Raw genomic sequence first — 56,693 nt, 5'->3', positions numbered from 1 at the left:
GTGACGCTGGGAATTCGTCCCGAGCATTTCCAGCCTGCCGCGCAGACGCCGGACGCACTGCGCTTTCATGGCGAGCTGGCCTATGGCGAAATGCTGGGCCACACCAACTATCTCTACCTGGATATCGGGCGTGAAGAGATGCTGGTGGTGGAAGAGCGCGAAGCAACCACGCGCGATCTGGGAACTCAGGTTGAACTGGGCTTCTCTGCCGCGCACTGCCTGCTGTTTGATGAGCAGGGAATGCGCCTGCGCTAAGGGAAGCGCGGAAACAAAAACGGGCGCCGCGGCGCCCGTTTTTATTCGAGGGATAACTCAGGTGACCGGCTCTTCATCGGCCTGCGCCGCCAGCAGATCAAGCAGCCGGTTGACGGCAAAACCCGCCGCGCCCAGCGCCCACATGCGGTTCGATTCAGTCAGGAACTGCAGCGGCGTCATGTGCGGCGTCAGTTTAAGCCGATAGGCCTGAAAACTCTGGGTAATGTGATCGAGCAGAATGCGTGACGCCATGTGCGGCTCCATCGCCAGATAAACCACATCCGGATCGTAAGCCACCGACAGGTTCGCCAGTGAAATTCCCAGCTCGCGTCCTGCCTCTTCCAGCACCGCCAGTACCTCAGGCGTTGGCCGCTGATCCAGCGCCTGTAATGTGAGGCCTTCCACCGGCTCCTGGTCAGCAAGCCGTTGCAGAATGGCGCGCGATGAGGCGACATCTTCCAGCAGACGCAGTGATCCGTCGCCCACCAGCCCGTTGCCAATCTCTCCCGCCTTGCCGTGACGACCGCGATAGAGCTGACGATTCAGAATGATGCCCGCCCCGATCCCTTTGCCGTAGGTGGCGATCACCGCCGACTGCGCGTTGCCGAGCTGACCAAACACCAGCGCCGCCATTGCCATGGCGTTGGCGTCATTCTCGATAAACACCGGCAGCGAGAAACGCTCTTCCAGCAGGCGCGCAATCGGGACGTTGTCCCAGTCGAGCACTTTGGAGCGGATACAGTAGCCGTTTTCGGCATCGACCAGTCCCGACAGGGCCAGGCCAATGGCGCCCACCCGCTTCTCCTCAACACCGCGCAGGAATTTCGCCAGCGCATCGCCGAGCTGGCGCGGCGTCAGCGTGCCTTTCGGCATCTGCTGCTCGCCCAGCAGATTGCCGCTGAGATCGGTCATGACGATCAGGTTGCGTTCCGCATTGAGCTGAATGCCAATCACGCTGGCGCGATCGGGATTGAGTCCAAGCAGCGTTTTTGGCCGTCCCATCGACACGCGACGCAGCCCCAGCTCCTGCACGATCTCCTGCGCCAGCAGGCGATTAGTCGCCTGCGACACGGTCGACATGCTCAGTCCGCTACGAACTTTCAGGTCTGACTGGCTGATCGGCGCATTTTCAACAATCAACCGCAGAATGCGCGCGGTTACGTTGGGAGCGGTCATAAATTCCTCGGATTATCCGGCTGAGGATGCTCAGCCAGCTTCAGATCGGTAATCGGGCAGGCGTCAGCTGCTGCGCCAGTATCAGCGCTCCGCTCAGGGCATCGCCCTGCGGCGTCACCAGCCGGGCCTGAATATCGTCATCCAGCCAGCGCTGAATCGGCGTGGCCAGTCCCCCCATCAGCGCCACAGGTCCGCTACTCAGGGCAGTCAGACGGCGGACCATCAGGCCGATATCGGCTGCGGTCTGATGCAGCAGATCCTGTGCATGACTATCGCCCGCGTCGGCGGCCGCAAAAATCTGTGGCACCACGCGGGCCCAGTCTGCAGGCGTCGCTGAGCGCGTCCAGAGCAGCATGGTTTCCGGGCTGTGGTCGAACTGCGCCATCAGCTGCCGGGTAAGTGCGCTCTGGGTAATAATCGCTTCATGGGCCAGCAGTGCCAGCCGCAGCGCACGACGGCCCAGCTCAGCGCCCGATCCCTGATCAGACAAGGCAAAGCCCCAGCCGCCAAGCAGCGTAAACTGTTCGCCATCCCAGGCGGCTCCCTGACTGCCGGTGCCGATGATAAAGACGGCGCCAGGTGCGCCGCCATGGGCGCCCGCACAGGCGATCTCCACATCGCTGACCACCTGTAACGCCGCGCAGGCAGGCTGCCAGCTGGCGAGCCGCGCCTGTACCGAGGTGACATTCGCACCGGCTAATCCGGCGACCAGCGCGGTTTGCGTCAGCGCCTCCGGGGCTAATCCCGCCTGTGACACTACCCGGTCGATCAGCTGCCCGACGCAGGTCAGCGCCGCGTCATAGTCTGACCAGACGTTGGCAGGCCCGCCGGTGGCTTCCGCCAGCATGCGACCCTGCAGGTCGGTTAACCGCGCGCGACACTGTGTACCGCCGCCATCAATGCCCAGAAGATAGTGTGGTTGCACGCGCTTCCTTCCCTGATTAAGGGTTATAGCCATAATGAGCGAACGATAGGATAAAAAAACTTAAATCGCAATAACAAATAAATATAGCAAAATCATATCTGAATTTTCTTCTTAATTTACATAATGATAATAAAAAACCCCTCGCAAAACGCGCAGTGCGTTATTGACATTAGTTTTTCTGTCGTAATAAGTTGGTGGTCAGATTATCAACAGGCGCGCCCGATCACAGGCGGGCTATGCATCATGCGATTTCAGGAGCAGGGGTTTAACATGAAAGTAGGCATTATCGGTCTCGGCTTTCGTCTGTCCCACGTGATCAAAGAGTTCAGCAAAGCCGACGACGCCTTTTCGGTAGTGGGTTATTACGATCCGGCACCCGCCGGACTGCCTAATCTGCACAGCTTTGGTATCGCGCCCGGCCAGGCCTTTGCGTCAATCGATGCTCTGCTGGAACATGGCGGAATGGATGTCGTGCTGGTTGGCTCACCCAACTTCCTGCATCTGGAGCATGTGGGTCAGGCGCTGGCGGCGGGTTATACCGTGTTTACCGAAAAGCCGGTGGTGATCAATGAAGAGCAGACCATGGAGATGGCGAAGCTGGTGCGTCAGTATGGCGAGGCGCGCATTCTGGTCGGCCTGGTGCTGCGCTATTCCCCGCTCTATCACGATCTGCTGGCGGCACGCGATGCCGGTCAGTTGGGTGAGATCACCTCGATTGAGGCGACAGAACATATCAAGCCTTATCACGGCGCATTCTTTCAGCGCGACTGGCGACGTCTGGAGAAATATGCCGGTCCGTACATTCTGGAAAAATGCTGTCACGACATTGATCTCTATCAGGGCCTGTTGCAGGAGCGCCCGATCCGCGTCGCCAGCTTTGGTGGCCGGAAATCCTTTACTCCCGCTCATGCGCCGCAGGGAGCTATCACCGCTGGCTCAGAACTTTATCACGTGAAGCCCAGCGGCTGGTCGAGCACCGATGCGGTGTTCGACAGCGATGCCGATATTGTCGACTACCAGACAGCCCTGATTGAGTACGAAGGCGGCGCGACGCTGGCCTTCCACGCCAATCTGAATGTGCCGGATGAGTTCCGCCGTTTCTGTGTCATGGGCACCGACGGCATGGCGGAAGGCGACTTCGTACGAAACTACTTCCGCGTACACAACGCGCGCAGCGGCGAGAAAGAGGTCGATACCGCCTACAGCGGCAATGCGTATGATGGCCATTACGGCGCAGATGCGCTGATGGCTGAAGAGATCGTTAAACATATTAAACAGGGAACACCGCTGAAAGTTTCAGTAGTGGACGCGCTGGAAGCGGGCCTCACGGCAATAAAAATCGATGAGGCCCGTAAAACCCGCAGCGTAGTGGACATGCGTGAAAGCTGGCTAACATTTGACGCCAACCTGGGAAAAACCGGGGCCTGATGTCCCCAGCCTGCCGGTCGGCCTCCCCCTCTGACCCCAGGATTTTAATGGCAGTATGACTGGTAACTTCCTGTACTGGCCTTCGGGCCAGTGACAATATTGAGGTTGAGCTGGCTCGGGAAACCGTCGCCAGCGCCAACTCAACCGCATCCTCTCCAGCCCTCTCCTCTCCGAAGGCGTATCTGATTAAATGGCCCCCTGCTGAAGGCAGCTCTTAATGAAGGTTTTTTTCATTCCGGGCGCAGACCGAGGGGCGCTGGCAGTGAAGGTACTCATACAGCAGCAGCATTCCTACCGGGTTATCCTCCAGATTTTCGAAATCAACGTGCGTTTTTTCCAGAAGATACTTTCTCAGAGCGCTAACCGGGATGTTTTTATGGGAAGCCAGTGCCCGGCACAGCTGCGCCACGATCTCGCACTTTACTGAATACGGCACATCAGGATTATAAATTTCCGGAATGGAGTGAGTCTGATTCATGACGGTACCCTCTATAAGCGCTTAAGCTGACTGAGGAGGCCACAGGCCTGCCGATGAGAGATAAGTTATAGCAAGGAACGCGTTTTCGTGTAAATCAGGAAAGTTTTGAAAGGCGTCCCGGAGCTTTGCGTTCGTACGGTTTGCGTCTCAGTCAGAGGCAACTTAAACACTTAAAGCGATGGGAACATATGCCTGTAGCAAAGCATCGCGCCGCCCGGATAAAAACGCCGGGAGCGTTTTTGAACAACGCAAAGCGTTGGCCCGGCTACGGGCGCACCTCAGGGATGTGGTGCGTAATCGCCCGCGCTGAGCTGGCAGGGATGCCGTTTTTGCGTCTTTGCGCAAGGCTCATGCTCCCTGAAGCTGCACACAATTCTACAACCGCATCTGCCTTACCAGCATCGGTTGTTCAAACCGGATCCACCTCATTCTCCAGCTTCTGACGACGCCGCAGATGCGGAAACAACTTCATCCACAGCGCCACCACCACCAGCGTACCGATGCCGCCAATCGCCGCCGCCGGTGCCGCACCCATCCAGGCCGCCAGCAACCCCGACTCAAACTCGCCCAGCTGATTCGACGTATTAATGAAAATCGCGTTAACCGCATTCACCCGCCCGCGCATGGTATCCGGCGTATCCAGCTGCACCAGCGCACCCCGGATCACCATACTCACCATATCAAAGCCACCCAGCGCACAGAGCGCCACCAGCGACAGCCATAACTGCGTGGATAGTGCGAACACCAGCGTAGCCACGCCAAAGCCCGCTACCGAGCCAAACATAATCATCCCGACATGCTTCTCCAGCTTGTGACGGCTCAGCCAGATGCCCACCAGCAATGCTCCTACCGACGGCGCGCCGCGCAACATCCCCAACCCCCACGGCCCGGTATGCAGAATATCTTTGGCAAAAATCGGCAGCAGCGCCGTTGCACCGCCCAAAAGCACCGCAAACAGATCGAGCGAAATTACCCCAAGTACATCTTTGCGCTCACGGATAAAGTGAATCCCGGCAAACAGATTCTTCATATTCATCGGCAGACGAGCCTGCACCGGGCGTTCATAACGCAGCAGACTCACCAGCGTCAGCGAAACCAGATAAAATAGCCCGGAAACCCCATACACCACATGCGGCCCGGCGACATAAAGCAGCCCGCCAATCGTCGGCCCGACGATAACCGCTGCCTGACCGCCCACGGAGTTCATCGCCATCGCACGCGCCAGAATCGAAGGCGGCACCAGAGATGGCAGCATCGAAGACATCGCAGGCCACTCCAGCGCTTTCGCCACTGCAATCATAAACACCAGCCCCCACAACGCGGTCTTATCGGGGGTATGGAATAAGGTAAGCACCACTAATGCCAGCAGCGCGGCAAATTCCACCAGCTGACCCAACAGCACGATCCGTCGCCGGTCATATTGATCCGCCAGATGACCCGCTGGCAGCGCCAGCAACACCGACGGCAGAAACTGCATTAAGCCAATCATCCCTAACGCCATTGCGCTGTTGGTCAGCGCATAGATCTGCCAGCTGATTGCGACCGAGAACATCTGAAAACCAAATGATGAGCAGGTACGCGCCACCCAGAAGGCGACAAATGTCCGATGTCGCCACAGCGACTCTTCCGCCGCCGATGCCATAAATCCCATGTCTTATCCCAAATCAGGTGAGGAAACCCGCGTCGTTGCGCGGTGTTATTGGTGTGGTGATTGTCGACTTCACGATAGCAGACCGGATGCGAGCAGAACGCCTGCGGCTCCAGCTCTGCCTCCCTGTGCGATAAGCAGCGTCCCTGTCCGGCCGAGGCGTGTCAGACCCCTCATGATTATTACCAGCCTATTGGTCCCGACTATTGAATATATTCCAGCACATCATCAGACGCCAAAGGAATTATCGTTTCTTTGCTAACAGGTTTATTTACTTTCTCAGGCAACAAAAGGATGATTTGGATTAAGCATGTGATCTATATTTATTCACGCGTTTAGAAAAATGCGACTTTTTATATGCTTAATTAACAACAAATCCTTTCTATTGAATTTCATAGAGATAATGAAAAACAGTTTATATAACCCCTATGTTACTGAACCAATCCATCACGTTAAGCGTAATGTCACTGGCATTTGCTATAGCGTGCCTTATCTTCAGCAAAACCAGGATAGCGGCAATATACTTAATACAAACAATATTATTTCATTACACAATCAAATTGCTACTGAAGCAGCATTAATGGTTGTGCCGGTGGAAGATATTCGATTACGGGGAATGATCGCGGTTCCGGATGCCTATACGCATTTACAAAATGCGCGTGTCCGGATTGGAATTAATTATTCCAGTCTGGCAGCACACAGTACGTCACTGCTTGAATTAACAAAGAAATTTGATTTCTGGCTTTATGATTTTGCGCCGCCGGGTGCAGACTGGCGACTGCTGGAATCTTTTCCTTTTTCAGGAATTGTTTTAACCGAATCTTTCTTTAATGATAATTATGAGAAGTTTACCTTTCCCTTTTTTATGGCGACGTTTCGTGAAAAAGGGGCTGAGGTAATCGTACGAAGTCATACGCCGCCCTTAACCGCTGAGCAGTTTGCTGAGATAAATATCAGCGGCTGGCAACAGCAACGCTCGGACGGCGATCTTATTAGCTGCTGATTCACAAATCCTGCCTTCCGGCGTTAAGGGCACACGGCGGTGCGCTTAACGTCCTTTAATCCCCCATAAAATGTCGTTTTATTCCAGTTGTTAAGCGGTTTAAGCCAAAAAAATCAAACCTCGATCTGATTTTGCTATAACATTTAACACAAAGGGATCGTCTGTCTTAACGGAAGAGATACTTCAGAACACCCTAATCATTTGTACTTGATAACTGGAAACAGCCTATCTGGTTGTTTTCGTGTGTTTTATGGCAACGAAACGAGGTCGATATTATGGGGAAAAACTCCTCATCTTTTGGCGTAATTCGTTTCCTGACGGTGCTGTTCGCAGTGCTGACGGGCGCGTTTATGCTGATTGGCGGTGGCTGGTTAGCCGCCATTGGTGGTTCCTGGTATTACGTTTTTGGCGGTGTGGTGATGCTTATCACCGCTTATCTGCTTTCCCGTCGTAAAAGCACTGCGCTGGTTCTCTATGCGCTGCTGCTGATCGGCACCCTGATCTGGGGTGTATGGGAAGTGGGCACCGACTTCTGGGCACTGGCACCACGCACCGATGTGCTGGTGATCTTCGGTGTCTGGCTGATCCTGCCGTTTGTTTATCGCAGCTTCAACGCGGGCAGCAAAGCCGCGCTGGGTACCATGGCTGTGGCGCTGATTGCCAGTGCCATTGTGCTGGCCTATGCGGTATTCAACGATCCGCAGGTCATCAACGGGTCAGTACCAGAAACCGCTGACAACGCCCCGCAGGCTGCGCCGCTGAGCAACATCCCGGATGCTGACTGGCCCGCTTATGCGCGCGATCAGCAGGGAACCCGTTTCTCTCCGCTGAAGCAGATTAATCACCAGAACGTGAAAGAGTTGCAGGTTGCCTGGCAGTTTCAGACTGGCGACATGAAAACCCCTAACGATCCGGGTGAAATTACCGACGAAGTCACGCCGATTAAAATCCGCGACACGCTTTACCTCTGTTCGCCACACCAGATCCTGTTTGCACTGGATGCGGCCACCGGTAAGCAGAAGTGGAAATTTGATCCGGGCATGAAGGTCAACCCGACCTTCCAGCACGTGACCTGTCGAGGTGTTTCTTACCACGAAGTGCCGGCAGCCGCCGATGCAGCGAACACTCAGCCTGCGCTGTGTTCTCGTCGTATCTATCTGCCGGTCAACGATGGTCGTCTGTTTGCACTGGACGCAGAAACCGGCGAACGCTGCCCGGCATTTGGCGTCAACGGCGAGCTGGATCTGCAACACAAACAGCCTGTCACCACTGCGGGTCAGTATGAGCCGACCTCACCGCCGGTGATTACTAACACCACCATCGTGATGGCGGGTGCGGTTACCGATAACTACTCAACCCGCGAGCCGTCAGGCGTGATTCGTGGCTTTGATGTGAATACCGGCAAACTGCTGTGGGTATTTGATCCAGGCGCAAAAGATCCTAATGCCATTCCGGCTGATGAACACACCTTCACCATGAACTCTCCGAACTCATGGGCACCGGCAGTTTACGATCCGAAACTGGATACCGTTTACCTGCCAATGGGCGTGAGCACACCGGATATCTGGGGCGGTAACCGCACACCAGAGCAGGAGCGTTATGCAAGCAGCGTGCTGGCCCTGAACGCCACCACCGGTAAGCTGGTCTGGTCTTATCAGACTGTGCATCACGATCTGTGGGATATGGATCTGCCGTCGCAGCCTACGCTGGCTGACATCACCGACAAAGATGGCAACACCGTACCGGTTGTCTACGCGCCAGCGAAAACCGGCAACATCTTTGTACTGGATCGCCGTACCGGCAAGCCAGTCGTGCCTGCGCCAGAAACGCCAGTGCCACAGGGTGCTGCTAAAGGCGATCACGTTGCCGCCACTCAGCCCTACTCTGAGCTGACCTTCCGTCCGAAACAGAATCTCACGGACAAGGATATGTGGGGCGCAACGATGTTTGACCAGCTGGTGTGCCGCGTGATCTTCAAGCGCCTGCGCTATGAAGGTCCGTTCACCCCGCCATCTGAGCAGGGTACGCTGGTGTTCCCGGGTAACCTCGGTATGTTCGAATGGGGCGGCATCGCAGTCGATCCTCATCGTCAGATCGCGATTGCTAACCCAATGGCGCTGCCGTTTGTCTCTAAGCTGATTCCACGTGGCCCAGGCAACCCGATTGAGCCGCCGAAAGGCGCTGAAGGTGGTTCAGGTACTGAAACCGGTATTCAGCCTCAGTATGGCGTGCCGTATGGCGTCGAGCTGAACCCGTTCCTGTCACCGTTTGGTCTGCCATGCAAACAGCCTGCCTGGGGTTACATCTCCGCGGTGGATCTGAAGACCAACAACGTGGTGTGGAAACAGCGTATCGGTACCGTTCGCGATAGCGCACCGGTTCCGCTGCCGTTCAAAATGGGTATGCCGATGCTGGGTGGTCCTATCACCACCGCGGGTAAGGTGTTCTTCATTGGTGCGACCGCAGATAACTACCTGCGTGCTTTCAGCACGGATACCGGCGAACTGTTATGGCAGGCACGTCTGCCAGCAGGCGGCCAGGCGACACCGATGACCTATGAAGTAGATGGCAAGCAGTACGTTGTCATCGCGGCAGGGGGTCACGGCTCGTTTGGTACCAAGCTGGGCGATTATGTGATTGCCTACGCGCTGCCAGACCAGAAGTAATTCACGCAGCGGTGAATAAACTAAGGCGGACTCCGGTCCGCCTTTTTTGATCGCGCTACTTTTTCATCCCCCGCCAGTTGAGCCAGGCGCAAAACAGCATCACCACGCAGGTTGCCAGAAACACCGGCCGCATCCCGAATGCACCGCCCACCAGCCCACCGAACAGCGGGCCGCTGACCTGGCCGATATATTGTGCCGATGTCGAATATCCCAGCATCCGCCCAACCTGTGAACCCGGCACGTTATGACGAATGATCGCCGTGATGCACGGCATCAATCCGCCCAGCGCCATCCCCATCAGAAAACGCAGCAGCACCAGTTGCCAGGCCGCCGTGATAAATGCCTGGGGTATCAGCAGCAGCCCGCTAACGACTAAACCACCGGTCAGCACCCGCCAGTGCCCTACCCGATCGGCCAGCCGACCCAGTCGTGGTGCCGCCAGGACCGTACCCAGCGCCGCAGCGGACATCACCAGTCCGGCTATCAGGGTGATCTGATGGTCGCCCTGCACAAACTCGCCCACGTAAAGCGTAATAATCGGCTCAATCGACATGCTGGCGAAGATCAGCAACATGCCAGAGAGCCACATCAGCCGTATCAGGCTGTGATTAACCGGCCCGGCTTCAGGATGCGGTTGCTGGCTGGCGCGCGATGTCGCGGGAGCACGTGGCTGCTCTTTGAGTAAAAAGGTGGTGGCGAGGAAGGCGAGAAAAATCACGGCACCGGTCAGCCAGAAAGTCTGACGAATGCCGATAAGCGGCGGTAAGACGCCCCCCAGCAGCGGCCCGACTACATTGCCCGCCATAATGCCGGAGGACAATACGCCCAGTGCCCAGCCGGTCTGTGCTTTTGGCGTTTGCGCCGCCACCAGAATGGTCGATCCCGATGCGTAGCCGCCCAGCAGCCCCGCCAGCAGGCGCAGCGCCACCAGTTGCCACGGCGCGGTCGCCATGCCAATCAGCGACATCGCAATCGCCATCCCGAGACTGGCCCGAATCAGCATCAGCTTACGACCATAGCGGTCAGCCAGCCTGCCCCACAACGGCGCAGTCAGTGCGGCACTGAAAAAGGTCGCGCCGTAAGCAAGGCCGGACCAGCGGGCGATAGCGGCTGGCTGCTCAACGCCGAGTTGCTGCACATAGAGCGGCAGGAACGGCAGTAGCAGCGTCATCGCCACGATAGTGGTAAAAGAGCCGACGACGCAGACCCCTAAGTTACGTCGCCAGTGCTGAAACTCTGCAGTTTCGGGTGACTGTTGCATGATGATATCCGGTGAGTGATCAGGGATACAGGCTAACCGGCGTAGCGGAGTAACAACAGTTGCGTTGAGATAGTTACTCTGTGGCGCTGATTGTTGTCAGCAGGCAACAATCAGCCTGTATTCAGTGCCGCAACCAGGGCATCGCACAGCAGCGTCACGGGAGACGCCGGTTCAGTCGTGTCGTGCAGCAGCAGATAGCTTTGCAGACGATCCATCTGCCACTCCGGCAGCAGTTGCTGAATATCCCCGCGTGCCATCGCCTCCTGGGCCATGTAGGAGGGCAGATAGGCGATGCCGCTCCCTGCCAGTGCCGCATTGAGCAGCGCCATGCTGTTATTGGCGCGAAAACGGCTGCGTACATCCATTGCCAGCCGCTGTTTATCACGGCGGAACGGCAGTGCGGCGGTGTGCGCCGGACCATGAAACATCAGCAGGTCGTGGCGTGGCAGCATCTCAGGATGCGTGATAGCGGGTCGCTGCGCCAGGTAGGCGGGCGCGGCATAGAGCCCCCACTCGATTTCGCTCAGTACCCGAAAATTGCCCTGCTGTGGCGATCGGGATCGGATCACAATCGCCAGATCCGCCTGATCATCGAGCCGATCGTAACTGCGATCGGTCAGATCAAGATCGACATTGATATGCAGATGCCGACGCAGAAAGCGATTAAGAACAGGGACTACGCACTGGCAGCCGAACGTGACGGGTGCCTGCAGCATGACATGACCGGCGGGCTGCTGATGCACCTGCTGCACAAAGGCTTCGGCGCGCTGCACTTCGGCCAGCATCCGCACACAGTAGGGATAGTACGCCTGGCCCAGCTCGGTCAGCGCCAGCCGCCGGGTGGTGCGTTGCAGCAGCCGGATACCGAGCCGCAGCTCCAGACGGGCGATCTCCCGGCTGACATGGGATTTTGACAAGCCGAGTGCGCGTGCCGCCTCACTGAAACTCTGTAATTCCACAACCCGTGCAAATACCAACATGGCGGTTAAATTCGCGCCGTTTTCCATGTTTCCCGACTCCGACAGTAAAGGGATGCTGGCAACAAACTAACACGTCCGGACGGGGTCACTGTGGCTGATGGGCAAAAAAAAGCGAGGCGAAGAGCAGGTGGCGAGAGACGCAAAGCGCGGGCCGACCTTCCCGTCCGCAGGCTGTGACGGGAAGGTCTTATCAGGCATCAGCTGGCCATCGCCAGAGGGAATAGCAGCCGATCCGGCTCGACGCGACGCTGACGGCGCAACTGGCCAGGCGTCACCATAAAGTAGTTTTTAAACGTGCGGGTATAGGCCTGCTGGGTATCAAAGCCATAGTTCATCGCCACCTGCAGTATCGCTTCGTTGCTGCTCAGCAACGTGAGCGCAGACTCGGTTAAGCGGCGCTGACGAATATATTCTGCCAGTGAAAAGCCGGTATGCTGGCGAAACAGCCGTTGCAGATGCCAGCGCGAATAGCCCGAGCGGCGCGCCACCTCATCCAGATGCAGATCGTGTCCTAAGTTGTTCTCAATCCAGTCCAGCAAACTCCGAATAAACTCGCGCTGATTCATGGTTCCTCCTGTTGATGCTGATGTGCAGTGGAGCCACTCTACCCGCTAAAATTTATCCCTTAATTAGCAGAAAATTAGCGCAGAATTAGCAACGGCGGAAATGGAGGCGGAATCGCGCGGCCAGCGGGGCTTTGGGGGGAAATTCTATAGTGAGATTGCTGTTGAAAAGAAGTGAGATTTTTAAAAAATTTAGTCAGCCGGGAGCTTTTTTTGTGTGGGAAGTGATGTAGTGATTAGTTCCTGGCTGCATCGTTTACGTTATCAATAAATCTCTGCCCCACACACAAATCCTCCATTTCTGAACAAATCCTGTCAAAGCATCGCTGTTGTACCATTTATAGTTCCAGGTGACATGTATTAGCCCCCTGTCTTACCGATTTATTAAATAAACATAGGGGCCGGAGCCCCTGCAGATTTAATATCCACGCTTAACTTTTTTTACCGCTGCCAGATGTACTGAAAAACCGTAAACACAAAGAAATAGCAGCTTTAACAAACGTAGCCAATGTAGCGATTGTAACCACCATTTTTGATGCATTTTCTGGCATAGCATACCAGCCTACATAGGAGACGCCTGCGCCACTCAAAAACATCGCGCCTACTAATATGCTGATTAATATAGATAGATAGCAGACTATTTTTTGCATAAGATCCTCAGCTGTCATTAGTCATGGAGACTAACTTCACCAGGTACATTGACCACCAAAATTATTCCCAGCATTGCTGTTTCCAGAATTATTAAAACATGAACCAATACCACCACCAATGGCACTTGCCACAGCTGAGCCCGGACCGCCTGCTGAACCACCAATCATCCCGCCGAGAATACCATTGAGGCAGCCCGCAATTTCAGGATGAGCAGCCACGACCTGTACTACGCCATTACTCGGCCCAAATAGATTACTGGAACCACCCGACTTATTACCATGCTGGCTGGCATGAGAAGACGCTCCGGCATAAGCAGGGTCATATGCACCGCTTGCACCAGTAACTAAAATCAATTGATTATTTTCTAAGATCTTCATTTAACAAACTCCTTCTGTTCTTTATCTATTGATAGCAATCTCTATTGCCAGCACGTTTATATCAATTGAGTTTTCCATGAGCAAATAGTTATTATCCCTGTTGTGATTTAGAAAAAAACAATTCATATCAAATAGATTAACGGAAACAACAGGCTGTTATGCGCTATTTTCTGTCTGGTCACATTGAAAGAATCTTAATATTTACGTAATTTTGTGACATCAAACACAATTCATTCCTGGAGTTAATTTTCATTGCATAGTTTTAACATTCATCTACAAATGGTTGAATTAGCGAATCTGATACCTGTATCGAATAACAATTATTTTTAACGTGGATTATTAATATAAGGTTGAAATGGCATCCTTCACGTCTGTTCAGGATGGTGTTTACTTAATCATGAAAGCGTCAAAATTTTCACACTGAGGCCAGTAGTTTTACTCTCGTTTAATATGAAAAATGTGGATAGAGTTCTGATAGAGCACTATAGATACAGCCAACGCCGCCACAGTGCGAAGTATGACGGCAGAAGTCCGCCAAAATAATTCGTGCTGTGGCAAGGCGGCAAATGCGCGAGTCCCCAGGAGCTGACATCAGTCAGTGACTGGGGTGAGCAAAAGCAGCCAACGCCGCCATAGCGCGAAGTATGACGGCGGATAATTCTGGCCTAACAATTGGTGAGTAAACTCTCTCCCTATCTTTATGAAGGAGATCAGCCATGCGCGTGTTACTGGTTGAAGATGATGAAATGATCGGCGCGAACCTGCAGCAGGCACTGGAGGGCGCGGGCTGGTCGGTGGACTGGGTGCGTGATGGCATCTATGCCCAGAATGCCTGGAGCGAAGGCGGCTACAGCTGCGTGCTGCTCGATCTCGGCTTACCGCGCGATGATGGCCTGCAGGTACTGCGTCGGGCGCGCGGGCGCGGCGACGCCACGCCGGTGCTGATTCTTACCGCACGCGACACGGTGGCGCAGCGGATTCAGGGACTCGACAGCGGCGCTGACGACTACCTGCTTAAACCGTTCGATTTACAGGAAGTTATGGCCCGGATGCGCGCGATTACCCGGCGCAGCCACGGCGCAGCAGACTCGGTGCTGGGCAGCGGCGATGTGCAGCTGGATATGATGACCCGCGAAGTGCTCTACAAAGGACAGCGCGAGCAGCTTACGGCGCGCGAATATGCCCTGCTCTACGCCCTGCTGGAGCGGCCAGGCGCTATTCTGTCGCGCGAGCAGCTGGAAAATCGCATCTATGGCTGGGGCGATGAAGTCAGCAGCAACGCGGTGGATGTCCTGATCCACGGGATGCGCCGCAAGCTGGATAACGACGTGATCCGCAACGTGCGCGGGCTGGGCTGGCGGGTACCGGCAATATGAAACCCTTCACCTTTATGCGTTCATTACGCAACAAATTACTCTCTACGCTGCTGATTATTCATCTGCTGATGATCGGTGGCGTCACCTGGTATTTCTTCAGCTGCTATGGCGATATGGTTGGCACCATGAAGGACGATCAACTGGCAAAAATCGCTGATGCCTGGTCCACTAATAAACAGATGCCCGCCCTGATGCCGATGCTTATTGCGCCTGACAAGGCGAAGAGCGCCTTTGTGGTGCAACTGTGGGACGATCGGGGTCAGTTACGGGCCAGCTCATGGCCGGAGCTGCAGGCTCCGCTGCAAAATCAACGAGGCTATCGCGACGTGCATGTGGGTCAGTGCGACGACTGCGAATGGCGCATCTATACCCGGCCCGGCTTACCTGGCAGCGAGATCAAAACCATCCAGGTGATGCACAACCTCAGCTACATGAAGGCATTGATGGTCAAACGGGCGCTGTCAGCGATCATTCCATTGATCCTGATGATGCCGCTGTCACTGCTGGTGATCTGGCTGGTGGTGCGCAAGATCACCCGGGATCTGCAGGTCGCTTCGCGTCAGATTGCCGCGCAGGAGACGCATCATCCGCACAATGTCTCACCCGAAGGCTTGCCGGATGAGATCCTGCCGCTGGTGGCCGCCTACAACTCGCTGCTGAGTAAGCTGCGTGAGGCCTGGTCGTCGCAGCGTCAGTTCCTGGAAGATGCGGCGCATGAGCTGCGCACGCCGGTAACAGCGGTGACCTTGCAGCTGGAAAATCTGCGTCAGCATATCCAGCCGGGCGAAGCGAGCCGGCAGTTCAGCCAGCTGGAAGCGGGCGTCACACGCACCCGTCATCTGGTCACGCAGTTACTCAATGTCTCGCGTCAGGATGACCAGAGCGTGGTCGCCAGCGTCGAGCATATCGAACTGGACGATCTGCTGAAAGAGAGCATTGAGCAGCTGATGGTAGTGGCAGATAAACGCGGCATCGATATCGGCTTTAATGGCTCCACGCAGTATCGTCTGCAGGCCAGCCGTTCCGAGCTGCGCAGCCTGTTCGACAATCTGATTGGTAACGCCATGTTGCACACGCCGGAGGGCAGCCTGGTCGATGTGCTGCTGCATCGGGTCGCAGGTAAAACAGTGGTCGATATTGTCGATAACGGGCCAGGCATGCCGGAATCCTTTATCGAACGTGCCTTTGACCGTTTTACCCGTTCGCCTGACGTTAAAGCCCAGGGCAGCGGGCTGGGATTATCCATTGTGCGCAACGTCGCACAGAAGCATCAGATTCACGTCGCCCTTTCCAATTGCCTGACGCCACAGGGTGCTATTTGTGGTTTGCAGGTTCGCGTCACCCTTCCCTGATCCCGCCCGTTTGATCACGAACCAGACAACGTAAACGGTTGCCTGGTTCCGTTCGATCCTGGTCATTATTGTGAAGTGCATCACATTTTAGCTGAATTGTAATGCAACACTTTTTGACAAACGTGAGCAAAATCTATTTTCTATCGATCTGTTACAGGCACGCTACGCGGGCTGAAGAACTGGCTGTTATTTGCTGTGAAACCCTCATTCCCATCAAGGGACCGATTTCTCTCTGACTGCGTCTGCTGTGCGGCGGTCAAAAGCATGTGGCTGATAATAATGAAATTTAAAACGTTGATAGCAGGTGCCGTGCTGGCATGTTCATTGAGTGGCGCTGCGCAGGCCGCTGAAAGCGATCCGCAGTATGTCTCCGACTGGTGGCATCAGAGTGTTAACGTGGTAGGCAGCTACCACACCCGTTTCGGACCGCAGTTTAACAACGACGTTTATCTGGAATATGAAGCGTTTGCGAAGAAGGACTGGTTCGATTTTTATGGCTACCTCGACCTGACCAACTTCTTCGGCGCAGGCAACAGCAACGCCAACGGCATTTTTGATCACGGTTCACCGATGTTTATGGAGATTGAGCCGCGCTTCTCTATCGACAAACTGACCGGCACCAGCCTGGCCTTTGGTCCGTTCAAAGAGTGGTATTTCGCTAACAACTACATCTACGACATGGGCCGCAACAGCGATAGCCGCCAGAACACCTGGTATATGGGTCTGGGCACCGATATCGATACGCACAGCGATGTCGGCCTGTCGCTGAACGTCTACGCCAAATATCAGTGGGAAAACTACGGTGCGGCGAATGAAAACAGCTGGGATGGCTATCGCTTCAAGGTGAAATACTTCGTGCCAATCACCACGCTGTGGGGCGGTAATCTGGGCTATGTGGGCTTCACCAACTTCGACTGGGGTTCCGATCTCCGCGATAAAGGCGGTTCATCACGCACCAGCAACTCCATCGCCTCCAGCCACATTCTGTCACTGGGTTATGATCACTGGCACTTCTCTGCGGTGGCGCGTTATTTCCACAACGGCGGACAGTGGGCGGATGGTCAGGAACTGAATTTCGGCAATGGGCCGTTTGAAGTGAAATCGACTGGCTGGGGTTACTACCTGGTGGCGGGTTATAACTTCTGATTACATGCGGCGACCTGAATAGCGCCGCCGCGCATTAGTCCGGGCAGTTGCCATTAATTAATACGGCGCCGCAAATTGCGACGCCGGCTGGCCCGATTATTCCTGCGGCTTCTCGACATTGATGCGCCACGGAATGTTGAACTTATCGATGAACATCGCGAATCCGTTCGACCAGAACGTCTCCTGCCACTCAGTTGTCACCTTGCCGCCTGCCGACAGTTTCTCAAACCAGGCTTTACCCTTTTCAACATCGGTAGTTGAGAGACTGACCGCGTAACCGGCATGCTCAGACGCTGGCGGCTGATCGGTGTTGCCATCGCTCAGCATTAGCTCACCATCACCAATACGCAGCTGGGCATGCATGATTTTTTCTGGCGGCTGCGGCGCGGCAGACTGATCGCCGACCTGCTCACCCTGATCCGGCATATCACCGAATTTCATTTTAGAGAGCAACTCTCCCCCGGTCGCCTGCAGGTAAAAGTCGATAGCCTCTTCGCAACGGCCATAGAGAAACAGATAAGGACTGACTTGCATCGTAACCTCTATATTTGTCGGGTGGATTTTTTTCAGTACCTTAACAGTGTAGACGATCGACTTTACTTACTGATTTTACTGGCAATAACGGCGAAAGAGTTGTGCCATATAACTGCTCATTGGGGTCAGCGTCGTGTCTTTGCGCTGGATCAGATAGAAAATCGCTTTCGGCAGGGGTTCGTCGAGCGCCAGCGCCACCAGCGACCGACCCAGAATCGGGTCGTCAATGACGTCGACCGACAGAATACTGATGAAATCGCTTTGCGCCACCAGGCTGGTGCAGGCCATAAAGGTTTCACAGGTCACCACGATTTTCGGGGCCATGCCGCGCTCGCCAAACAGATCGTGCAACAAGCGGTAGTAACTGCCTTTGGGCGTTGGCATCGTCCAGTCCGCCTGCTGTAACTCCGCCAGAGAACGCGCCTTTTCCAGCGGATGGCCTTTGCGCACCACCACCTTGTACTCGCGCTCCATCATCCGCTCATACATCAGCTCCTGATCGAGATGGCTCTGATCGTAGGTATTAATGGTGAAATCGAGCGCCCCCTGGCGCAGTTCATGCACCATCGACACCAGCTGGCCTTCGACGATGCGCACCTTCACCAGCGGGTATTCGCGATGAAACTGGTTAATCACCTGCGGCATAATGGTGCGCGCCACGCTGCCACCGACGCCGATATTCACCTGACCACCACCCAGTCCCAGCCGCTGCTGAATATCCTCTTCGGCGACCCGCAGCTCTGCCAGCACCAGGCTGGCATGCCGAAAAAAGTTATCACCGATATCGGTTAACACTACGCCCTGCTGACGGCGGATAAACAGCTTTGCCCCCAGCTCGCGCTCCAGTTCCTGAATCGCTTTGGTTAACGCCGGTTGTGACAGCCCGGAAAGACGGCTTGCCGCCCGGATACTGCCCTGCCGCGCCACGTCAACGAAGGCGCGCAGCTGATGGAGCTTGAGATTGGCAGACATAATTTTGCGATAACCGTTGTTTATCAGTCACAAGATATTCGCATCTTATGCCGGTCAATACCATTGTGTAGATTCGGAACAGTGCATAAAAAACCAACAACGAGGAGAGAGCCGATGAACCCCCTTTCAGACCACGTCAGCGCCCGGCTGCCACAGCTGCAACAGTGGCGTCGCGACTTCCATCACTATGCCGAATCGGGCTGGCTGGAGTTCCGCACCGCCACCTTAGTCGCTGAAGAGCTGCATAAGCTCGGTTATCAACTGAAGCTGGGCCGTGAGGTCATCGACGCCGACGCGCGGATGGGCTTGCCCGACGAGGCGGTGCTGAAGCAGCAGGAAGCACGCGCGCTGCAACAGGGCGCGCTGCCGCAGTGGATCAGCCACTTCTCTGGGGGATTCTGCGGCATCGTGGCAACGCTCGAGACCGGCCGTCCAGGCCCGGTGATGGGCTTCCGCGTCGATATGGATGCCCTGGATCTCAACGAGAGCCAGGCTGACGATCATCTGCCGCAGCGTGAAGGGTTCGCCTCCTGCAACGCAGGCATGATGCACGCCTGCGGACATGACGGCCACACCACCATCGGGCTGGGTCTCGCCTCGGTGCTGATGGCGATGAAAGAACAGCTCAGCGGTACGATTAAACTGATCTTCCAGCCCGCCGAAGAGGGTGTGCGCGGCGCAAAAGCGATGGTGGCGGCGGGCGTAGTCGATGACGTTGAGCGCTTCACCGCGATTCATATCGGCACCGGCGTGCCGGCAGGCGAAGTGGTGTGCGGCAGCGACAGCTTCCTCGCCACTACCAAGCTGGATGTTCACTTTACCGGCGTCGGTGCCCATGCGGGCGGTCGCCCGGAAGAGGGGCGCAATGCTCTGCTGGCCGCCGCACAGGCAACGCTGGCGCTGCATGGTTTAACCCAGCACAGCGGCGGCGTGGCACGGGTCAACGTGGGCGTGCTGCAGGCGGGAACCGGCCGCAACGTGGTAGCCGACTGCGCCCTGCTGAAAGTCGAAACCCGTGGCGTGACCAATCAGGTTAATGACGATATTTATCAGCAGGCGCTGCGGGTGATTGCCGGTGCGGCGGCGATGTATGGCGTTGAGCAGCAGGTCTTGCTGATGGGGGCCGCGCGCAGTTGCACCCCGACGCAGCCATGGGTTGATTTCATCCATCAGCAGGCGGACGCGCTCGGTATCTTCGACTCCGTGGTCGATCGTAAAGCGCAGGCGGCAGGTTCGGAAGATGCGACCTACATGATGGAACGGGTAAAGCAGCGCGGCGGTCAGGCCTCTTACGTCATTTTTGGCTGTGAGCTGGCGGCGGGTCACCACAATGCGAAATTCGACTTTGATGAGCGGGTGATGCCGGACGCCATCACGCTGCTGGCGACGCTGGCGCTGAATCAGGCGCAGTATGGGGGCTCACAATGATGGAAGACTTTATTACCGACTATATCGATCGCCATCAGCTTCGTTTCAGCATGCTCAGCGATGCCATCTGGGACACGCCGGAGACCCGCTTTGCCGAAACCCGCTCGTCAGCCCTGCTTTCTGATGCGCTGGCAGAAGAGGGATTCAGAGTGGAACGCGGCGTGGGTGGCATCGATACGGCGTTTATCGCCAGTGCGGGCAGCGGCAAGCCGGTGATTGCCATCCTTGGCGAGTTCGATGCGCTGGCGGGTCTGAGTCAGCAGGCGGGCTGCGCCCGGCCGCAACCGCTGGAAGCCAACGGCAACGGACACGGCTGCGGCCACAACCTGCTCGGCACGGCGGGCGTTGCGGCGGCCTGCGCAGTGAAAGCCTGGATGGAACAGTATCACACGGGCGGCACGGTTCGCTTTTATGGCTGCCCTGGCGAAGAAGGCGGTTCGGGCAAGACTTTTATGGTACGCGAAGGGCTGTTTGACGACGTTGATGCCGCCGTGACCTGGCATCCGGAGGGGTTCAGCGGCATGTTCAATCTGCGCACCCTCGCCAATATTCAGGCGGCGTTCAGCTTCAAAGGGGTTGCGGCGCACGCGGCCAATTCTCCCCATCTGGGCCGAAGCGCCCTGGATGCCGTCACGCTGATGAATACCGGGGCCAACTTTCTGCGCGAGCATATCGTCCAGGAGGCGCGTCTGCACTACGCCATCACCAACAGCGGCGGTGTTTCGCCAAACGTGGTGCAGGCCGATGCAGAGGTGCTCTACCTGATTCGCGCCCCGGAGCTGCCACAGGCGCAGGCGATTTATGAACGGGTGATCAATATCGCCAGGGGTGCAGCGCTGATGACCGACACCACGCTGACCGTACGTTTTGACAAAGCCTGCTCAGATTACGTGCCGAATCGCGCGCTGGAAGCGGTCATGGAGCGTTATTTGCATCAGTTTGGTTTGCCCGACTACAGCGACGAAGAGCGCGCGTTTGCGGCTGAACTGCGCGCCACGCTCACTGATGACGATCTGCGCAATGCCCGGCTCAATGCCGCCCGAACCGGTGGTGAAGCCGGTCACGCCTGGGCTGAACAACTGGGCGACAAGCTGTTTATGGATGAGGTCGCGCCCTATGCGGTCACACGTGATCTGCTTTATGGCTCCACCGACGTCGGCGATGTCAGCTGGGTGACGCCGACTGCACAGTGTTTTGCGCCCTGCTTTACCTTCGGCACGCCGCTGCACACCTGGCAACTGGTGGCGCAGGGACGCACCAGTATCGGGCATAAGGGGATGTTTCTGGCGGGCAAAGTGATGGCGGCCACGGTGCTAACGCTGTTAACGGATCGGCAGGCGCTGGCTGGCTGCCGGGCCGAGTTTGATCGGGTACGCGCCGCGCAGCCCTATCACTGCCCGATCCCGGCGGGGATCACACCAACAAAACTGGCCGAATGAGCCAACGGCCGTGTCTCTGACACGGACCACTATAAAAAAATATTGCAAACACTTCCCTGACTCAGCGGTACCGGAACTGAACTCACCGCCTGTCGCACAACGCGACCGGCGTCAGGCCTTGCTACCGCCGATAAAAGGGACACAAGACGAGAACCAATACCATGGAAGCAACATCCGAGAACCGCAGTCCTGGCCGGCTCTTCAGCTGGATCGAGCGCGTGGGGAATAAAGTCCCCAACCCGTTTTTACTGTTTGTCTATCTGATCGTGGCGCTGATGGTGGCGACCGCCATTATCAGCGCGCTGGATCTGGCGGTGAAGAACCCGAGCAACGGCGAAATCGTGCGGGTGAATAACCTGCTGAGCGTCGCAGGCATTCAGTGGATCCTGCCAAATATCATCAAAAACTTCAGCAGCTTTACCCCGCTGGGATCGATTCTGGCGCTGGTGATTGGTGCCGGACTGGCGGAAAAGGTCGGCCTGCTCCAGTCGCTGATGGTGAAGATGGCGTCACGCGTCAGCCGCCGTTATGCCAGCTACATGGTGCTGTTTATCGCCTTTTTCAGCCATATCTCCTCGGATGCCGCGCTGGTAGTGATGCCGCCGCTGGGCGCACTGATCTTTCTGGCGGTGGGCCGTCATCCGGTGGCGGGCCTGCTGGCCGCCATTGCCGGTGTGGCCTCCGGCTTTACCGCCAACCTGCTTATTGTCACCACCGATGTGCTGCTCTCGGGCATCAGCACCGAAGCGGCTAAAGCGGTCAGCGACACGGTGCATGTCAGCGTCATCGATAACTGGTTCTTTATGGCCACGTCGGTGATTGTGCTGACGATTGTGGGCGCGCTGCTGACCGATAAATTTGTCGAGCCACGACTGCCAAAGTGGCAGGGCAACGGCGAGAAGCTGGCGGCGCTGACGCCGCTTGAGAACCGCGGTCTGCGGGCTGCCGGGATCGCCGCGCTGCTGTTTATCGCCCTGATGGCGCTGCTGGTGGTGCCGGAAAATGCACCGCTGCGCAATCCCGCCACCGGCGCCATTATTCCCTCGCCATTTATTCAGGGCATCGTGCCGATCATCATTCTGTTTTTCTTTGTGGTGGCGATTGCTTATGGCGTGGTCATCCGACAGATCCGCCGTCCGGATGATATCCCGCAACTGCTGGTCGATCCGATGAAGGGCATGGCGGGTTTTATCGTGATGGTGTTTCCGCTGTCGCAGTTCGTGGCGTTCTTCAACTGGAGCAACATGGGCAAATTCATGGCGATCGGGCTGACCGATGTGCTGGAGAGCGCAGGCGTCAGCGGCGCGCCCGCTTTTCTTGGCCTGATGTTCCTGTCGGCGTTTCTCTGCATGTTTATCGCCAGCGGCTCAGCCATCTGGTCGATTCTGGCGCCGGTCTTTGTGCCGATGTTTATGCTGCTCGGCTTCCACCCCGCCTTTGCCCAGATGATTTTCCGCATCGCCGACTCCGCCGTGCTGCCACTGGCACCGATGTCGCCGTTTCTGCCGCTGTTTCTCGCCTTTTTGCAGCGTTACCAGAAAGATGCGCAGCTCGGCACCTATTACGTGCTGATCTTCCCCTATCCGCTGGTGTTCTTTATCAGCTGGATAGCGCTGCTGCTGGTGTGGTATCTGCTGGGTCTGCCGATCGGGCCAGGCGTCTGGCCAAAACTGCCTTAAAGCACAGTGCCACCGATGAATGTTTCATCGGTGGCACGTTTTATTTTTTGTTAAACGGCGTGCAGGGAACAACGACTCATTGCGCCGCCAGCTCCTTAAAAAATTCCGGGTTTTTCTGGATAGTGACCAGTACTTTAGCTGCCAGCCCGGTCGGGTTACGCCGTCCGGCTTCCCAGCTCTTTATGGTATCCAGGCTGGTTCCCAATGCCGTCGCCATCTCGCTCTGTGAGACGTTAAGCTGTGCCCGGATAGCCTTCACGTCGGCAACCGCGTAACGGGTAACACGACCGGGCTCCCTGACACCGTTTTTGATCTCCACAGCCTCTTCCAGCGATGCTTTCAGCTCGTCAAAAAAACTCACGTTACACCTCATCTTTCAGTAATTGTGTCAGCTTCTTTAGCTCAGCTTTTTCCGCGTTCGTGAGACTCTCTTTAATACTCTTTGGGTAGGCCATCACCAGGTAGATCACCTCAGCGGTGGCCAGGAAGTAAATCACCCTTGCGCTGCCGCTTTTGCCCTGATTACCTGTCGCCATCCTGATTTTACGCAGCCCGCCGGTTTTCTGAATGAGATCGCCTTTTTCCGGTGACTCAATAAGCGCCTTCTGAAGTTCCCGGAGCTCTTCATCTGTGGCGATCTGCTTTATTTGCCGGGTAAACATAGGGGTCTCAATAAACTCAATCGCCTGACTCACTGGCTGTTCCTCCATTCCCTGGAGAGTACATAGTACACCCCAGGTATGGCTATGAGAAGAGTGAATCGGGGAGGTCAGTAGTCGAACATGCACTATTTCTGCAGCCAGCCTGGCCTGTTGCTGCGTGACCCGAAAGAGATAGCACCCGAAACCTGCATGATTTTTTGGCTCCCTGGCCGAAACTGCCGTAAAGCACAGTGCCACGGATGGCAAAACCTGCAACGTACGTTGCTAAATAGTCAGCAACGACCCTCTCGGCAACGGCGGATGAATTGACTATTCTGCTATTTCTTCGCTTGCTAACGGTTAACTATTTTAATAAGCCTCCGACCGGCTGCGAGTCGTCTCCACACTGCCTGAGGTTCACGCTGACATGACCACCTCCTCCACCAGCCTGCCGCCGATGCACGCTTCATCGGCGGCCCGTAACAGCTTAGCCGCTCGGGTTGATGCGCTGCCCTCCTCCGCCGGATTGTGGCGCTTTATTACGCTGCTGGCGCTGGGCGGCTTTTTTGAGCTTTATGACCTGTTTGAAACAGGCTACATCAGTACCGGCCTGCTGTCGGCGGGCGTATTTCACACGGGTGCGGCAGGCGTGCTGGGCTTCTCCGATCAAGCGGCCTTCGCCTCGGCCACTTTTCTCGGTCTGTTTTTCGGTGCCAGCCTGCTGGCGCCCTACGCTGACCGCTTTGGTCGCCGCCTCACCTTTATGTGTGCGCTGCTGTGGTACGGACTGTTTTCGCTGCTGATGGCGTTCCAGCAGAGCGCGGAGATGATTATTCTGTTCCGCTTTCTGGTAGGGATCGGGCTGGGCGTCGAGCTGGTGACCATCGACACCTATCTGTCGGAATGGGTGCCGACCCATCTGCGCAGCCGCGCCTTTGCCTTCTCCTTTTTCGTGCAGTTTTTATCGGTGCCGGCCGTGGCGCTGATGTCGTGGTGGCTGATTCCGCAAACGCTGTTCAGCCTTGAAGGCTGGCGCTGGGTGGTCATTGCGGGCGCGATCTGCTCGCTGGTGATCTGGCTGGTGCGCAGAAACCTGCCAGAGTCGGCGCGCTGGCTGGCGCAGCAGGGTCGTCATCAGGAGGCGCATCAGGTGCTGTCCACGATGGAGCAACGCTGTGGCATCCCGGCCGGACCCGCTTTTTCAGCCGATGACGCCGCGGCACAGCTGCCAAAACGGGGGCGTTTCAGCGAGATCTGGTCACCCGCTTACCGCAAGCGCACCCTGATGCTGGTGGTGATGAACTTTTTCCAGGCGATCGGCTTTTTCGGCTTTGGTAACTGGCTGCCTGCGCTGCTGTCAGGAAACGGTGCCACGGTGACGCACAGTTTGCTTTATGCCTTCTTCATCACGCTGGCCTATCCGCTGGGATCGCTGATCTGTAGCCGCTACGCCGATAAGCTGGAAAATAAGTGGCAGATCGTCCTGTCGTCGTTGATGACGGTGGTGTTCGGTACGCTGTTCGCCTTCCAGACGCAGCCGGTGTTGCTGATTCTCTGCGGCTTCCTGATCACCTGGTCCAACGCCTGGCTGACCTTCAGCTTCCACGCCTATCAGACCGAGATTTTCCCGACCCATATTCGGGCGCGGGCGGTCGGCTTCTGCTACTCATTCAGCCGCCTCTCTACGGTATTCAGCAGTATTTTGATTGGGGTGATCCTGCAGTACGCCGGTACGCCAGGCGTGATTACCTTTATCGTGCTGAGCATGGTAATGGTGATGGTGTCGGTAGGGATTTACGGACCGAAAACGCGCGGTATCGATCTGGAGAATATCTAAAAGAAAAGGCCGTCATCCTGATGATGACGGCCTTTTTTACTGCCGATTATTTGCCTTCCAGTACCCGGATATCTGCACTGCCCAGCCGATCTTTCTCATCTTTACGCAGCTCAGCGACCTGTTTCGCGCTGACCGGCTCCGACGCCTTGTTGCCCCAGCTGTTACGCACGAAATTCACCACGTCTGCCACCTGCTGATCGTCAAGACGCCAGCCAAATGCTGGCATGGTAATCGTCGACGGCGCGCCATTAACGCCAGGCAACTGTCCGCCCACCAGCACGATATGGATCAGTGAGGTCGGATCGTCCGCCAGCACCACCGGATTACCGCGCAGCGCCGGATAGAAACGTTTGTAGCCGCTGCCATCGGTTTTATGGCACGCCGCACAGCTGTCGACGTAGGTGGCTGCACCCGTCACACTGTCGTCACCTTTCCACAACGCTTTGGCGGTGGCGTCATCGACGCTGAAGGCTGCCTGATGAGGATCTTTCGCGCCCAGCGACTTCAGATAGCGCGCAATCGCCGTGATATCGGACTCGCTCAGGTGCTGCAGGCTGTGTTCCACCACGTCGGTCATGCCACCAAAAGCGGCGGTCTGATCGTTGCGGCCATAACGCAGGAACTGACGCAGGTCCTCTTCGCTCCAGCGACCCAGTCCATCGCGGTTGTCGCCACGCAGATTGCTGGCGGTCCAGCCATCAATCGGTGCGCTGCTGCCCGCCAGATAGTCGCTGCCCTCATTGTTGGTCAGCGCCTTCTCCTGCATCGTGATGCTGCGCGGCGTGTGACAGGCCCCGCAGTGACCCAGTCCTTCAACCAGATATCGACCACGTGCCAGCACCGGATCTTCCTGGGCTGCAGGCTGGAACGCTTTCACGTCGGGCGCAAAAATCCCGCGCCAGATCGCCAGCGGCCAGCGCATCGATAGCGGCCAGGGAATGTCGCTCTCCCGGTTTGGCTGCCCGACCGGCGCGACGCCATGCATGAAGTAGGCGTAAAGCGCCTTCATGTCTTCATCGCTGACCACGGCGTAAGAGGGATATGGCATCGCCGGATAGAGCGTGTCGCCATTTTTCGCCACGCCCTGGCGCACCGCTTTTTGGAAGTCGTCGTAGCTGTATTCGCCAATGCCAGTCGCGGGATCGGGCGTAATGTTGGTGGAGTAGATGGTGCCAATCGGTGTTGCCATCGGCAGACCACCGGCAAAAGCCGCGCCGCCTTTGCTGGTGTGGCAGGCCACACAGTCACCGGCTCGCGCCAGATACTCACCCCGTTTAACCAGATCGTCCTGGCTGCTCTCCGCCAGGGCGGCGAACGTCAGGGAGCCAAGAATCAGAGCCAGAATGCCATTTTTCATCGCCATGTCCTTATGCCTGCACCAGTGGGCCTGGGTTTTTCAGGTAGTGTTCGCGAATCGCTTTAGCTGACCAGTAGGTCAGCGCCGCCACCATGCCGGTCGGGTTGTAGCCCAGTCCCTGCGGGAAAGCTGATGCGCCCGGTACAAACACATTCGGCACGTCCCAGCTTTGCAGATAACGGTTAACCGCACTGGTTTTTGGATCGTCGCCCATGATCGCCCCGCCACTGATATGGGTAGTCTGATAAACCGTGGAGTCGAAATGGGTGCCCGGCTTTTTCGCGCCGCCGATGATCATCTTCGGATTCATCGCTTCAGCGATATTGCGCATCTTGCCGACCATGAACTGCGCCATTTTGATGTCGTTCTCCTGCCAGTCAAAGGTCATGCGCAGCAGCGGCTGTCCATAGGCATCTTTGTAGTTGGGATCGAGATCAAGATAGTTGGCGCGATAAGACTGATGGGCGCCGTGCGCATCCATCGACAGATGATGGGTGTAGGTATCCGCCACCGCCGCTTTCCATTTGCTGCCCCAGTTGGGCGTACCCGCCGGCACCGGCAGGCCGGAGATCGGTTTGGTGCCCGCCTGGTTAACCCAGAATGGCGAACCACCAACAAAGCCCAGCGGCCCATGGTCGAAGTTATCCGCGTTGAAATCATCAACCGCAACGCCTGCGCCACCCGCACCGATAAACGGATTAGTGGTGGTGTTCTTATCAAACAGCGCCTTCAGCGTAGAGAGGTTCTGATAGGCGAAGTTGCGGCCCACGGTCCCTTCGTTGGTAATCGGGTTGTAGGGTTTGCCGATGCCCGACAGCAGCATCAGGTGAACATTGTGGAACTGGAAGGCGGAGAGGATTACCAGGTCAGCGGGCTGAATCTGCTCGCGGCCCTGCCCATCCACATAGGTCACGCCGGTCGCACGCGTTTTGTCATCGCTGAGATTGACCCGCAGCACATAAGAGTTATTGCGCAGCTCAAACTTCGGCTCCTGACGCAGCGCAGGCAGGATATTGACGTTAGGCGACGCCTTGGAATACATGTAGCAGGCGTAGCCGCTGCAATAACCGCAGAAGTTGCACGGCCCCATCTGTGCGCCGTAGGTGTTGGTATACGGACCCGAGGTATTGGCGGATGGCAGATCGTAAGGGTGATAACCGACCGACTCTGCCGCCTGAGCAAACAGCTGCGCCGAGTAGGTGCGCTTCTGCGCGGGCAGCGGGAAGTTATCTGAGCGATCGGGCGCAAACGGGTTGCCGCCTGTATCTTTGCCGACCACTTTGCCTTTGATACTCCAGGCGCTGCCTGAGGTGCCAAAAACCTTTTCCGCTTTGTCGAAGAACGGCTCCAGCTCATCGTAGCTGACGCCAAAATCCTGAATCGTCATACCTTCCGGAATGAAGTTCTTGCCGTAGCGCTCTTCGTAATGGCTGCGCATCCGCAACTCAACCGGATCGACACGGAAATGGACGCCGGACCAGTGAAGACCCGCGCCACCGGTACCGGTGCCGGGCAGAAACGCCGCCAGCTGACGATAGGGCACTGCGGTCTGCGACGCATCATGACGAATGGTCACGGTGCTTTTGGAGAGATCCTGGAAAAGCTTTTTGCGGACGTTATAGGTCAGCTCATCAATGGACTGCGGATAGGAGCCATCAGGATAGGTATCGCGATGCGGTCCGCGCTCCAGCGCCAGCACGTTCAGGCCCGCTTCGGTCAGCTCTTTCGCCATAATGGCACCCGCCCAGCCGAAGCCGACAATCACCGCATCCACTTTTCTCATTTCGTTTGCCATGCTTAGCTTCTCTCCCCGCGAATCGACACTGACGGGAACGGATAACGTTCGCCGCGCTCTACCCAGTCCATAAAGTCGGCGCGTGCGCCAGGGAAGTTAATCAGCTTCCAGCCGACCATGCCCTGATTCCCGCCGTGTATAGGATCGCTGAAGAAGCCTTCACGGGTATTCTGCAACAGGAAGCTAAAGAAGACTTTTGCCGGCAGCTGGCTGAATTCAGCACTGCCACTTTCCATCGCCTGCAGTAAGGCATCCTGCTGCTCGCCACTGAGCTGGGCGAACACCTTGCCGTGCTGCTTTTTGCTGTAATTATCGGCATCGGCCAGACCGAGGCGGTAGATCTGCTGTGGCACCAGCGGCAGCTGATAGCCCAGCTCTTTCGGCAGGTCGGGGTTAAACGGCCCCTGCATATACCAGTTCGACCCCGTGGCATACGGCGTATTCATCTGACGATCGATAAACTCAGGCACGCCCGCTTCCAGCGCACCAGGCCCGCGTTCATCACTGGGGATAAGCCGTGCCACGGCGGCGGTAATAAAAGCAAACTCTTCGGCGGTGAACCAATTCGGCTGGTATTCGCGCGCCTGCTGTGGCGTGGCCGGGGTTTCAGCCGCCTGTGTGGCCAGCGGCAGGGAGAGTGCACCCATCGCTGTGGAACCTACCGCCATTGCAGGCGCCAGGGTGATTGTATTCAGCAAAAAATCCCTGCGTGAATGACCCTTTTTTTGTTCTGACATGACATTGCCTCATTCCCGCGCTGACCGGCGGTATGAAAAAAATAGGTGGTTGCGTTGTAATGGTTTTTATCAGCAGATACAGGCCAGGAGCCTGTTTGTTACCGGTAACAAACAACCTATTGTAACACTGCCATTCACAAAGATTTAGTTCCAGGAAACAAAACCGCACAATTTCATTAACATCTATCCCCCTCCTGTCATTAGCAGAAACAACAGACTACAGACAGCGACCCGTCAAAAACGTTATAACAGGCAACACACAACAGCGGAGTGCCTATGTTTAAGTCTTTTTTTCCGCGGCCAGCGCTGTTTTTCAGCTCTGCGGCTGTCTGGAGCTTAGTAGCGATTTTTGCCTGGTTCGGCTTTGCCGCGCATCTGCCCGGCATCTGGCCCACCTTTGAAACAGCAATGAAACAGCCCCTGCCGACGACGGCAGCGCGTTTTATCGCCGTGAGTCAGCTCTGGTTCTACCTCTATTACTGGATCATGGTAGCCATTTTTGCCGGGGCCTGGCGGTTGATTGATGCGCATCCATGGCAACGCTGGTCAGTCTGGGGCTCCGCGCTGATCATCTTTGTTACCTGGTTTGGCGTGCAGGTCGGAGTGGCCATTAACGCCTGGTATGGACCGTTTTATGATCTGATTCAGAAAGCGTTAACCAAAGCGGGATCGGTGCAGATTGCGGAGTTTTACCATGAGGTTTTCTCTTTTCTCGGCATCGCATTAATCGCAGTGGTGATTGGCGTACTTAACTCCTTCTTTATCAGCCACTGGGTTTTCCGCTGGCGTAGCGCCATGAATAACTACTACATGCACAACTGGCAGCGTCTGCGTCATGTCGAAGGTGCCGCACAGCGTGTGCAGGAAGACACCATGCGGTTTGCGACCACGCTGGAAAACTGGGGTGTCAGTTTTATTCAGGCGATTATGACGCTGGTGGCGTTTTTACCGGTGCTGGTCGCGCTCTCCCATCACGTGAAAGATATTCCCATCCTCGGTAATATTCCTTACGCACTGGTGATTGCCGCTGTGCTCTGGTCAGTGTTTGGTACCGGTTTGCTGGCGCTGGTAGGGATCAAGCTGCCGGGGCTGGAGTTCCGCAATCAGCGGGTTGAAGCCGCCTACCGTAAAGAACTGGTCTACGGCGAAGACAATGCCGATCGCGCCACACCGCAGACGGTTCAGGAGTTGTTCAGTCGGGTGCGGGTCAACTACTTCCGTCTCTACTTTCACTATCTCTACTTCAACATCACCCGCATTCTCTATCTGCAGGTTGATAACGTGTTTGGTCTGTTTCTGCTGTTTCCATCCATTGTGGCGGGCACCATCACGCTGGGCTTACTCAACCAGATCACCAACGTGTTTGATCAGGTGCGCGGCTCGTTCCAGTATCTGATCGCCTCCTGGTCGACGCTGATCGAACTGATGTCGATCTATAAGCGTCTGCGCAGCTTTGAGCAGATTCTGGATGATGTTCCGCACGATGAGATGATGCGCGAAGCGTCGGAAGAGGTGTAACGGGCTGGAAAGAGAGAAGCCACGATAATGTGACTTCTCTCTTTTAATCACAGATCAAAAGCTATTCTTTTGCCTGTCGGCAATTTGACATCGATACTTATCTCGCCTCCCAGAGCCGTAACGTAACGCTTCAGCGTAGAAAGGCGGGGATCATTATCAGCCTGTTCCATTCTGGCGATAGTTGGCTGTTTCACACCCATTGCATGCGCCATCTCTGTCTGTGACAGATTAAGTTCTTCGCGCAACATGTGTAGCGCGATAACCTGCCGCATTGCATCGACTTTTTTGGCAATGCGTTCGCGACTCTCCGGACTTTGATTTGCCATCAGCTCTTTTAAATTAGCCATTATCCCCTCCATTCAAATATTTGCGGAATTCAGCATCTGCCAATTTGATCATGTCTTTATAGAATTTCTTTTCCTTAACCCCGGTTTTATCGCCTGCACACAACACAATGCCGCGGCGAGAAGGATCAAAAGCAAAGAAGGCCCGTATCGGTTTGCCTTGATGCTGCACTCTTAATTCTTTCATATTCGGAAAATCAGAGCCGTCTACAGTATCAGCAAACGGCCTCGCTAAATGCGGCCCATACTCAGACAGGATAACTATCGCGGCGAGCATATCCTCCTTCAGTTCCTCAGTCTGAGCCTTAAACCATTCATCAAATCTTTTGGTTGTATCCACATCCCACATCGCAACATCCTTATAGCGAATAAGCTATAAATGATGCTATAGCCTGTTCGCTATAAAGGCAAGTGTCTCGCGGGCCGCCAGGGGAAAAGGATATCCCAGACCTCAAACCGGCTTTGAAAATAAAAAAGCCACTCGTCAGAGTGGCTTTCTCGTTTACAAAGACCGGATGTAAAACAGCTTCAACACAGCAGTGTCCGGGACGTCACGCCTTACAGTGCAATACGCATCACGCTGTCAGGATTTTTTGGCGGCGCCTTACGCGAGCCAGGCTGTTTCACGCTGACATAAAGCACCTTGCCGTCTGCCGAGAGCGCCAGACTGTTAGGCAGCGCCGGGGTTTTCACTGTGCGCTTCACCTTATAGCTGCTTGCATCGATGATGCTGACTTCACCCGCTTTACGATGCGTGACATAAAGCTCATCGCGCTCACCATTAAACAGCACCGCCAGTGATTCCGGCACATCAATCCGCTGAATCACCTGCTGATTACGCAGATCAACCACCAGCACCTGCGCCTGCTTTGAATCCGTCAGGAAGGCACGCTGACCGCGCGTATCCAGCGCGATGTTCAGGAAGAAGTGCTCTTTATCTCCGTCAATCTTCTGCTTTTTCTCAACGGCATTGGTGCGCGCATTGATGGTCACCAGTTCGCCATCACCGTTGGTGACGTAGACCTTCTGCGCGTCTGAATCTACCGCCAGGCCGGTGCCCATTTTACCGGTATTCGGAATGGTGCTGACAAGCTTCAGCGTGCTGCCATCCACCACCCAGACCACGCTTTGCGGTCCCAGCCCGGTGATATAAACCCGGTTAGTTTTAGCATCAACCGCCACCTGACGCGGCTGCAATGGACGCACTGTCTCACTGCGCTTACGGCTATCCAGCACCAGCGTGTTGAGTACTTTGCCGCTGCTGGCATCAATGGCCGTGACCGAGCCGTTAACCGTGTTACCGATATAGAGCACGTTGGTTTGCGGGTTGATCGCCGCGCCGAAAGATTTCAGCTCCGTGTTGATCGACTGCTGTACTGCCAGCGTAGCCGGGTCGAGACGGAAAACTGTGCCGCCGTCACCGCTGCTGTTCTGCGCTGTCGCCACGAACAGCGCGTTATCTTTCGGGCTGACTGCCAGTTCATAGACGCCTTTACCCACGGCCTGATTGAGGTCTTCAGCCTGCACCGCCAGCCATCCTGAGGCAGAGAACAGGGCCGTAGCCAGTAACAGCGGACGCAGGGTCCGGCACGTATTGGTAATCGCTTTCATAACTTCTCCATAGTTAATCCACTGCAAACGCAGTGAAAAGAAAGCCCGACATTGCAACCAGAAACAGCTGACCAGCAGTCAGATGCAGAATTGTTTTTGAGAATAATAATTATTTCGGGGGGAAAGGGACAGGATTATTAGCGGATAAACGCCGCCAGGACGCCCAAAGGCGTCCTGTCAGCACAAGAGGGTAAAACTTAACTTATTTCAGCAGCTCAGCGGTCATGTGAACGCCGTTGTTGGTGTAAGCTTCAGTGATTTTATATGAAGCACCAGCTTCCTGAGCCTGCGCAGCGATTTTCGCTTCAGCACCATCCAGCGTAGAGTCGATGGCGGTCACAGATTGGGCGAAGCTGGCGAATGGCAGAACAGAAAGCGCGATAACAGCTGCAAAAGTTTTGATAGATTTCATGGTCAATTCCTCGGTTAATTTTTATCAGGTAAGGCGTGCTGCCTTGTTGATAGATATATTAGTCCGAAAGTTGATCAGTAAAAAGCGGAGGGTTTTGCTTAACTCGTTCAGTAAAATTGATGATAAAAAGCACATTTCGCACAGTTATCACTCAAAAGGTTAATAATCTACCCCAATTAAAAAAGGCAGCATATATTGCTGCCCTTAGGAATTTAACCGTGATGTCGTACCCGGGTGAAGATGGTCAGCGCGGCCAGCAGCATCAGCACTCCGCTGGCAACAAACACACCGCCTGCGCCGCGCAGGTCAAACATCCAGCCGCCTGCCGCCGCGCCGACAGTAATCGCCAGCTGGATGGTGGCAACCAGTAACCCCCCGCCCGACTCCGCATCATCCGGCACCGCGCGCGAAATCCAGGTTGACCAGCCGGTTGGCATCGAACCAAACGCCATACCCCAGATCGCCACGCCTGCGCCTACCATCCAGCTGACATCGCCAAAGCTCACCAGCAGCAGCGCGGTGACACTCATCAACAGCGCCATGCCACTCAGGGTCAGTGATACGCTGCGGGTGACCAGGAAACCGGCCAGCGAGGTGCCAAAGAAGTTCGCCACACCAAAGGCCAGCAGCACCAGCGACAGCTGATTGAGGTTGAGCTGCGCAACACTTTCCAGAAATGGACGCAGATAGGTAAAGAAGGCGAAGTGACCGGTAAACATCATGATTACCGCCAGCATTCCCCAGCGCATCACACCAATTCGCAGCAGTGCCAGCACCCCGCCGTTGCGGGCTTTGTTCTCTGCTGGCATGGCGGGCAGGGTAAAGAACTGCCACAGCAGCGCCACCGCACCCAGTCCGGCGGTCAGCATAAAGATATTGCGCCAGCCCACCAGTCCGCCTAGATAGCTGCCCAGTGGCGTAGCGATAATCGTCGCCAGCGAGATACCGCTGAAGACGATAGAGAGCGCACGCGGCACCTGATCGGTGGGAACCAGACGCATGGTGATGGCGGTTGAGAGTGTCCAGAAGCCGCCAATGGCCATACCCAGCAGCACCCGCGCCAGCAGGATCACCGTCAGGTCAGCCGCAAACGCCACCATCAGTGCCGAAGCGATCAGCAACAGCGAAAAGACCAGCATGACGATGCGGCGGTCGATGCGCCGCGTGACGCTGCCGGTGACCAGGCTGGTAAACAGCGCCACCAGCGCGGTGATGGTGACGGTCTGTCCCGCCTGACCTTCTGATACGCCCAGGCTGTGGGCCATCGGCGTCAACAGACTCACGGGTAAAAATTCGGCGGTGATGAGGCTGAACACCCCAAATGCCATAGCAAATACCGCGCCCCACGCGGGACGGGTCGGCGAGGAAACCTCATCAGCCACTTCGGTTGTCAGACTCATGCTGCTTCTCCGGAAGATAAAAAAGTGAGTGTGAGCATAGAACGCCGTGTCAGGACGATCTATGATGCTTACACCTTCATTTTTGATAATTCGTCTGGAATCACATGAGCCACTATGGAGATCTGACCAGTGAGCTACTGATGGGGATGCGCCTCTATGGCGTGAACTATCAGCGTATCGCAGTGAGCGCGCCGTTCGGGCTGCGTTATGAGCACGCGCCGGGCCGGGCGCAGTTCCACTTTGTCGGTCGCGGCTCACTGATGGTGCGCAGCGCCTCCGGCGAGGTGTTTCAGCTCAACAGCGGCGATGCGCTGCTGGTGCCGCACGGTAAACCCCACAGCCTGATCTCCAGTGAGGAGGCGAGCTGCCAGTGTATTAAAAACATGGCGAGCAAGCCGCTCTGCGACAGCGTCTGCGCCATTGCAGCACCGGAAGATGCCTGTGATGACGAGCACAGTGTGCTGCTGTTCAGCGCCTGCATGGCGTTTGAGCTCGGCGGTATGCAGCCGCTGATCAATACCATGCCCGATGTGATGCTGGTGAGTACTCTGCTGTCGCAATACCCGGAGATTCAGCCGATTCTGGCGGCGATGGAGCGGGAGTCGCGTACCCGCCAGGCGGGATTCGCCGGAATTCTGTCGCGTCTGGCAGACGTGGTTGCCGCGCTGATTGTGCGCGGCTGGGTAGAGAACGGCTGCGGCGAGCGCAGTGGGCTGGTGCAGGCGATGCGCGATCCACGTCTGAGTCAGGCGATTGCCGCGATGCATCGGGAGCCAGGCGAAAACTGGACGGTGGCGCGGCTGGCCAGCGTGGCAGGTTGTTCGCGCTCAGTGTTTGCCGGACGGTTTCTCAATGCCACCGGCATGACGCCGCTGCGCTATCTGACGGAGTTGCGGATGCGGCTGGCGGTGCAGCGGATTGTGAACAACGGTGAAGCGGTGGAAGCCGTGGCTTATCATCTCGGCTACGGCTCGATTGCGGCATTCAGTCGCGCCTTTAAACGGATTGTCGGTCAGTCACCAGGCGCACTGCGTGCCGGACGCGACGGCACGCAGGCGCTGGCCTCTTAACCGGGCTGCTTAATCTCTTCTCTTAACGAAAGACGCTGATCGCTTCGACCAGACGGTTAGCCTGATGGGTCATGCGACCTGAAGCCTCGGCGCTTTCTGTCACGCGGGCGGCGTTCTGGTGGGTGATATCATCAAGATCTTCCACCGCTGAACTGACTTCGCTGAGCGCGGTCGCCTGTTCGGCCGTGGCGGCGCTGATCTGGGCGATCAGTGCGGTGACATTCTGCACCTGCGACACGATATCCTGCATCGTGCGGCCTGCCGCGCTGGCGTGCTCATTGCCCGAGTTGACCCGGCTGGCGCTGGTTTCAACCAGCATTTTGATTTCGCTCGCGGCTTTGGCGCTGCGCTGCGCCAGGCTGCGCACTTCTCCTGCTACTACCGCAAAGCCTTTGCCCTGCTCACCGGCCCGTGCCGCTTCTACCGCGGCGTTCAGTGCCAGGATATTGGTCTGGAAGGCAATCCCGTCAATGACGCTGGTAATATTGGCAATCCGCTTTGAACTGTCAGCAATTTCGCCCATCATGCCCATCATTTCGGTCATCACCTCGCCGCCTTTACTGGCAGCGTGGCTGGTGCCGGCTGAGAGGGTATTCGCCTCATGTGCAGTTTCAGTGTTGCTCTTCACCGTGGCGGTCATTTCGTTCATGGTGGCCGCAGTCTGCTGCACGTTGGCAGCAGCCTGTTCGGTACGGCGGCTGAGTTCGTTGTTGCTGCGGGCGATGGCGTCGCTGGCGCTCAGCACGTTGATCGCCTGGCCGCTGACATCATCCACCAGCCAGCGGAACATCAAGCCGAGCTGACCGATGGCGCGCAGCGTCACACCCACCTCATCAACGCGGTCCATCTGCTCCACTTTATGGCTGGCACCGGTTGCCACGCTCAGCGCCTGTTTGCACATCCGCTCAATAGGGCGTGAAATCTGCTGCTCCAGCCACAGGCTGCAGAGCAGAAGCAGCGCAGCCATTCCCGCGGCAAAACCTGCCAGTGCCGCTGGCGTCATGCCCAGCGCCCAGACGCCCGCTACCGAGAGGGGCAGTAACGTCAGCAGCGTTGTGCGGATCCGCCAGCGAAGAGGCAGCGTCTTCAGGATTGAGGCAGGACGACGCCAGCCGCTGCGAACCAGCAGGCCTTTGTGAAAACGTCGCCCTCTGGCGCGGCCTTCACGAAAATCCTGATAGAGCACCTCAGTCTGACGCACTTCCTCTGCCGTGGGTTTGGTGCGCACCGACATGTAGCCCTGCACTTTACCGTCGCGGACTACCGGAATGGCGTTGGCCCGCACCCAGTAGTGATCGCCATTTTTACGGCGATTCTTGACCAGTGCCGTCCAGGGCTCACCCTGTTTCAGCGTCGCCCACATGTCGGCAAACGCTTCTGATGGCATATCGGGATGACGCACCATGTTATGTGGCTGGCCGTTGATCTCGTCGGCGGTGAAGCCGCTCGCCTCGATAAACGCGTCGTTAGCGTAGGTGATGTGGCTGTTAAGATCGGTGGTCGACATCAGTGTCGCATTATCGTCGAACAGATATTCACGCTGAGAGACAGGCTGGTTGTTACGCATCAAAAGTCCTTGGAGACCCGACGTCCTGCACGCGACGGTCTGAGTGTCGGCATGAAAACTGTGGGCTGAGAGATAACGATTACCTTTTTTTATGTTTTCGGCATGCTTCTGCCGACTCTTTAGCGTTTAAGTTAAATTAATGGCAATAATAAAGCCGCTTTGTAGCGGCTTTCACATTTTTGGTTGATTATCCATCCGTTAGCCGGACTGGAGAATTCCGGCAGCGGGTCAGCTGAGGTCGACATTACGGGTGCCAAACCACCAGGTAAGCAGGAATCCGCCGATCCAGGCCACCATCAGCCCAGCCAGATAGACCGCCATGCCAGCGAAGATCCCCTGGCTGGAGGTCATCAGTGGCAGCGTGACCAGGCCGGAGGGTCCGAATACCGTGTTCATCCCCACCGGCAAACCCAGCCACGCCACCAGCCCGATAAAGAACCCGCCCAGCGCACCGCCGCCACAGGCGGTGATAAAGGGCTTAAGGCGCGGCAGTGTGACGCCGTAGATCAGTGGTTCACCGACGCCAAGCAGCCCCGGCACGATAGCGCCTTTGATCTGCGCCCGCAGCAGCGCCCCTTTTTCTGCTTTGCACCACAATGCCAGCGATGCGCCGACCTGGCCTGCTCCCGCCATCGCCAGAATCGGGAAGAGCGAGTTAAAACCCTGGGTTTCCATCAGCGCAAAGTAGACAGGAATAAAGCCCTGGTGGATGCCGAACATCACCGCGATCAGGAACAGCCCGGCCAGCAGCGCACAGCCAAAGGGATTGTTATTGAGATGGATAAACAGCCACGACATCCCTTTAAACAGTTCGCCGCCCAGCGGCATGATCAACAGATAGGTGATGGCGCCGGTGATCACCAGCGTAAACAGCGAGGTGAGGATCATATCAAGATTATCGGGAATGATTTTGCGCAGCTGTTTTTCAATCCACGCCCCGATAATCGCCGCCATCAGCACGCCAATAATATTGCCGCGCGGGTCGATCGCCAGGCCAAAGAAGTTTTCCATGCCGCTGTAGTAGCCGGTGGTGGCCGTGGGCACATAGCCAAGCACAAACAGCGAGGCGAGGATTGCGCCATTGACGCCGCTGCCGCCAAACGCTTTCTGCGCGTTGTAGCCAATCAGGATGCTGAGAAAGGTGAACAACCCTTTACCGAAGACTTTCATGTACGCCACGGTATGCAGCAGCCAGGGCGCGTGGTCACCGGGTGCATTGAGGTGGAGACTCTGTTCAATCAGCGTGGCAAATCCCAGCAGCAGCCCCGCGCCGATAAAGCCCGGAATCAGCGGAGTGAAGATGGTGGCGAAGCGCGACAGGAACTGATGCACGCCGCTGGTCTGTTTCGCCTTTAGCTGCTGCTTCTGCTGCGCCGCAAGCAGGCTTAGTTCCGCTGTTTGGCCCTGCGGTGCCAGCGCGGTATCACCCTGAGCCAGCAGGTTCTGCATCCCTTCGGCGGCGGTTTGCGCCTTGCCAGGTCCCAGCACAATCTGTAACTGTGCCTCGCTGTCGATAACGCCTAAGACACCCGGCAGGCTTTTTAACCTTGCCAGATCACTCACTCCAGGCTGATTGAGCGTCAGGCGGAGCCGCGTCATGCAGTGACCACAGGCCGCGATATTTTGCGCGCCACCGACCGCCCGCAGGATGTCGCGCAACAGTGCCTCGGTGATTCTGGCCATTAGCGTGCTCCCGCTGCCTGTAAAGCCTGACGGATAAAGCCCTGATGCTGACTGAGCAGCGCTTTCGCCTCATCGGCAGCCAGGTCAGCCAGTACCATCAGGATGGCGGTTTTGCAGTGTCCGCCACAGGCGGTGAGCGCGGCGCTGGCGGTCGCGTCATCACAGTCAGTGGCCTGCATGACGATGTTAACCTGACGCTGCACCAGTTTTTGATTGGTGGCTTCCACATCGACCATCAGGTTGCCGTACACTTTTCCGCTGCGGATCATCGACCCGGTAGTGAGCATGTTGAGTACCAGTTTTTGCGCCGTGCCCGCTTTCATACGGGAAGACCCGGTGACCACTTCGGGGCCGACCACTGGCGTGAGCGCAATCGCGGCAACCTGCGACATGGCGCTGCCTGGATTACAGGTGAGCGATACAGTGGTTGCGCCAAGTTCGTTCGCGTATGCCAGCGCGCCCAGTACGTAGGGTGTGCGACCGCTGGCGGCGATGCCAACCAGCACATCGTGGCGGCTGAAGTGGATATCTTTCAGATCCTGCGCGCCCTGCTCCCGGTTGTCTTCCGCGTTTTCTACCGCCTGGAGTATGGCGGTATGACCTCCTGCAATCAGGCCGATCACCTGCTCGCGGGGTGTGCCAAAGGTAGGTGGGCATTCGCTGGCATCCAGTATGCCCAGCCGACCGGAGGTGCCTGCGCCGCAATAGATCAGTCGTCCACCGGCCTGGAATGCGGCGCAGATGGCGTCAACGGCGGCGGCAATCTGCGGCACGATGGCCTCTACCGCCAGCGCCACCTTTTTATCTTCATCATTGATGACGTGCAGCATCGCTTCGGTGGAGAGTTCGTCAATATTCTGGCTGGCCGGGTTGCGGCCTTCGGTGATCATCTGGCTGAGGTCGAGTTTCATGGCGGGCTCCGCAAAGGAATAAATTATTCAAATTACTAACTATCATAACGAATGATTAATTCATTGGGTGAGATCTTTTTTCGATGGATGTGGGGTGAGTCATGTTGCGGGGGATCAGGTTGGGTGAGAGATGTTGGGCATTGGGAGCTTAATCGCTCCGCATTCCGGCCTGGGTGCGGTGCATGTGAGAGGAATCGCTGAGAGACCGGTGCAGGTCAGAATAGGTTCACCTGATCGTAAAGACGCATTCGTCATCCATGACGCTCGGCCCACGCGATGGGTTTACGACGACTTTACGCAGTCACTGCTGGTATCCAACTGAACGGAGCACTGTTTTCCCTGCAAAGACCTCGCCTCTCATCCTATGTCACTCATCCAAAAGACAATAAAAACCCACGAATCGCGGGTTAAAAGCGCATCCATTTAATCAATATAAAGTTGTGACGTTCTGCAGCCATATAAAGCAGCCAGCTTCTCAAGCGTTTGTTTTTGAGGTTTCTTTCTCGACTCTAACTTCGACACGCCAGCCTGCGTGATGCCCAGTTTATTCGCCACCTCTTCCTGTGACAGGTGACGATGCAAACGCCAGGCAACATGCAAAGGAACGGATTGCCGTCGGCTGATTTTCATTACATCGTGAGGAATCGTTTCATCATCGTCTGGACCCACTTCATAAGGGACAGACTCAAACACATCATCTAAATGACGTTCAGCCATGAGCTTATTAAACAGCTCTATAGGGATGACAGCACCAGTGCGGTTCCCGCGCTCGTCCGTCAGAAACTGTATAGCATTCATGGGTAATCACTCCTTAGTGGTACGGCAGGCAACACTGTCTGATCGTCTGCCTGTGCTGCGGAACGCTAAACCCGGCTGCACAGAACTTATTGATGACGCACATTGCTCCCACCACACTGCTAGCGCTTTTTGTACGTGGTCGATGTTCTTCTTACGACTTCAAGTATATCTATCACTACTGGCTGACCTTTCTCTATCTTCCAGAGTACGCGGTAGTGACCTACTACCAGCTTCATTCGCTTCTGTTTATCATCAGTCAGCTTTTCGACTTTCAGATGAGGAATATCCGGCCATTTAGCCAGCGCCTCTACAGCATCTTCAATAGCGTTGCCCTCTTTCTGAGGCAGCCCATAAAGCTGTTTTAATGCCTTCTTCGTCCAGTTAATTTCTGGCATCCGTCAACACTCCATGTTGTCAAAGAACACGGTCAACTCACCGCAACGAAATATAACCATAATCAATCATAATGACAATATCACTGTCGTATAACCGTGGATTTTAGTTATAAAATTATAACCTTTTAATTTTCAGTCAACCTGTATATCTGCCATTAAAAATCTCATAAAAAAAAGGCCCAACTTTCGTTGAGCCCATTTTTACGTTAATGCCGTGTTCAGCTTGCGGTCTGTGTCCGCAGCTCCAGCTCATACTCTTTCGCCTTTTCGACGTCGAACTGGTTTTCCCAGCGGGCAATCACCAGCACCGCCAGCGCATTACCAACCACGTTCAGCGCGGTACGCGCCATATCCATGATGCGGTCAACACCGGCGATAAACGCCAGACCTTCCAGAGGAATGCCGACGCTGCCCAGCGTGGCCAGCAGCACCACGAAGGATACGCCTGGCACGCCAGCGATACCTTTCGAGGTCACCATCAGCGTTATTACCAGCACAATCTCGTCGGTCAGCGACAGGTCAATGCCATACAGCTGCGCGATAAAGATTGCCGCGATACTCTGATAAAGCGTTGAACCATCCAGATTAAACGAATAACCGGTCGGCACCACGAAGCTGGTGATCGCTTTTGGCGCGCCGTAGGCTTCCATCTTCTCCATGATACGCGGCAGCACCGTTTCCGAACTGGAAGTGGAGTAAGAGAGAATCAGCTCATCCTTCAGGATACGCATCAGCGTGGTAATCCGCAGCTTACAGAAGCGCGCCACCCCGCCCAGCACCACAAAGGCGAAGAACAGAATTGCCGCGTAAACCAGCAGCACCAGCTTAGCCAGCGGCCAGAGCGAGGCAAAGCCGAAGTTAGCAATCGTCACCGCAATCAGCGCAAACACACCCACCGGGGCATAGCGCATGATCATGTGCGTCACTTTAAACATCGCTTCAGAAATGCCACGGAACAGGTTCACCAGCGGATCGCGCTGTTCTGACGGCAGTGACGACAGGCCTAAACCAAACAGCACCGAGAAAAAGATAATCGGCAGCATGTCGCCCTTCGCCATTGAGGCGAAAATATTCTGCGGGATCAGCGACAGAATGGTGGTGACCAGGCTGTGCGGACCGCCCTGTACCTCTGCCGTTGTCGCTTCATATTTAGAGATGTCCACCGTTGCCAGCGTTGACATATCAATGCCGGTGCCGGGTTGAAATACGTTGGCCAGCGTAATACCGACCACAATGGCAATGGTGGTGATCACTTCAAAGTAGAGAATCGTTTTGACGCCGATGCGTCCCAGCTTCTTTGCATCACCCACGCCAGCGATGCCGACAATCAGGGATGAAATCACAATCGGTACCACAATCATCTTGATAAGATGAATAAAGATATCGCCTGCCGGGCTGAGAATGTTGGTGACTAACCATTCACGATTGTCTGGCTGATTATGCAACACAGCACCCACAACGATGCCAAGCACCAGGGCTGTCAGAATCTGCCAGGCCAGGCTGATTTTAAAACCTTTCATAACGTGTAATTTCCTCAGTCAAAACCCGTTTCTCTCTACTGCGAAGGTGCAGAAGACAATACACACAGGGAGTGAGCAAAAAGCCCGGTAAATTAGAGGGTGTCTTGAAACAGCGCCTCGTATGAGAATCTGATGATTCCCATACCCATTTTCAGACGCGGTCTGAGTTGATACCTGCAGAACAGGGGCGAGATAAGTACCATTTTCACTGTGGTAAATGCAACCCCTGGCGGATCCGATTAAAAGTTCACCATCTAAGCAGCATAAAGTGCTGCCAGAGCTGAAAAACCCTAACCTGCTGTTATGAAAAGTATTACTTCGATGAATTTACGCATAGCTATGCAGAAACGATTAAAAACTGATCCGGCGCGTTTGCTCGCTTTTTATTCAGGATGAAAACGTAAAAGCGATGCCTGACTTCTCCAGCGCCGCCAGAGCTTTAACCTGATAGATCAGAATGGCTTAACGCTTCTCGGGGGATGTGTATCACGTGATCTGTGGCGCAAAAAAGAAACAAAGCTTTGGCGCGGGCTTTAATTAACCATTGATTGACATATCATTAACATCTTCAAGGAGATCCGCCATGAGCCAAATACACAAACATCCCGTTCCAGAGAATATTGCAGCAAACACCCTGATTACTGCAGAACAGTATCAGGCGATGTATCAGCAATCTGTCGACGATCCAGACAGTTTCTGGGGCGAACAGGGCAAAATCCTTGACTGGATCAAGCCTTACAGCAAAGTGAAAAACTGCTCGTTTGCACCAGGTAACATTAACATTCGCTGGTACGAAGATGGCACGCTCAACCTGGCGGCAAACTGCCTTGACCGTCATTTAGCCACGCGCGGCGATCACCCGGCGATTATCTGGGAAGGCGACGACGCCAGCGAAAGCAAAACCCTGACTTTCCGCCAGCTGCATGCCGAAGTCTGTCGCTTCGCCAACGTGCTGGAACTGCTGGAAGTGAAAAAAGGCGACGTGGTGGCGATCTATATGCCGATGGTGCCGGAAGCCGCAGTAGCGATGCTGGCCTGTGCGCGTATCGGTGCCGTTCACTCGGTGATCTTTGGCGGTTTCTCACCGGAGGCGGTCGCGGGCCGCATCGTCGATTCCAGCGCCTCGCTGGTGATCACAGCCGATGAAGGGATCCGCGCCGGTCGCAGCATTCCGCTGAAGAAAAATGTCGATGACGCGTTAAAAAATCCTAATGTCACCAGCGTGAAAAACGTGGTGGTGTTCCAGCGCACCGGTAAAGATGTGGGCTGGGTTGAGGGCCGCGATCAGTGGTGGCACGACCTGATGCTGAACGCGAGCACCAACCACGCTGCCGCAGAAGTCGGCGCGGAAGATCCGCTGTTTATCCTTTATACCTCCGGCTCAACCGGCAAACCCAAAGGCGTGTTGCACTCCACCGGTGGGTATCTGGTCTATGCCGCCACAACCTTTAAGTTCGTCTTTGATTACCATCAGGATGATATCTACTGGTGCACCGCCGATGTTGGCTGGGTGACGGGCCACAGCTATCTGGTTTATGGACCGCTGGCCTGTGGCGCCACCACACTGATGTTTGAAGGGGTGCCGAACTGGCCAACGCCGAGCCGTATGGCGGAAGTGGTCGATAAACATAAAGTCACGCTGCTCTACACCGCGCCCACTGCAATCCGTGCGCTGATGGCGGAAGGTGATAAGGCGATTGCCGGCACCGACCGCAGCAGCCTGCGCATTATGGGATCGGTCGGTGAGCCAATTAACCCGGAAGCCTGGGAGTGGTACTACAAGAAAATCGGCAACAGCCGCTGCCCGATTGTTGATACCTGGTGGCAGACCGAAACCGGTGGCTTCATGATCACGCCGCTGCCGGGTGCGACCGAACTGAAAGCGGGTTCCGCCACCCGACCTTTCTTTGGCGTGCAGCCCGCGCTGGTGGATAACGAAGGTCAGCCACAGGAAGGCGCCTGTGAAGGCAATCTGGTGATCACCGAGTCGTGGCCGGGTCAGGCGCGTACCCTCTATGGCGATCACGACCGTTTCGAGCAGACCTACTTCTCTACCTTTAAAAATGTCTACTTCAGTGGTGATGGTGCCCGTCGTGATGAGGATGGCTACTACTGGATCACCGGACGCGTCGATGACGTGCTCAATGTTTCCGGTCACCGACTCGGCACCGCCGAAATTGAATCGGCGCTGGTCTCGCACCCAAAAATTGCCGAAGCGGCGGTAGTGGGGATTCCGCACAGCATCAAAGGCCAGGCGATTTATGCCTATATCACGCTGAATCATGGCGAAGAGCCGTCGCCGGAGTTGTACACCGAAGTGCGCCAGTGGGTCCGTAAAGAGATTGGCCCGATAGCCACACCGGATGTGCTGCACTGGACCGACTCACTGCCGAAAACCCGCTCCGGCAAAATCATGCGGCGTATTCTGCGCAAAATTGCCACCGGGGATACCAGTAATCTTGGTGATACTTCTACGCTCGCCGATCCTGGCGTAGTAGAAAAACTGCTTGAGGAGAAGCAGTCGATCAAAATGCCTTAAGCGCACGCTGTCCGGCGGGAAGATCGCTTCCCGCCACACCCGCCCTACGCAGTCTGTTTCGGTAGTCACAAATATTATAACCAGCTGAATCCGCGCCCTGTCGCGAGGTTCTCGCCTGCAAGCCCTCTGGAGAAAATGTGATGAATGACGCCCTTTCGAATCAGGATGCCATCAATCAACAGATTGAGCGTAATCCCCTTTTTCATGAGTTAGTCCGTAAGCGCCAGGCGTTCGCGACGCTGCTGTCGCTGATCATGCTGGTGCTCTATGTCGGCTTTATCCTGCTGATCGCATTTGCACCCGGCTGGCTCGGCACGCCGCTGCATGCCGGCACCAACGTCACGCGCGGTATCCCGATTGGGGTCGGGCTGATTGTGATGTCGTTTGTGCTGACCGGCGTCTATGTCTGGCGCGCCAACGGCGAGTTTGACCGTTTAACGAAAGCGATCCTCCGCGAGGTGAAATCATGACCCGTCTCACCTTATGGCTGCTGGCCTTAATGCTGCCGTTTTCAGCGCTGGCTGCCGATGCGATAACCGGTGCCGTGCAGCGTCAGGCGACCAACTACCAGGCGATCATCATGTTTACGATTTTCGTCGGGGCCACGCTGGGAATTACTTACTGGGCCTCAAAGCGCACCCGATCACGTAATGACTACTACACTGCGGGCGGCAATATCACCGGCTTCCAGAATGGCCTGGCGATGGCGGGTGACTTCATGTCGGCCGCCTCGTTCCTGGGCATTTCGGCGCTGGTTTACACCTCCGGGTATGACGGGCTGATCTACTCGCTCGGCTTCCTGGTCGGCTGGCCGATGATTCTGTTTTTAATCGCCGAGCGACTGCGCAACCTGGGTCGCTACACGTTTGCCGATGTCGCCTCGTATCGTCTGAAGCAGATGCCGATCCGCACCCTGTCAGCCTGCGGCTCACTGGTGGTCGTGGCGCTCTACCTGATCGCGCAGATGGTCGGGGCCGGTAAACTGATCCAGCTGCTGTTTGGCCTTAACTACCATGTTGCGGTAGTCCTGGTCGGCATTCTGATGGTGATGTATGTGCTGTTTGGCGGCATGCTGGCCACCACCTGGGTGCAGATCATTAAAGCCGTGCTGCTGCTGTTTGGCGCCACCTTCATGGCAGTCATGGTAATGAAGGCGACCGGTTTCAGCTTTAATACGCTGTTCACCGAAGCGATGGCGGTCCATCCAAAAGGCATAGCGATTATGCAGCCTGGCGGACTGGTTAAAGATCCTATCTCGGCGCTGTCTCTGGGGCTGGGGCTGATGTTTGGTACGGCCGGATTGCCGCATATTCTGATGCGTTTCTTTACCGTAGCGGATGCTAAAGAGGCACGTAAAAGCGTCTTCTGGGCCACCGGTTTTATGGGCTACTTCTACTTCCTGACCTTTATTATCGGCTTCGGTGCCATCCTGCTGGTGGGCGCTAACCCGGCCTTTAAAGATGCCAGCGGCGCGCTGATTGGCGGTACCAATATGGCGGCGGTACATCTGGCGAACGCCGTAGGCGGCAGCACCTTCCTGGGCTTTATCTCTGCAGTTGCCTTCGCCACGATTCTGGCCGTTGTCGCAGGCTTAACCCTGGCGGGTGCGTCGGCGGTGTCTCACGACCTCTATGCCAGCGTGTATCGTAAAGGTCAGGCGAGCGAGATAGATGAGCTGCGGGTTTCAAAAATTACCGTGCTGGCGCTGGGCGTGGTGGCGATTGCGCTGGGTATTCTGTTTGAGAAACAGAACATCGCCTTTATGGTCGGGCTGGCCTTCTCGATTGCAGCCAGCTGTAACTTCCCGATCATCCTGCTGTCGATGTACTGGTCAAAACTCACGACGCGCGGCGCGATGGTAGGCGGCTGGCTCGGTCTGCTGACCGCCGTCATCCTGATGATCCTCGGCCCGACGGTGTGGGTACAGGTGCTGGGCAACGCGAAGGCGATTTTCCCCTATGAGTATCCGGCGCTGTTCTCCATGGCGGTGGCCTTCGTGGGCATCTGGATCTTCTCGATTACCGACCATTCGCAGCAGGGCGCAGAAGAACGTTTACGCTTCCGTGCACAGTTTATCCGCTCGCAGACCGGCACCGGCATCGAACAGGGCAAAGTGCACTGATCGTGGCTTTTCGTTCATAACGAGCAGGCAATAAAAAAGGGCGGCTACCGAAGTAGTCGCCCTCTTCTTTTGCGCAGCAGAATCAGAAGCGCAGCGATGCACCCACGTACGGGCCATCGACCAGCACGTTATCTTTGCGTCCATCTTTGTTGTTCAGTTCGATGTACTGATAACCCACACGCAGGTTAAGCAGTGAAACCGGCGTGAAGCTCAGGCCGCCACCGGCTTCCTGATAGCTGTCGAGCTGATCGGTGAAAGACTCCGGCGCGTAATAATATTCGCCATACAGGCCCCACATGCTGTTGAAGCTGTAGTGTGCTGCACCACCCAGCGCCACCGCAAATCCATCTTTTCCATCTTCAGGATGGGTGAAGATCGCTTTTGCGGTCGGCGCCAGACGCAGCGGCCCGAAATCAACGTTGTAACCCAGACCGGCGCCGTAGGTGCTGCCGTCATGGTCGCTACGCAGCCAGTTACCTTTCAGAAACAGACCGGGTGTTGTGGTGCCCAGACCCACATTCAGGTTGGTGTTGTGTTCGCTGACATCAACACTGCCTTCAATCGCCTGAGCGGCACCGCTCATTAAAACCAGCCCGAGGGCGCTCCCGGCAACAAGTTGCTTAAACATGATTCCACTCCGTGAAAGGACAATTAATTCGGCCGCAAGGTTAACAGCCTGAAATGGGGAGACAACAAAATCTGGAAAACTTTACGTAAAAATACGTGTCTCAGCGCAGACCAGCGTCTGTGCGACGGAGTGTAGCCTATATTGTCCACATCAGGTGCCCAATCAGTGGGGCCAGCACCACGGTCACCACGCCAGAGAGCATCATCACCAGGCTGGCGACCACGCCCTCTTGCTCGCCAATCTGATAGGCGCGTGCCGTGCCGGCGCCGTGGGACGCCGCACCGAATCCCGCGCCTTTCGCCACGCCCTGCTTAATGGCGAGCCGCAGAAACAGCACATCGCCGATTGCCATGCCAAACACGCCCGTGATCACCACGAACAGCGCCACCAGATCGGGCTGCCCGCCAATCGGACCCGCCGCAGCCAGCGCAAACGGCGTGGTGATAGAGCGCACGGCCAGGCTGCGCTGAATCGACTCCGGCAGGGTTAACAGCCGCGCCAGCCAGACGGAACTGCAGACGGCGACCAGCGTCGCGGTCACTACGCCCGCGCTCAGCGACAGCCAGTGGCGCTTTATAATTTCCACATTCTCATAGACCGGCACGGCAAACGCCAGCGTCGCCGGTCCCAGCAGCCAGAGCAGCCAGTGGTTTTCGGCGATGTAATCCTGCCAGCTGATATGCGTCAGCAGCAGCAATGCCACCAGCACCAGCGGCGTCATCACCAGTGGCATCAGCAGCAGCGTCCGCCAGCGGCGGTAAAGCCGTTTATTCAGCGCATAAACCAGCAGCGTAACGGCGACACACAGCAGGCTGAGCAGAAAATCACGCATGCGGATCCTGCTTACGCGCGGCGCGTGCGATTTCATACTGATAAAGCCGGTCCACCACCCAGGCAGTCGAGGCCAGCACCAGCAGCGTACTGACGCCGATCACCACACAGATGCGCCAGCCATCAACCCGCAGCAGATCGCCATAGTTCACCACCGCCACCACAGCCGGAATAAAGAACAGCAGCATCTCGGCCAGCAGCCAGCGTGACCCGGCTTTCACCCAGTTCAGCGGCACAATCCGCGTCACGATTAACGCCAGCAGCAGCAGCATCCCGACAATATTGGCGGGCAGCGGCAGGTGCAGCCAACTTACCAGCCGGTCGCAGGCGATAAACAGGCCGATATAGAAACCCAGCTGCAGCGGCAGGCTGAGCCATTGCACTGCGCGGTTGCTGCGTAAAGTGAGCGCTAACGCCATCACCTTGTCTCCCCGATTAAATTGATGTCACCAGTATAAATCGTCAACAGAAGGTGAAAAAAATGAATTAAAATTATCGAAATCATGCCTGAAAGGAATAGTTATGGATGTCCGCGCCCTGCGTTATTTTACTGAAGTGGTACGCCAGCAGAGCTTTACCCGTGCGGCGCAGAAGCTGTTTGTGACGCAACCGACCATCAGCAAAATGCTGCGCCAGCTGGAGGAGGAGCTGGGCTGCACGCTGATCCTGCGCGATGGTCGCCGTCTGCACCTCACCGACAGCGGCCAGGCGGTCTATCAGCGCGGCCTGGCGATCCTGCAGGAGTTTCATCAGCTGGAAGCGGAGATTGGTGACATCAACCAGCTCAAAACCGGTGAGCTGCGACTGGGTATTCCGCCGATGGTCGGTATGCAGATCGCCGGTTCGATTTCCGCGTTTCGCCGCCGCTATCCCGGTGTGAAGCTAAAAATCTCTGAATTCGGCGGTCTGACCGTCCAGCAGGCGGTGCTGGCGGGCAGTCTGGATATCGCCCTGACCGCGCTACCGGTCGATGCCGAGCTACCGCTGAACACCCTGCCCCTGATGCATCATCCGCTCTGCGTACTGCTGCCGCGTCGCCCGGAGTGGCTCAGCCGCCAGCAGATTGGACTGGCAGAACTGGCAGAGCATCCACTGCTGATTTTTAATGAGGAGTTTTCGCTGAATCGACAGCTGATGCAGGCGTTTCAGCGGCTCAACCTGACGCCAACGGTGGCGGTTCGCAGCGGACAGTGGGATTTTCTGGCGGCGATGGTGCAGGCGGAGATGGGGCTGGCGATTCTGCCGGAGCCGATCTGCCAGCGGCTGGATAAGCAGTCGCTGCTGTGGCTGCCGCTGGAATCGGAGCTGAAGTGGAGTCTGGGATTGATCTGGCGGGAAGGGAGTTATCTGTCGCGCAGTGCGCAGGCGTGGATAGCCTGCTGTCGTGAGCATTGGCCGGATGAGCCGCCGCGCCTGTCGGTGTGAAAGGCTGGCACGCCGCATTAACGCGCAGGCGTGCCAGTCAGGACTTACTCCTCTTTTTCGATCAGCAGCGCTTCCAGCAGATCCAGGTCGTGCAGTAACTTCTGCATCGTCTCATTGGAGATTTGCTGGGTGGCGCGCAGATGATAGAGCTCAGCGCGTTCGGCACGCAGTCCGGTCAGGCGGAAGCGACGCTCCAGGTTCTCAGCGAACAGCGCGTGTTCAAGGTCATTCTTCCCTTCGGCGCGACGACGTAAGTTGCCAATCACCCGCAGACTCACCTCTTTAAGCAGCTCCGGATCGATGTTCTCTTCCGACTCATTCTCCAGCCGCTCTTCCATCTTGTGCAGACTCTCAATGGCTGCGCCTGCCATTACCGCACGCGCATTCTGCAGCTCGCGACGGTGTGCGCCTTTATCAATGGTATCAATGCCGCGCAGCAGAATCGGCAGGATCACCACTCCCACCAGCAGCGAGAAGAGAATCACGCCGGTGGCGATAAAGACCAGCTCATAACGCGCCGGGAAAGGCTCGCCGTTGGTCAGGAACAGCGGAATCGACAGGACACCGGCCAGGGTAATCGCGCCGCGCACACCCGCAAAGGAGGCGATCAGCAGTTCACGCAACGAGTAGTTGGAGAACTCCAGCGGCTTCTTCTTCAGCAGGCGTTTGCTGAAGCGCTGCATAATCCACAGCCAGCCAAAACGCACGATCATCAGCGCGGCATAGACCAGCCCGATATCGGCAAACAGCATCCAGAGTTCGACGTTCGGATCGGCCTGCGCCTGATCGACAGAGGTCTGCAGAATATCCGGCAACTGCAGGCCCAGCATCAGGAAGACCATGCCGTTGAAGACGAATTCCAGCATCTGCCAGACGCTGTTGGCACGCAGGCGCATCGCCAGCGGTGCCTGACGAATAATACCGGAACGGGTGATGGTCATACCGGCCGCCACGGCCGCCAGGATGCCTGAGACACCCAGATGTTCAGCAATCAGGTAAGAGGCAAATGGCAGCAGCAGCAGCAGCACGGTCTGGGTAGCCGGATCGTCACCGCTCCAGCGGCTGAGCAGGCGCAGTGACTTACCGTAGAGCCAGCAGATCGCGACACCCGCAATCAGACCGCCCACTGCCACTTTCAGGAACTCAACGCTGGCACCGCCCCAGGTAAACACCATGGTGCCCATGGCAACTGCCACGGCAAATTTCAGCGATACCAGGCCCGAAGCGTCATTCATCAGGGCTTCGCCCTGCACGATCGACATAATCTTCTTGGGAATACGGCCTTCACCGACAATGCCTGAGAGCGCCACGGCATCGGTCGGTGACAGCACCGCCGCCAGCGCAAAGGCAGGGATCAGCGGGATACCCGGTACCAGCCAGTAGATCAGATAGCCGATGCCGATCACGGTAATCAGGACCAGCGCCAGTGCTAAGCCAATTATCTCGCGACCATGATGCAGGAACTCACTGATCGGCGTCTTCCAGCCATCCGCGAACAGCAGCGGCGGAATGAACAGCACCAGAAACAGCTCCGGATCAAAGTCGACATGCAGACCAAAAGTCGGCCAGGCCAGCATCGCACCAACAGCGATCTGGACCAGCGGCAACGGGATCTGAAAAGGGAGAATGCGGGCCGCGACGCCAGAGAGCGACACGACCAGCGTCATGATGAGAATTGTAAAAAAGATTTCCATGCTTTCCTTAGGCGTCGTTTCTTTCAATCATTGGTTAAGCGCTAAAGTGTAAAACAAACTGCGGTGAAGATTGTCAGCTACGCGTGCGCCGGGCGGGAAAATAGTGGAAAATTCCGGTCGTGCAGCCGCACGCCCGGTTGTACAGTCAGATCGCCCAGCCACCGGCGTAAAACGCCACCAGCGCGATAGCAATAATGACGGTGCCGACGTTGAGCTTACGCCATTCCCCCGCGAAGAGACGCCCCACCACCAGACTGGCGAAGCCGATCATAATACCGGTGACGATGTTACAGGTGAGCACGATAATCACCGCCGTTAACAGGCCCGACATCGCATCGACAAAATCATTAAAGTCGACTTTCGCCACGTTACTCAGCATCAGCAGACCCACATACATCAGCGCGGGAGCGGTGGCGTAAGCCGGCACCAGATACGCCAGCGGTGACATAAACAGAATGGCAAGGAACAGCAGGCCAACCACAATCGCGGTAAGACCGGTTTTGCCGCCCGCCGCCGTTCCTGCCGCCGATTCGATATAAACCGCAGCCGGTGACGCGCCCACCAGACCCGCGAACAGGCTGCTGACGGAGTCGCTAGTCAGCGCACGGCCACCATTGATAATCTGGCCCTGTTTATCCAGCAGATTTGCCTGACCCGCGACCGCGCGAATGGTGCCGGTAGCGTCAAAGACCGCCGTCATCACCAGTGCCAGCACGCTTGGCAGCACGACCGGCTGCATCGCGCCCATAATATCGAGGCTGAACAGCAGCGACTCACCGCTGGCATCACGCAGGCTCGGCAGCGCAAATAATCCTTTGTAGCTCACCGCCGGATCGAAGATCAGCCCCAGCAGCGAAATGGCGATAATTGTCATGAGAATGCCGCCGGGCATCCGGCGCTTCTCCAGTCCAATAATCGCTGCCAGTCCCAGCAGCGTCATCATTACCGGAAAGGTGGTGAAGTGCCCCAGCGCCACCGGCAGGCCCGGTGCCGGGTTTTTCACTATCAGGCCTACACCGTCAGCCGCAATCAGCAGCAAAAACAGGCCAATCCCGACGCCGGTGCCGTGCGCCACGCCCATCGGCAGGTTACGCAGGATCCAGGCTCGAATGCCGGTCACCGAGATCAGGGTAAACAGCAGGCCCATCAGGAACACCGCGCCCAGCGCGACCGGCACGCTGATGTGCTGGCCCAGCACGAGGCTGAAAGCGGTAAAGGCGGTTAAGGAGATTGCACAGCCAATCGCCATCGGCAGATTGGCCCACAGGCCCATAATGATGGAACCAAAGCTGGCAACCAGACAGGTGGCGACAAACACGGCAGTGGGGGGAAAACCGGCTTTGCCCAGCATTCCTGGCACCACGATGACGGAGTAGACCATCGCTAGGAAGGTGGTGAGTCCGGCCAGAATCTCCTGCCGCACACTGCTGCCGCGCGCCGAGATCGAGAACCAGGCGTCCAGTTTTCCACTGGCCGGGCGTGATTCAGTTGACATAGTTGAGCCTCAAAAATTTTTGTTGTGTGGATCGCTCTGCGACCATCGCTGTCCCTGGAATAAGCGGGTAGACGGCGTCACTGTCCGGTTTTACCCGGCAGGCAAACGTTTACCTTGCCGCAGATAGTTGGCCGCCAGAAGCGGCCAGATAAAAAGGCATGCGATTATCCGGCGTTTAGCGGCACATTTTCAACTGTCAGAGGGAGATTCTTCAGCATAAAGATCAGGCTTAAGTCGCCAGCAGCCACGCGGCACAAGCCAACGTCAAACGCTGACGCCCTGAAGTTAACGCGATTTTCAGGGGGGATGCGCACCGGCGCAGCCGTGATGAGACACGACCCGCCAGTGGAGGAGGGGAATTAACCTGGCAGCGAAAGCTCGCCGCCCTGATCGATCGCGCGCTGCCAGGCGGCACGCTGTTGCACAGTCTGCAGCCATTTCTGGCTGGCGGGCATCTGCTCCAGTCCGGCACGTCGCGCAAGCGCCAGCAGCGGAAAGCTCATCTGGATATCAGCGATACTGAAGCGCTGACCGGCGAACCAGGGATTTGCAGCCAGATGCTGTTCGATCATCTGCATGTGTGGCTTAAGCTGTTTATCCAGGAACGCCTTCTGCACGCCTTTACCGAATGCCGCCCCGACCGGGCGCAGCAGCCACGGCACCGGTGCTTTACCCATCTGACCGAAGATGAGCTTCATCACCAGCAGGGGCATCAGCGAGCCTTCGGCATAGTGCAGCCAGTAGCGGCACTGCAGCCGCGACGCCTCATCACTCACTTTGAGCCGGAACTCGTGATCATATTTCTCTTCAAGGTATTCGAGAATGGCACCTGATTCTGCCACTACCTGGTTCCCGTCGGTAATGACCGGTGATTTTCCCAGTGGATGCACTTTTTTCAGCGCCTCCGGGGCCAGCATGGTCGGTTCGCGTTGATAGCGTTTAATCTGGTACGGCACTTCCAGCTCTTCCAGCAGCCACAGCACCCGATGCGAGCGCGATTGCTCAAGATGGTGAACGGTGATCATCATGATTCCCTGTGTTTTGACCTTCCCCTAGTATAGACGTCACTCCACATCCGGATGTTTATCATCCTGTTCCGGGTCAAGCAGCACCGCACCCGAGCCCTGCTGACCCAGCCGGTCGCCGGGATTGCGCAGCGGGCAGTCGCGCATCGACAAACAGCCGCAGCCGATACAGCCATCCAGGTCATTACGCAGGCGGGTCAGGGTTTCAATGCGCTTATCCAGCTCTTCGCGCCAGTGCCGGGTCAGCGCATCCCACTCCGGTGCCGACATGCGCGTGTTCGCCGGAATGTGATCAAGACTGTTACTGACCGTCGCCAGCGGAATGCCGATGCGCTGCGCAATCTTAATAATAGCGACGCGTCGCAGCACATCACGGCTGTATCGCCGCTGATTGCCGCTGTTGCGGGTGCTGGAGATCAGCCCTTTGGTCTCATAGAAGTGCAGCGCCGAGACCGCCACACCGCTGCGGCGCGCCACTTCACCCGGTGTTAAAACCGGTTTGGGATAGTTGCGTTCTTTTTTCATCAGGCTCTTTACCTCAAGTTAACTTGAGGAATTATACTCGCTCTCCATCAAAACCACTAAACTCCTATTACCGCTTATTAAGCACCAGAAGGATGAGGCCATGATGCAAGAAGAGATCATTCATTCCCTGACGCACTGGATTGACCAGAACCTGGATAAGAGCCTGTCGATCGATGAGGTTGCCGCAAAATCGGGCTATTCGAAATGGCACCTGCAGCGTATGTTCCGTTCGGTAACGAAACAGACGCTGGGTGGCTATATTCGCGAGCGCCGTCTGACGCTGGCTGCAGAAGCCCTGTCGCAGACACAGCGCCCGGTGTTTGATATTGCGATGCAGTATGGCTATGACTCGCAGCAGACCTTCTCCCGTGTGTTTCGTCGTCAGTTTTCACAGACGCCTACCGCTTACCGCCACACCATGCGCCGCCAGGCGATTCAGCGCCCTCGCCTGCTGAGTTTTGGCTGCAATGACGGTATCAGTAGCTTCACCCAGCGCACGACCGGCGAGTGCTGTCCGGTTCGTTGACCCTTCAGATGCGCCCGCCCGGGCGCATCTGACTGATTTCCCCGCCGTTCTTCTTCTACTGCTCACTATTCCCTCACGCCGCTACCATACCAGAGTCAAATTTTGTTCAAAATTTAAAATCGGGTGATATAATGTGACCCAAGTCACACTTTGAACCTGGGTTGACGGCGAAAAAGCACCCCCTGACACACTTTTCCGCCGCCGGTGATGTCCGCAGATTGTCAGGAATACTTACTGATATTGAGGTCCGGCCGATGGCTACGTTAACCGCCAGTTTACTTGTTATGCGTTGGGAATTGCTGAGCGCAGTCATGATGTTTTTTGCCAGCACCCTGAAAACCAAACTTCGTCAGGATAGCCGTCACGTGATGGCATTTATGTGTGGCGGGATTGGTTTAGGCATGACCTGCTGGTTTGTTACCGGTCTGATGGGCATTACCCTGAGCATGGATAACGTGCATAACTTTCTGGAAATCTCAAAGCATGCCTTTATCGATGTGATGAGCCAGGCGCCTGCTGACTGGCCGATGCCCTGATTTTTGCGCATAAAAAACCCCGCTTAGCGGGGTTTTTTATATTGCTGTGTGTACTTAAATTTTCTTCAACATGGCAGGAATATTAACATCCTGCACTGTAACGCCCGGGCTCTGCGTTCCGCGGCGGTCCTGAATCCACATATCTCCCATCATCTGATTTAAACCACGATCTAATCCGGTGACCAGTCCTGCACCTGGGGTGAAGGTCAGTTCGCCAAAGTAGATCCGCTCGTCATGGATATACCAGTCCACACGCACGTAGTCGAAATCACTGGCCAGCTTCTTGCTCAGTTCGAGCGCATGTTCCAGTGACGGCATAATCGGTGAGACATCCAGACCGGTATCGCGAATCTTGTGATAGGCCTCATTGAGGTTATTCACGTAGAAATTCATCGACAGCAGCGGCTGGCAGCG

General features: G+C 56.3%; 54 protein-coding genes (2 of these 54 running past the window's edge). 20 read left to right on the top strand and 34 right to left on the bottom strand.

Annotated elements, in window-relative coordinates; genetic code table 11:
* Nucleotides 1-255: the end of an ABC transporter ATP-binding protein gene (locus EPG66_RS13660; protein ID WP_109652748.1), read on the top strand. 837 nt of this gene lie to the left of the window's left edge; only the last 255 of its 1,092 coding nucleotides appear in the window; the start codon falls outside the window, past its left edge; its stop codon occupies nt 253-255.
* A gap of 57 nt (nt 256-312) precedes the next feature.
* Here EPG66_RS13660 and EPG66_RS13655 read toward each other — a convergent pair whose 3' ends face one another.
* Nucleotides 313-1,431 carry an ROK family transcriptional regulator gene (locus EPG66_RS13655; protein WP_022625245.1) on the bottom strand — a complete coding sequence of 373 codons (1,119 nt, stop codon included), beginning with the start codon at nt 1,429-1,431 and terminating at the stop codon, nt 313-315.
* A gap of 40 nt (nt 1,432-1,471) precedes the next feature.
* Nucleotides 1,472-2,356: a glucosamine kinase nucleotide-binding domain-containing protein gene (locus EPG66_RS13650; RefSeq protein WP_115387990.1), complete on the bottom strand. Its 885-nt coding sequence runs from the start codon at nt 2,354-2,356 to the stop codon at nt 1,472-1,474.
* A gap of 270 nt (nt 2,357-2,626) precedes the next feature.
* Here EPG66_RS13650 and EPG66_RS13645 point away from each other — a divergent pair, with 270 nt between their 5' ends.
* A complete protein-coding gene (locus tag EPG66_RS13645; RefSeq protein WP_182687230.1) occupies nt 2,627-3,784 on the top strand; it encodes a Gfo/Idh/MocA family protein in 1,158 nt (385 codons plus the stop codon).
* 217 nt (nt 3,785-4,001) lie between these two features.
* Nucleotides 4,002-4,211 carry a hypothetical protein gene (locus tag EPG66_RS13640; RefSeq protein WP_031594373.1) on the top strand — a complete coding sequence of 70 codons (210 nt, stop codon included), beginning with the start codon at nt 4,002-4,004 and terminating at the stop codon, nt 4,209-4,211.
* Nucleotides 4,212-4,671: 460 nt separating this feature from the next.
* Here EPG66_RS13640 and EPG66_RS13635 read toward each other — a convergent pair whose 3' ends face one another.
* Nucleotides 4,672-5,913, bottom strand: a complete 1,242-nt coding sequence (locus EPG66_RS13635) for an MFS transporter (RefSeq protein ID WP_010252060.1) — start codon at nt 5,911-5,913, stop codon at nt 4,672-4,674.
* Between the two features lie 400 nt (nt 5,914-6,313).
* Between EPG66_RS13635 and EPG66_RS13630 the strand changes: the two genes are divergently transcribed.
* Nucleotides 6,314-6,913 (top strand): hypothetical protein, encoded by a 600-nt coding sequence (locus EPG66_RS13630; RefSeq protein WP_029519503.1) that lies wholly within the window; start codon nt 6,314-6,316, stop codon nt 6,911-6,913.
* Nucleotides 6,914-7,188: 275 nt separating this feature from the next.
* Entirely contained in the window at nt 7,189-9,579 is a 2,391-nt protein-coding gene (locus tag EPG66_RS13625) for a glucose/quinate/shikimate family membrane-bound PQQ-dependent dehydrogenase (RefSeq protein ID WP_033769465.1), read from the top strand.
* 55 nt (nt 9,580-9,634) lie between these two features.
* Here the strand turns inward: EPG66_RS13625 and EPG66_RS13620 are convergent, their stop codons facing one another.
* The 5 genes from EPG66_RS13620 to EPG66_RS13600 form a co-directional block, all read right to left on the bottom strand.
* Complete coding sequence (locus EPG66_RS13620) at nt 9,635-10,840, bottom strand: MFS transporter (RefSeq protein WP_010252067.1); 1,206 nt, start codon at nt 10,838-10,840, stop codon at nt 9,635-9,637.
* Between the two features lie 110 nt (nt 10,841-10,950).
* The gene (locus tag EPG66_RS13615) at nt 10,951-11,847 is read right to left on the bottom strand and encodes a LysR family transcriptional regulator (RefSeq protein WP_182687228.1); all 897 of its coding nucleotides are present in this window, start codon (nt 11,845-11,847) and stop codon (nt 10,951-10,953) included.
* Between the two features lie 170 nt (nt 11,848-12,017).
* Nucleotides 12,018-12,386: a helix-turn-helix domain-containing protein gene (locus EPG66_RS13610; RefSeq protein WP_009092546.1), complete on the bottom strand. Its 369-nt coding sequence runs from the start codon at nt 12,384-12,386 to the stop codon at nt 12,018-12,020.
* Between the two features lie 428 nt (nt 12,387-12,814).
* Nucleotides 12,815-13,033: a hypothetical protein gene (locus EPG66_RS13605; RefSeq protein WP_155763517.1), complete on the bottom strand. Its 219-nt coding sequence runs from the start codon at nt 13,031-13,033 to the stop codon at nt 12,815-12,817.
* Nucleotides 13,034-13,069: 36 nt separating this feature from the next.
* Nucleotides 13,070-13,411 (bottom strand): hypothetical protein, encoded by a 342-nt coding sequence (locus EPG66_RS13600; protein ID WP_083070356.1) that lies wholly within the window; start codon nt 13,409-13,411, stop codon nt 13,070-13,072.
* A gap of 716 nt (nt 13,412-14,127) precedes the next feature.
* On the opposite strand from EPG66_RS13600, the gene EPG66_RS13595 reads away from it, so the two are divergent.
* From EPG66_RS13595 to EPG66_RS13585, 3 genes are all read left to right on the top strand, one after another.
* On the top strand, nt 14,128-14,787 hold the full coding sequence (locus tag EPG66_RS13595) for a response regulator (protein ID WP_010252086.1): 660 nt from the start codon (nt 14,128-14,130) through the stop codon (nt 14,785-14,787).
* Nucleotides 14,784-16,139, top strand: a complete 1,356-nt coding sequence (locus EPG66_RS13590; protein WP_010252088.1) for a sensor histidine kinase — start codon at nt 14,784-14,786, stop codon at nt 16,137-16,139. Before EPG66_RS13595 ends, EPG66_RS13590 begins: the two co-directional genes overlap by 4 nt.
* A gap of 279 nt (nt 16,140-16,418) precedes the next feature.
* Nucleotides 16,419-17,285, top strand: a complete 867-nt coding sequence (locus EPG66_RS13585) for a nucleoside-specific channel-forming protein Tsx (RefSeq protein ID WP_010252090.1) — start codon at nt 16,419-16,421, stop codon at nt 17,283-17,285.
* A gap of 96 nt (nt 17,286-17,381) precedes the next feature.
* Here EPG66_RS13585 and yjdN read toward each other — a convergent pair whose 3' ends face one another.
* Entirely contained in the window at nt 17,382-17,819 is a 438-nt protein-coding gene (yjdN, locus tag EPG66_RS13580; RefSeq protein ID WP_010252091.1) for a VOC family metalloprotein YjdN, read from the bottom strand.
* Nucleotides 17,820-17,894: 75 nt separating this feature from the next.
* Nucleotides 17,895-18,791, bottom strand: coding sequence for a LysR family transcriptional regulator (locus EPG66_RS13575; RefSeq protein ID WP_010672035.1), 897 nt, complete (start codon nt 18,789-18,791; stop codon nt 17,895-17,897).
* Nucleotides 18,792-18,905: 114 nt separating this feature from the next.
* On the opposite strand from EPG66_RS13575, the gene EPG66_RS13570 reads away from it, so the two are divergent.
* The 3 genes from EPG66_RS13570 to abgT all read left to right on the top strand — a co-directional run bounded on the left by EPG66_RS13570 (nt 18,906) and on the right by abgT (nt 23,337).
* Entirely contained in the window at nt 18,906-20,219 is a 1,314-nt protein-coding gene (locus EPG66_RS13570; protein WP_115758824.1) for an amidohydrolase, read from the top strand.
* Nucleotides 20,216-21,658, top strand: a complete 1,443-nt coding sequence (locus tag EPG66_RS13565) for a M20 family metallopeptidase (protein WP_182687226.1) — start codon at nt 20,216-20,218, stop codon at nt 21,656-21,658. The genes EPG66_RS13570 and EPG66_RS13565 overlap by 4 nt, the downstream gene beginning before the upstream one ends.
* 161 nt (nt 21,659-21,819) lie before the next feature.
* The gene (gene abgT, locus EPG66_RS13560) at nt 21,820-23,337 is read left to right on the top strand and encodes a p-aminobenzoyl-glutamate transporter (protein WP_182687224.1); all 1,518 of its coding nucleotides are present in this window, start codon (nt 21,820-21,822) and stop codon (nt 23,335-23,337) included.
* 76 nt (nt 23,338-23,413) lie between these two features.
* Here the strand turns inward: abgT and nadS are convergent, their stop codons facing one another.
* Both nadS and EPG66_RS13550 read right to left on the bottom strand, forming a co-directional pair.
* Nucleotides 23,414-23,698 (bottom strand): NadS family protein, encoded by a 285-nt coding sequence (nadS, locus tag EPG66_RS13555; protein ID WP_031594167.1) that lies wholly within the window; start codon nt 23,696-23,698, stop codon nt 23,414-23,416.
* 1 nt (nt 23,699) lies between these two features.
* Complete coding sequence (locus EPG66_RS13550; protein ID WP_039389389.1) at nt 23,700-24,032, bottom strand: type II toxin-antitoxin system RelE/ParE family toxin; 333 nt, start codon at nt 24,030-24,032, stop codon at nt 23,700-23,702.
* 373 nt (nt 24,033-24,405) lie between these two features.
* On the opposite strand from EPG66_RS13550, the gene EPG66_RS13545 reads away from it, so the two are divergent.
* A complete protein-coding gene (locus tag EPG66_RS13545; protein WP_182687222.1) occupies nt 24,406-25,815 on the top strand; it encodes an MFS transporter in 1,410 nt (469 codons plus the stop codon).
* 46 nt (nt 25,816-25,861) lie between these two features.
* On the opposite strand, the gene EPG66_RS13540 is transcribed toward EPG66_RS13545, so the two are convergent.
* The 3 genes from EPG66_RS13540 to EPG66_RS13530 are packed head-to-tail and all read right to left on the bottom strand — an operon-like array spanning nt 25,862 to nt 29,704.
* Entirely contained in the window at nt 25,862-27,172 is a 1,311-nt protein-coding gene (locus EPG66_RS13540) for a c-type cytochrome (protein WP_083070391.1), read from the bottom strand.
* 10 nt (nt 27,173-27,182) lie between these two features.
* Complete coding sequence (locus EPG66_RS13535; RefSeq protein WP_182687220.1) at nt 27,183-28,967, bottom strand: GMC family oxidoreductase; 1,785 nt, start codon at nt 28,965-28,967, stop codon at nt 27,183-27,185.
* A 2-nt stretch (nt 28,968-28,969) separates the two neighbouring features.
* Entirely contained in the window at nt 28,970-29,704 is a 735-nt protein-coding gene (locus EPG66_RS13530) for a gluconate 2-dehydrogenase subunit 3 family protein (protein WP_182687218.1), read from the bottom strand.
* Between the two features lie 276 nt (nt 29,705-29,980).
* Here EPG66_RS13530 and sbmA point away from each other — a divergent pair, with 276 nt between their 5' ends.
* Nucleotides 29,981-31,222, top strand: a complete 1,242-nt coding sequence (sbmA, locus tag EPG66_RS13525) for a peptide antibiotic transporter SbmA (RefSeq protein WP_010672044.1) — start codon at nt 29,981-29,983, stop codon at nt 31,220-31,222.
* A 47-nt stretch (nt 31,223-31,269) separates the two neighbouring features.
* On the opposite strand, the gene EPG66_RS13520 is transcribed toward sbmA, so the two are convergent.
* The 5 genes from EPG66_RS13520 to EPG66_RS13500 form a co-directional block, all read right to left on the bottom strand.
* Nucleotides 31,270-31,569, bottom strand: a complete 300-nt coding sequence (locus tag EPG66_RS13520) for a helix-turn-helix domain-containing protein (RefSeq protein WP_022625233.1) — start codon at nt 31,567-31,569, stop codon at nt 31,270-31,272.
* Complete coding sequence (locus EPG66_RS13515) at nt 31,562-31,915, bottom strand: type II toxin-antitoxin system RelE/ParE family toxin (protein ID WP_033787535.1); 354 nt, start codon at nt 31,913-31,915, stop codon at nt 31,562-31,564. Before EPG66_RS13515 ends, EPG66_RS13520 begins: the two co-directional genes overlap by 8 nt.
* A gap of 209 nt (nt 31,916-32,124) precedes the next feature.
* Complete coding sequence (gene yncE, locus EPG66_RS13510; RefSeq protein WP_182687216.1) at nt 32,125-33,177, bottom strand: 7-bladed beta-propeller protein YncE; 1,053 nt, start codon at nt 33,175-33,177, stop codon at nt 32,125-32,127.
* Between the two features lie 202 nt (nt 33,178-33,379).
* Nucleotides 33,380-33,589, bottom strand: coding sequence for a YdgH/BhsA/McbA family protein (locus EPG66_RS13505; protein ID WP_009092571.1), 210 nt, complete (start codon nt 33,587-33,589; stop codon nt 33,380-33,382).
* Nucleotides 33,590-33,801: 212 nt separating this feature from the next.
* A complete protein-coding gene (locus EPG66_RS13500) occupies nt 33,802-34,989 on the bottom strand; it encodes an MFS transporter (protein WP_010252123.1) in 1,188 nt (395 codons plus the stop codon).
* A gap of 104 nt (nt 34,990-35,093) precedes the next feature.
* On the opposite strand from EPG66_RS13500, the gene EPG66_RS13495 reads away from it, so the two are divergent.
* Nucleotides 35,094-36,059: an AraC family transcriptional regulator gene (locus EPG66_RS13495; RefSeq protein ID WP_064704971.1), complete on the top strand. Its 966-nt coding sequence runs from the start codon at nt 35,094-35,096 to the stop codon at nt 36,057-36,059.
* 22 nt (nt 36,060-36,081) lie between these two features.
* Here EPG66_RS13495 and EPG66_RS13490 read toward each other — a convergent pair whose 3' ends face one another.
* From EPG66_RS13490 to gltP, 6 genes are all read right to left on the bottom strand, one after another.
* A complete protein-coding gene (locus EPG66_RS13490; protein WP_083070367.1) occupies nt 36,082-37,626 on the bottom strand; it encodes a methyl-accepting chemotaxis protein in 1,545 nt (514 codons plus the stop codon).
* Nucleotides 37,627-37,854: 228 nt separating this feature from the next.
* Entirely contained in the window at nt 37,855-39,309 is a 1,455-nt protein-coding gene (gene murP / locus EPG66_RS13485; protein ID WP_182687213.1) for a PTS N-acetylmuramic acid transporter subunit IIBC, read from the bottom strand.
* Nucleotides 39,309-40,220 carry an N-acetylmuramic acid 6-phosphate etherase gene (murQ, locus tag EPG66_RS13480; protein ID WP_031591757.1) on the bottom strand — a complete coding sequence of 304 codons (912 nt, stop codon included), beginning with the start codon at nt 40,218-40,220 and terminating at the stop codon, nt 39,309-39,311. Before murQ ends, murP begins: the two co-directional genes overlap by 1 nt.
* Nucleotides 40,221-40,643: 423 nt before the next feature.
* Complete coding sequence (locus tag EPG66_RS13475) at nt 40,644-41,018, bottom strand: helix-turn-helix domain-containing protein (protein WP_033780420.1); 375 nt, start codon at nt 41,016-41,018, stop codon at nt 40,644-40,646.
* A 119-nt stretch (nt 41,019-41,137) separates the two neighbouring features.
* Complete coding sequence (locus tag EPG66_RS13470) at nt 41,138-41,413, bottom strand: type II toxin-antitoxin system RelE family toxin (RefSeq protein WP_010252139.1); 276 nt, start codon at nt 41,411-41,413, stop codon at nt 41,138-41,140.
* Nucleotides 41,414-41,631: 218 nt separating this feature from the next.
* A complete protein-coding gene (gene gltP, locus EPG66_RS13465; RefSeq protein WP_010252141.1) occupies nt 41,632-42,933 on the bottom strand; it encodes a glutamate/aspartate:proton symporter GltP in 1,302 nt (433 codons plus the stop codon).
* Between the two features lie 583 nt (nt 42,934-43,516).
* Here gltP and acs point away from each other — a divergent pair.
* From acs to EPG66_RS13450, 3 genes are all read left to right on the top strand, one after another.
* Entirely contained in the window at nt 43,517-45,472 is a 1,956-nt protein-coding gene (acs, locus tag EPG66_RS13460; protein WP_010252142.1) for an acetate--CoA ligase, read from the top strand.
* Between the two features lie 140 nt (nt 45,473-45,612).
* Nucleotides 45,613-45,942: a DUF485 domain-containing protein gene (locus EPG66_RS13455; RefSeq protein WP_031591760.1), complete on the top strand. Its 330-nt coding sequence runs from the start codon at nt 45,613-45,615 to the stop codon at nt 45,940-45,942.
* Complete coding sequence (locus EPG66_RS13450; protein ID WP_182687211.1) at nt 45,939-47,594, top strand: cation acetate symporter; 1,656 nt, start codon at nt 45,939-45,941, stop codon at nt 47,592-47,594. The genes EPG66_RS13455 and EPG66_RS13450 overlap by 4 nt, the downstream gene beginning before the upstream one ends.
* An 82-nt stretch (nt 47,595-47,676) precedes the next feature.
* Here the strand turns inward: EPG66_RS13450 and EPG66_RS13445 are convergent, their stop codons facing one another.
* The 3 genes from EPG66_RS13445 to EPG66_RS13435 all read right to left on the bottom strand — a co-directional run bounded on the left by EPG66_RS13445 (nt 47,677) and on the right by EPG66_RS13435 (nt 49,472).
* Nucleotides 47,677-48,222, bottom strand: a complete 546-nt coding sequence (locus EPG66_RS13445) for a YfaZ family outer membrane protein (protein WP_010252147.1) — start codon at nt 48,220-48,222, stop codon at nt 47,677-47,679.
* 136 nt (nt 48,223-48,358) lie between these two features.
* On the bottom strand, nt 48,359-49,054 hold the full coding sequence (locus EPG66_RS13440; RefSeq protein WP_010252149.1) for an LrgB family protein: 696 nt from the start codon (nt 49,052-49,054) through the stop codon (nt 48,359-48,361).
* A complete protein-coding gene (locus EPG66_RS13435; RefSeq protein ID WP_182687210.1) occupies nt 49,047-49,472 on the bottom strand; it encodes a CidA/LrgA family protein in 426 nt (141 codons plus the stop codon). Before EPG66_RS13435 ends, EPG66_RS13440 begins: the two co-directional genes overlap by 8 nt.
* Nucleotides 49,473-49,575: 103 nt before the next feature.
* On the opposite strand from EPG66_RS13435, the gene EPG66_RS13430 reads away from it, so the two are divergent.
* Entirely contained in the window at nt 49,576-50,478 is a 903-nt protein-coding gene (locus EPG66_RS13430) for a LysR family transcriptional regulator (RefSeq protein ID WP_010252153.1), read from the top strand.
* A 44-nt stretch (nt 50,479-50,522) separates the two neighbouring features.
* Here EPG66_RS13430 and EPG66_RS13425 read toward each other — a convergent pair whose 3' ends face one another.
* The 4 genes from EPG66_RS13425 to soxR form a co-directional block, all read right to left on the bottom strand.
* Nucleotides 50,523-52,172, bottom strand: a complete 1,650-nt coding sequence (locus tag EPG66_RS13425) for a Na+/H+ antiporter (protein ID WP_031591761.1) — start codon at nt 52,170-52,172, stop codon at nt 50,523-50,525.
* A 145-nt stretch (nt 52,173-52,317) separates the two neighbouring features.
* Nucleotides 52,318-53,667 (bottom strand): NCS2 family permease, encoded by a 1,350-nt coding sequence (locus EPG66_RS13420; protein WP_010672052.1) that lies wholly within the window; start codon nt 53,665-53,667, stop codon nt 52,318-52,320.
* A gap of 359 nt (nt 53,668-54,026) precedes the next feature.
* Nucleotides 54,027-54,692, bottom strand: a complete 666-nt coding sequence (locus tag EPG66_RS13415) for a glutathione S-transferase family protein (RefSeq protein ID WP_031591764.1) — start codon at nt 54,690-54,692, stop codon at nt 54,027-54,029.
* A 39-nt stretch (nt 54,693-54,731) separates the two neighbouring features.
* Nucleotides 54,732-55,217, bottom strand: coding sequence for a redox-sensitive transcriptional activator SoxR (soxR, locus tag EPG66_RS13410; RefSeq protein WP_031591766.1), 486 nt, complete (start codon nt 55,215-55,217; stop codon nt 54,732-54,734).
* Between the two features lie 100 nt (nt 55,218-55,317).
* Here soxR and soxS point away from each other — a divergent pair, with 100 nt between their 5' ends.
* Entirely contained in the window at nt 55,318-55,743 is a 426-nt protein-coding gene (gene soxS, locus EPG66_RS13405) for a superoxide response transcriptional regulator SoxS (protein WP_010252163.1), read from the top strand.
* 254 nt (nt 55,744-55,997) lie between these two features.
* Nucleotides 55,998-56,279 carry a YjcB family protein gene (locus tag EPG66_RS13400; protein WP_031591768.1) on the top strand — a complete coding sequence of 94 codons (282 nt, stop codon included), beginning with the start codon at nt 55,998-56,000 and terminating at the stop codon, nt 56,277-56,279.
* Between the two features lie 54 nt (nt 56,280-56,333).
* Here the strand turns inward: EPG66_RS13400 and EPG66_RS13395 are convergent, their stop codons facing one another.
* A protein-coding gene (locus tag EPG66_RS13395; protein WP_031591771.1) for an ATP-grasp fold amidoligase family protein crosses the window boundary here: on the bottom strand, nt 56,334-56,693 show its 3' end. The gene runs 591 nt beyond the window's last position; only the last 360 of its 951 coding nucleotides appear in the window; its start codon lies beyond the right edge, outside the window; it ends in the stop codon at nt 56,334-56,336.

It is taken from the genome of Pantoea pleuroti, from assembly GCF_014156615.1.
Taxonomy (GTDB): domain Bacteria; phylum Pseudomonadota; class Gammaproteobacteria; order Enterobacterales; family Enterobacteriaceae; genus Pantoea; species Pantoea agglomerans.
Note: the sequence above shows the minus strand (reverse complement) of the source record. Positions and strands in the feature narration are given on the sequence as shown.

Excerpts from the sequence above, each read along its gene's own strand:
- EPG66_RS13420 (WP_010672052.1), bottom strand. The coding sequence starts at position 53,667 with ATGTCAACTGAATCACGCCCGGCCAGTGGAAAACTGGACGCCTGGTTC.
- EPG66_RS13565 (WP_182687226.1), top strand. The coding sequence starts at position 20,216 with ATGATGGAAGACTTTATTACCGACTATATCGATCGCCATCAGCTTCGT.
- EPG66_RS13585 (WP_010252090.1), top strand. The coding sequence starts at position 16,419 with ATGAAATTTAAAACGTTGATAGCAGGTGCCGTGCTGGCATGTTCATTG.
- EPG66_RS13515 (WP_033787535.1), bottom strand. The coding sequence starts at position 31,915 with ATGTGGGATGTGGATACAACCAAAAGATTTGATGAATGGTTTAAGGCT.
- sbmA (WP_010672044.1), top strand. The coding sequence starts at position 29,981 with ATGTTTAAGTCTTTTTTTCCGCGGCCAGCGCTGTTTTTCAGCTCTGCG.
- EPG66_RS13445 (WP_010252147.1), bottom strand. The coding sequence starts at position 48,222 with ATGTTTAAGCAACTTGTTGCCGGGAGCGCCCTCGGGCTGGTTTTAATG.
- EPG66_RS13415 (WP_031591764.1), bottom strand. The coding sequence starts at position 54,692 with ATGATCACCGTTCACCATCTTGAGCAATCGCGCTCGCATCGGGTGCTG.
- EPG66_RS13625 (WP_033769465.1), top strand. The coding sequence starts at position 7,189 with ATGGGGAAAAACTCCTCATCTTTTGGCGTAATTCGTTTCCTGACGGTG.
- EPG66_RS13605 (WP_155763517.1), bottom strand. The coding sequence starts at position 13,033 with ATGCAAAAAATAGTCTGCTATCTATCTATATTAATCAGCATATTAGTA.
- EPG66_RS13495 (WP_064704971.1), top strand. The coding sequence starts at position 35,094 with ATGAGCCACTATGGAGATCTGACCAGTGAGCTACTGATGGGGATGCGC.
- soxS (WP_010252163.1), top strand. The coding sequence starts at position 55,318 with ATGATGCAAGAAGAGATCATTCATTCCCTGACGCACTGGATTGACCAG.
- EPG66_RS13540 (WP_083070391.1), bottom strand. The coding sequence starts at position 27,172 with ATGAAAAATGGCATTCTGGCTCTGATTCTTGGCTCCCTGACGTTCGCC.
- EPG66_RS13440 (WP_010252149.1), bottom strand. The coding sequence starts at position 49,054 with ATGCGTGATTTTCTGCTCAGCCTGCTGTGTGTCGCCGTTACGCTGCTG.
- EPG66_RS13455 (WP_031591760.1), top strand. The coding sequence starts at position 45,613 with ATGAATGACGCCCTTTCGAATCAGGATGCCATCAATCAACAGATTGAG.
- abgT (WP_182687224.1), top strand. The coding sequence starts at position 21,820 with ATGGAAGCAACATCCGAGAACCGCAGTCCTGGCCGGCTCTTCAGCTGG.
- EPG66_RS13610 (WP_009092546.1), bottom strand. The coding sequence starts at position 12,386 with ATGAATCAGCGCGAGTTTATTCGGAGTTTGCTGGACTGGATTGAGAAC.
- gltP (WP_010252141.1), bottom strand. The coding sequence starts at position 42,933 with ATGAAAGGTTTTAAAATCAGCCTGGCCTGGCAGATTCTGACAGCCCTG.
- acs (WP_010252142.1), top strand. The coding sequence starts at position 43,517 with ATGAGCCAAATACACAAACATCCCGTTCCAGAGAATATTGCAGCAAAC.
- EPG66_RS13470 (WP_010252139.1), bottom strand. The coding sequence starts at position 41,413 with ATGCCAGAAATTAACTGGACGAAGAAGGCATTAAAACAGCTTTATGGG.
- EPG66_RS13655 (WP_022625245.1), bottom strand. The coding sequence starts at position 1,431 with ATGACCGCTCCCAACGTAACCGCGCGCATTCTGCGGTTGATTGTTGAA.
- EPG66_RS13635 (WP_010252060.1), bottom strand. The coding sequence starts at position 5,913 with ATGGGATTTATGGCATCGGCGGCGGAAGAGTCGCTGTGGCGACATCGG.
- EPG66_RS13620 (WP_010252067.1), bottom strand. The coding sequence starts at position 10,840 with ATGCAACAGTCACCCGAAACTGCAGAGTTTCAGCACTGGCGACGTAAC.
- EPG66_RS13500 (WP_010252123.1), bottom strand. The coding sequence starts at position 34,989 with ATGAGTCTGACAACCGAAGTGGCTGATGAGGTTTCCTCGCCGACCCGT.
- soxR (WP_031591766.1), bottom strand. The coding sequence starts at position 55,217 with ATGAAAAAAGAACGCAACTATCCCAAACCGGTTTTAACACCGGGTGAA.
- EPG66_RS13475 (WP_033780420.1), bottom strand. The coding sequence starts at position 41,018 with ATGAATGCTATACAGTTTCTGACGGACGAGCGCGGGAACCGCACTGGT.
- EPG66_RS13425 (WP_031591761.1), bottom strand. The coding sequence starts at position 52,172 with ATGGAAATCTTTTTTACAATTCTCATCATGACGCTGGTCGTGTCGCTC.
- EPG66_RS13595 (WP_010252086.1), top strand. The coding sequence starts at position 14,128 with ATGCGCGTGTTACTGGTTGAAGATGATGAAATGATCGGCGCGAACCTG.
- EPG66_RS13545 (WP_182687222.1), top strand. The coding sequence starts at position 24,406 with ATGACCACCTCCTCCACCAGCCTGCCGCCGATGCACGCTTCATCGGCG.
- murP (WP_182687213.1), bottom strand. The coding sequence starts at position 39,309 with ATGGCCAGAATCACCGAGGCACTGTTGCGCGACATCCTGCGGGCGGTC.
- EPG66_RS13570 (WP_115758824.1), top strand. The coding sequence starts at position 18,906 with ATGAACCCCCTTTCAGACCACGTCAGCGCCCGGCTGCCACAGCTGCAA.
- EPG66_RS13590 (WP_010252088.1), top strand. The coding sequence starts at position 14,784 with ATGAAACCCTTCACCTTTATGCGTTCATTACGCAACAAATTACTCTCT.
- murQ (WP_031591757.1), bottom strand. The coding sequence starts at position 40,220 with ATGAAACTCGACCTCAGCCAGATGATCACCGAAGGCCGCAACCCGGCC.
- EPG66_RS13505 (WP_009092571.1), bottom strand. The coding sequence starts at position 33,589 with ATGAAATCTATCAAAACTTTTGCAGCTGTTATCGCGCTTTCTGTTCTG.
- EPG66_RS13640 (WP_031594373.1), top strand. The coding sequence starts at position 4,002 with ATGAAGGTTTTTTTCATTCCGGGCGCAGACCGAGGGGCGCTGGCAGTG.
- EPG66_RS13435 (WP_182687210.1), bottom strand. The coding sequence starts at position 49,472 with ATGGCGTTAGCGCTCACTTTACGCAGCAACCGCGCAGTGCAATGGCTC.
- EPG66_RS13400 (WP_031591768.1), top strand. The coding sequence starts at position 55,998 with ATGGCTACGTTAACCGCCAGTTTACTTGTTATGCGTTGGGAATTGCTG.
- EPG66_RS13615 (WP_182687228.1), bottom strand. The coding sequence starts at position 11,847 with ATGGAAAACGGCGCGAATTTAACCGCCATGTTGGTATTTGCACGGGTT.
- EPG66_RS13630 (WP_029519503.1), top strand. The coding sequence starts at position 6,314 with ATGAAAAACAGTTTATATAACCCCTATGTTACTGAACCAATCCATCAC.
- yncE (WP_182687216.1), bottom strand. The coding sequence starts at position 33,177 with ATGAAAGCGATTACCAATACGTGCCGGACCCTGCGTCCGCTGTTACTG.
- EPG66_RS13535 (WP_182687220.1), bottom strand. The coding sequence starts at position 28,967 with ATGGCAAACGAAATGAGAAAAGTGGATGCGGTGATTGTCGGCTTCGGC.
- EPG66_RS13600 (WP_083070356.1), bottom strand. The coding sequence starts at position 13,411 with ATGAAGATCTTAGAAAATAATCAATTGATTTTAGTTACTGGTGCAAGC.
- EPG66_RS13430 (WP_010252153.1), top strand. The coding sequence starts at position 49,576 with ATGGATGTCCGCGCCCTGCGTTATTTTACTGAAGTGGTACGCCAGCAG.
- EPG66_RS13645 (WP_182687230.1), top strand. The coding sequence starts at position 2,627 with ATGAAAGTAGGCATTATCGGTCTCGGCTTTCGTCTGTCCCACGTGATC.
- EPG66_RS13575 (WP_010672035.1), bottom strand. The coding sequence starts at position 18,791 with ATGTCTGCCAATCTCAAGCTCCATCAGCTGCGCGCCTTCGTTGACGTG.
- EPG66_RS13520 (WP_022625233.1), bottom strand. The coding sequence starts at position 31,569 with ATGGCTAATTTAAAAGAGCTGATGGCAAATCAAAGTCCGGAGAGTCGC.
- EPG66_RS13450 (WP_182687211.1), top strand. The coding sequence starts at position 45,939 with ATGACCCGTCTCACCTTATGGCTGCTGGCCTTAATGCTGCCGTTTTCA.
- EPG66_RS13490 (WP_083070367.1), bottom strand. The coding sequence starts at position 37,626 with ATGCGTAACAACCAGCCTGTCTCTCAGCGTGAATATCTGTTCGACGAT.
- EPG66_RS13530 (WP_182687218.1), bottom strand. The coding sequence starts at position 29,704 with ATGTCAGAACAAAAAAAGGGTCATTCACGCAGGGATTTTTTGCTGAAT.
- yjdN (WP_010252091.1), bottom strand. The coding sequence starts at position 17,819 with ATGCAAGTCAGTCCTTATCTGTTTCTCTATGGCCGTTGCGAAGAGGCT.